Raw genomic sequence first — 57,671 nt, forward strand, 5'->3', positions numbered from 1 at the left:
TTCCCAAGGATGTCCGGCGGATCATTTATACGACGAATGCCATCGAGGCCTTGAATTCCAAGCTACGCCGCGCGGTACGGGCAAGGGGCCACTTCCCCTCTGACGAGGCGGCCACCAAACTCCTGTATCTGGTCTTGAACAGATCGGAGAAAGAGTGGAAAATGCCAGCCAGAGAATGGGCGATGGCTAAATCCCAATTCGCAGTTCTCTTCGCGGACCGTTTCCAAGCCGCGAGGGCGTAAACAGAAATGTTCAACCGCACGCCCGTACACGAAATTCCTGACACTCCCGTCATAAGCCGACCTGGCCGCTCTGGAGTGTTCATTCAAACCGATTCGAAAACCGGAGTGGGTCACCAAGCGGGTGCTCGCGGGGCGAAGAACAAGCGAAGAAATCCAATCGCAATTGCCCACTCCATCTGAATTGTTTTGAGCCCAAATCCTTCGCCGCCCTGGTTTCGCAAAACGTGCCTTTTAGCGCCACCGACCTCCTGCTTTAAGGAAGCCGCCTCATTGCAGCAACCAGCTCGCCAGCGCCTTTGCTCCTTCCAAATCAAGCCTGCTGGAGAGAGCATCCTGCTGAAGCAGCTGGGTCGACAGATAAGAATGGAACTTCTCGAAACTCAGGCTGACATCCGTCGAGAATAGATCAATTTCCTCGGCTTCGGAGATTTCCCGAAGAGCGTCCGGCACTGAAATTTTCGCCTTGTCCTGAAGCACTTCCAGGAAGCCGTCGTAAGTTTGGACCTGGAACCCGAAGTTGCGAAGAGCCAGTGCCAGGGTAGTGTTCTTCACGCTGCCGCACCGGGTCGCGAGCAAGGTGGTACGCTCTCCAAGCGGAATAATCCGATCAGCGACTTCGTTGAGCCACTCGTACGTTGACCGCGCTTCCGCAAGCAGCTGCCTAGCCTGCTGATCCAGGTAGACGGGAACTGTCTCCCCCTCAAGTATTTCGAACATCTTCTCTATGACGCGGTCATCGATTTCGCCTGCATCGCCGCCGAAAACCGGCGCAACCCCTTGCCGTGAGGGGCGGACCATGAGCACCTTTTCCTGATCGTGAAGCTCAACGACCTCCCACCTTCGTCCAGAAAAGATGATGGTCATTCCCGGTGCCAGCATGTTGTCGATCGGCAATGTGCCAAGCTCCTTGCCATCCGCCACAACACGATATTCCTCTGGAGTCATGAAAACGGCATAGAAGCTATAGTGCTCGACAAGCCGCTCGCCCTTGCCTCCCAGCATGAGCAGTCCGCCGGACGCCTGCTCAATCAGCCCAACCTCCGGGGCTCCAAGCCTTCTCAGCACTTGAAGGAACATCTCCTGGGAGACGTTGTGAAAGGGCCCCTTTTCGCAAAGGGTCGTATAGAGGCGCCTGGCGCTCGCGCCACCCCGCTCCGCGATGACCGAGAGGATCTGATGGACCAGAGTGGAGAGATGGAGCGCCTTGTCTTTGGGGGCTTCACACCAGCGTTCAAGCAGCAGCTGGATCATCGCAATCGACCGGACGAGACCGAGCCGCAGCCGATCCGAAAAGGCGCTCGAACTAAGCAGATCTGCTTCGATCGCATATTGCCTTAGAACCGCCGGCTGCCCTGCCCTGCGCCCCGACCTTCCCATTCTCTGGCGCAGGGAAGCGACCGTGAAAGGCGCACCGATCTGCGCAACACATGCGACATCACCGATGTCTATCCCCAATTCCAGGGTTGAGGTGCAGATCGCAGTTGTCGGCAATCGTGCGTCCTTCAATCGCTTTTCGACGAACTCGCGGTGATCCCGGGACAGGCTTGCGTGATGGGCGTAGAACTCCTGCGGAAGATTTGCCTCCCTGCACATAGTGCTGAGACGATCCGCAAACACCTCCACCCTGTTCCTGGCTCCGGCGAAAACGAGATTGTCGGATCCGCGCAGCTTCTCGAACAAATGCATGGAAATCGCCTGTATCGAAGCGTCCGGACTTTCATCCTTTCCCCCTGCGGCATAGCCTTTCAGTTGCAGCTTGAGTTCAGCCTCGCTTTCTTCCCCGACGATGGGTATGACCTCATCCGGAGCGCTGGGCCGCAAGAAGGACCTGGCGAGTTCCATGTCCCCGAGCGTAGCCGAAAGCCCGATGCGTCGAACACGCTTTCCCGTTGCAATTTCCATGCGAGTGAACAGAGACCGAAGCTGAACGCCACGTTCGGAATCCAGAAGCGTATGCAGCTCATCAATGACGATCGCATTCAACCGGGAAAACAACTTCGGCACCAGGGTGCTCTTGGTGACGAAAATCGCCTCCAGAGATTCAGGCGTGATCAAAAGAATACCGCGGGGATTCTTCTGGGCGCGAGCCTTCACTGAAGACGGCACGTCGCCATGCCATGGTATCACCGGAAGCCCCGCCTTTTCGCATATCTCTTCGAGACGGCGGGTCTGATCATTGATGAGCGCCTTCAGCGGCCCGACATAAAGGATATTGAAGCCGGCCTGCTGCCCGGCTTCCTCCTGGTCGACCGCCTGGGATATCAGGGGCAGGAACGCAGCTTCCGTCTTTCCGCCTGCCGTCGAGGCTGAGATGATAAGGTCGCATGTACCATCAATCACCGCGTGGACGGAGCGTGCCTGAATATCGCGCAGCTCTCTCCAGCCTTGATCCCGGATCCACCTCTGTACAGGGCGCGCCAGTTTGTCGTAGGCAGTCATCAAAGCCTGAAGCTTGCCAGATCGTCGTCCCCGCCGGCGCCGGCGTGCGATGCGCCTGGAACGTCGTCAATGTCGCTCATGTCGTCTCCGCCGTCCGTGGCGATGGAAATACCGTCAATCAGGTCAGACCATTGCGTGCCCGGGTTCTGCTCCAGCACTGCGAGCATGTTCACAAACGCTGTCACCGTGTTGCGCGGCGTGCGGAAGTAAGCCTCACCAATCCGCGCGGAACAGTGAACCATGAAGGCTTGAAGCGCCTCGTCGGGAAGTGCTGACCCCGGTTCCTGCATGACAGCACGGATGTTGCCCAGGAGTACGAACATGTCTTCGGGTGTCAGGTTAGCCAGCCGGATGACCGGCCCTGACAGATCGATCAGACCGTCGCGCACGAAGGTGTTCTCCGCCAGACGGGATTGCAGGGCCTCGTAGCTGTAAAGCCCCCTGCGCGTGTTCATGAGAAACTCAGGCGTCCCGCCCATCATGAAACCCAGATGTGCAGCCGAGCCTTGCAGAACATCGTTGAGGATGCGGAGAATTTGCTCGTAATTTGCATTTCTCGCCTGGGAAGATGTCAGCTTGAAGAGATTGACCATCTCATCAAGCGAGACGAGAAGCCCCTTGTATCCGGCGGCACACACAAACTCCGACATCAATTTCAGATGATCGTAGACGCTAGCATCATCGACGATCGTGCGCACCCCAAGCGCCTTCCTTGCGTCGGTCTTGGTTGAAAACTCGCCGCGCAGCCATCGCAGCGCTGCCGACTTCAGATCGTCATCACCGCTTTCATGCCCATCCCAGTACCGGTGCAAGACGGTGGCAAAATCATATCCACCTGTCAGTTCCTCGAAATGGGCAAGCCTTTCACGTATGATGGTTCCTGTCTCGATCCCTTTGCTTTGGGCCTCCTGGTGCGCCTGACTGACAAAGCGTTCCACGACGCTTGTCAGCGCGCCTCCGTCCGGCTTGGTCCGGGTCGACAGGTTACGGGCCATTTCGGCATAAAGCCCCCGCGCCTGCCCTCCGGTGGCGTGCAGCCTGCGGTCGGGAGCCAGATCGGCTGACATGACCACCAGCCCCTTCTCAAGTGCAACGAGACGAATGAGGTTCAGGAAAAAGGTCTTGCCCGAACCATATTCTCCAATGATGAAACGGATTGCAGAACCACCGTCCGCGATCCGCTCCATGTCATTGATCAGCTCCTGAATTTCGCGAGCGCGGCCAACCTGTATGTGCTGCAATCCCAACTTGGGAACCACCCCAGCCCTCAAGGCCTGAATGATCGTATCGCGATCCTTGCGCTTGATCCCTGCCACAACGCCCTCCCTAGACGCTTTCCCTAAGCTCTTGAACAACATCAATATTCAAATCATAGCCATCATATTCTTCGATAAGCGCATCATCGAACCTGGCATAGGCCCACTCGTTGATGGCTTCCAGGCACCCCGCAACCATGAGCTTGTGCCTGCCAGCCAGACCGTCGAACTCCTCATCGGTCCAATGGTCTCGCAAAATGAGGTCGGAGAGGAAGGCGGCGTGTCCTGCACTCAGTCCGGCAAAGCGGGAGCCGGAATCACTGCTCACCTCGATCTCGTCGTCTTCGTCCGCCAGTTCATTGCCAAAGATCGATCCGAGAACGCTCGAGACGCTTGCCGTATCCGATTGTATGGCGGCAATCCTCCCGGCATCCAGCTTGAGCGGAGAGCCCTCTTCGGCCGGCAGGGTTTCCCCGTTCCTTGCCTTCTGTTCGGCTCGGACTGTAACAGGCACATCCCTGAAGACGGTTGAATGGATGTCCGAATAGACATCCGCTGTGTCCACGCCGAGAGCCTTGTAGATTTTTTCGATGCCTCCAACCTCCTCGGGCCGAAGCAAGCTGTCGGCATGGGCCATGGTCACCGCGAAGTCCCGGATGGCCTTTTGCTGTTCCGGCGTCGCAGCCTTCAATTTGCCCCTGAGCAGTGACATGTCTGGCGGAACCATCAGGAGCCATTTCAGGTTGGCGAGCAGACGTGCCTGTTCGGCGGGGGTAAGATCCGCCTGGCCGGCAATGGCATTCTTCAAGGCTGCTTCCTCGGAAGGCACCACAGTACCGTCCGCCTGGGCGACAAAGGTCCCGACCGCCAACTGGATGAGAGCTGCACGATAGCGATCCGTCACATCTCCAAGATGTATGTCGTCGTCTGGCAGCTTGAACAGAACGACAGGATCCCCCACCTTGGGGCTCCTGAGGGAAAAGCGAGGATCCGGGGCCATTCCGGCGCCCAATCTGGCAAGAGCGTCGGCCGCGTCCGAGAGTTGCCGTTTCCCGACCTTTTCCGGATACGCCCCTTCCAGTCTATAAATGACGTCCACGAGGGAAACGAGCCCCCCGTCATTGATAATGGCGCCGGCCCAGCCGGACAGGGCATCCAGCTCTTCGGATGGAAACAGTTTCCAGAGTTCCTTGGGGAGCAAGGCTTGCGCCTCGACACTCCCCCGCCCCTCCGGATTGCGTGACAGGTAGCGACTGAACCTGTCGAGCTCGTTCATTGCCTCATCGGCAATTTCCTGAGCGATCGTGACTGGCTTCTTCAGGTTGGAAATGTCCGCGAGCTCTTTCCCGCCGATCTTGGGTGTAAAGTCAAATGTGAACTCGCTTGAAGCGGCCTCATAAGTGCCTTTAAGCACCCGCTTCGGCTTGCTCACATTCAATCCCTTAGGATACCGGGAAACGAACTTCTCCCGAAACAGAGCCTGAAATTCGTCAGGGCAACGCCTGGCTACGGTCCGCACCTGACTTTCAGGATGTAACCGCCACCACTGAAACACGATTTCAGCATCCAACGGCTTCTCTTGCTCCAAAAATATTCCGACCGATACCCTTAATGAAAGAGGCAGGCCAATTTCATATCGACGGGTCAAGAGATAGTTATCCTCACCCCTCCCCAACACAACGGAAGCGTAGTCGATAAAATTTCCAAGATATTTTTGCACTGAATAGTTATCTTGGAAGAGAGACCGAAGTCTTTTAACTTCGTCAAAAATAATATTTTTCTCTTCAGTTCCGGAAAAATTCTCGCAGAAACGTCGCTCCAAACCGTAGAAATAGAGAAACAGGTAGCCGGGATTGTAAGCCGTATCGTTTCGGCCAGAGCGAAGCCACTCCAGATAGGTCGCCCGCGATGAGGCCGAGATCTCGGAATAGCTGGGCCAATAACCCATGCCATTCCCCTCAAGATCAGTCCCGCTTTTTGCGACCGAAAGCGTCGGATCGATATAAGCGCGGCATTTCGTATCATACGGGCCAATTCGGGGCGGCACCCCGACATAAACCAGACCGCCAATCGTCCGACCGGCGACTTCCACAGATTGCCCGCTAGGGATCCAGCGTGAACTGGAGTTTGTCCTCGCCATATTGCCCATCAATGGCGCGGCCACCTTCCACTCTCGAGCATGTTCGGACACAGGGCGATTTGTCAGGGCTTCTTGCTTCGATGTCTTGGGTTGAGCCGGCTCCTGGTCCTGCAGCGGCAACAGGTCATCGGGTCCCGCTTCAGCAACTTTCGAAGCCTTCCTCCTCCTGCGGCGATGAACAAGCCAGATTAGGCCCCCCAAAACGCCAGCGAACCACCACCAGGTTTTTGTTCCTGCTGGAGCACGGCTCGTTTCCAAGTTTTCTGCGGTAGTGACAGTCTGTCGTCGTATTGGGGGCACCAGAGATTGTGGATCCGTGGGTTGCAGCGCCTTGCTCGCAGCCGGGACTGAATTCACGCGATCCTTGCTGGGCTCTTCAGCGGAAGCCGAAGGCGGCGCCATGACCGGCGGAACGGGCTGTGCTGCTTGTACACCTCCCCCTTGCTTGTCGACCGAACCGGCTACGGGGCCAGCCAGACTGTCAGTGGACTGCACGGGTTGTTCCGTATGTGTGGCTGAAGGCGGGGGAATCTGTTCGGATCTAGCCGGCGTAACCCGCGGCTGCCGCAGGAGCGCCGCAGTCGCGGCGTCCGGCTTCCCGGTAACCGCCAGCCCGTTTGCCGCCTGATATGCCTTCAACGCCCTCTCGGTTCGCCGCCCCATGAAACCGTCAGCCGGGCCGGCATCATATCCCTGGTCGGTCAGAAGCTTCTGAACCTCTCGGGTTGCAGCGTCCTGGGCCAATGCCAACTGAAACCCGCCAGCCACCCAAATACAGGCCAACATCAAGGTCAAAATAGATTTGATGTGCTTTAAAACGCTGCCTCGCACCATTCAAAATCCAGCAGAAAAAGTCCGTCTATGCTTCCCAGCATTGCATATATCGCCAAAGGTTCTCAACTCTAGAATGTCTCGCTGTCGAGATCGCGATTGGGTCGAATGGACCTTCGAGCGAACTTTCCAATATCAGCCGTGCCTGCAAGGACGGACACCCCTCAAGGCCTTCGTCGGTGGTCTGCAAAAGCCCCTGAAACACTGCCGGAAAAAACGAAGGGAGAGGCACTGACAACCAGACCCAAACAGGCTTCGATATAGCCAGAAACCCGAGCTGCTTGAACCCGCTTCAAAACGCTGCACCGTGAGGGGAATACCATCTTTGTACGCTTGAAGCGGTGAGGCAGACATGAAGATTGAAACAAGTCACTATCCGCAGTTCAGGCTGCTCTGCTGGAGCCATCCCGGAAATACGGTGCTGGACGGACAGGATGCTTCTGATCTTTACGAGCGCAACTGGCGTTTTGTCGATACGGAAGCTCTTGAGGACGGCGAACGCAGCCCGATCGCCCTGCTGACGGCACGCTATGGCAACGGCATCATGCTGGCTGCCTGAGGCTGGCATGGCGAGGTGTTCTTTAAGCGCCCGCACCATCAGGCCATTCTGACTGCCCTGCATTGAATATGCCGAAGGCGGCCCCGGTTGGGCCGCCTCCATCAGGTTTCAGCTTTCATAGCAAGGCGCTGGGATGCTGGCGCATCACGCCTTGAAATTGCTCATGCGCCGCACGGGCTTGACCAGCATTCAATTAGCCAAGCTTATTGAAGTGGTCTGAGACCTCAGCTTTCCGCCGTTCCCCGCGCCTTGCGGGTGGCCTCGAGGGCTTTTTGCAGGTAGGCGTCGCGGTCGTAGACATCGCCGAAATAGCCGATGCTGCCATCCGTCTGCGGCCAGGCGGTGAAATAGGCGATATAGACCGGGATGTTCCCGGCAACGTCTTCCGAGTTGTTCTTGCCCGTGGCAATGCGGCTGGCCACATGCGCCTCGGTCTTGCCCAGCACGGCGGCGGCCATGGCGCGCGGGTCGGCAAGGCGCACGCAGCCGTGGCTGAAGGCGCGCATATCCTTCTTGAACAGCGAGCGCGACGGCGTGTCATGCATATAGATGGCGTGCTTGTTGGGGAAGAGGATCTTCAGCTCGCCAAGCGCATTGTCATCGCCCGGGCGCTGTCGCACGTTGACCCGCATCTTGCCGGTCGCCACCGCATGCCAGTCGACACTGGCCGAGGAAACCGGTTTGCCCGCCACCGTCGTCACTTCATATCCGGCCTTGTCGAGCCATGCCGGATCCTGCTGCAGCTTCGACAGCTTCTCATTGACAATGATCGAATAGGGCACGCCCCAATAGGGGTTGTATTCCACCGTCTCGATGGTGTCGTAGAAGAAGTTGGTCTGGTTCGACTTCTTGCCGATGACCGCGCGCATTTCCAGCGGCGCCTTGCCCGGCTCGAAATAGGCAACCGTGAAGGCCGGCTGGTTGATGAAGACGCGGCGCTCGCCAAGATTCTCCGGCAGCCAGCGCATCCGCTCCAGCGCCAGTTCCACCTTGGCGATCTTCGAGGCATTGCTTTCCCCCGTCAGCGCCTGGATCGTGCCCGCCCCGACCACGCCATCGGCATTGAGCCCGGCTTCGGCCTGATAGGCCTTGACCAGATCTTCGATGGCATCGCTGTAAAGCTCCTCACCCATATAGGTGTCGAGCAGATCCTTGTGCGCCTCCAGCAGCGCCGCAGAGCCGCGCAGGCGGATGGCGGCGACCACATTCTTCACCTCGGGGCTGGACTTGCCCGGCTTCAGCAGGGTGCCGGCCGCAATCACCACCTGCGGGGTATCGGAGGTCTCGCGCTTCAACCGCGCCAGCTCTTCCACCAGCGCGGTGAACTGGGGCGATGCCAGCTGGCGCGAGCGCAGGTACTGTCCCGCATCGGCTGCAGCCGCCAGCCCTTTCGCCTCGGCCGTCAGGTCCACCTTGTGGCGCGGCAGGTCGTGATAGCCGGAGATGCGGTTCGGATCGACCCGGCCACGGCGCGCGTCCAGCACATAGGTCAGCGCCGCGATGGAGGCCTTCACCTCAAAATCCACCAGAGCCGCATCGCGGGCGGCCGGCTCAAGGCCGGTGAGCGCAGGCGCCTCGACCCGGTAATCGGCCGGATCCAGCCCGAAATCCCCTGCCCGCTCCAGCTCGGATTTCAGCGCGGCGAACCGGGCACCGGGCGCGCCATTTTCGACCCAGACGAAACGCGGCTCCTGCGCATAGAACGCTTCGACCGCCTTGGCCACTTCCGGCAAGGCCTTGAAGCTGAGCGCGGCAAAGGCCGGGCGCGCAGCGTCAAATGCCAGAGCCGCCGCGTGCCCGGCGGGCGAATCTATGCTGCCGGTCTGGTCAGCCGCAGCTTGAGGTGCAACGGCCTGAGCGGACACAGGCAGAACTGCGCCAGTCCCGCCGGACGCGGCACCACCTGGCGTTTGCCCTGCGGCGGGCTGCGGGCTTGCCGCCAGCGCCTTCAGAGAAAAAGCCGCCAGCTGATCGGCCTTGTAGGTGTAATATTTCGGAGCTGAGACCTTGTTGGCAGCGATCACGGCCTTGTCCAGCACGGGCGCCGGTGCCGGCAGAACAGGCTGCGGCTCTTCCACAGGGCGCCCGCCGAAAATCCGGTCCAGAAATGCAGCGGCCGGCTGAACGCTGGCGGTCAGCGTGAGAGAAGCTATGGCAGCGCTTGCCAGGAGTGTGGAGAGGAAACGTGCGGGCTGCAGCGTATGACGCATGGTCTCAAAAGGCCTCAAGCTCGAAATCAGATGAGGACCGGCCACTCGCCCCCGGGGCCAATCCGCTCAATGATGCCGGGGCAGTCCGCAAAGCCTCGCAGGTTCGGGATTTTGCCGCTGTGACCGGTGTCACAGGAACGGCGGACCGGCATATTGGGCACGGTTTCCGAACGTTCAGACCCTGCAGACTGTTCCGCTGGCAGAGCGCAAAGCTACCCTGCCAGCAGCAACCAGATGGTTAATGAAACCCAACCTTCACAACAGTTTGAAGCGGATGCCCGGCCTTCGCGCGACCCTGCATTGCTCTGCAAGGGCTGCCATCAGGCCCGGCCATCTGCAGGTTTCCGCGAGGCTCCGTCAGAACGGGATCTCGTCGTCCATGCCGCCGCCATAGCCGCCGCCTGCACCACCGGAGCCGCCAGAGCCACCGCCATAACCGCCGCTGCCACTGGAGCCGCCACCGTAACCGCCGCCGCTGCCAGAACCACTGCCATAGCCGCCGCCACCGCCGCCGCTGGAGCCACCATCATAGCCACCGCCTGAGCCATAATCCGGCAGTGCGCCACCACCGCCGCCACCGCCGCCTTCGCCGCGCCCGTCCAGCATGGTCAGTGCCGAGTTGAAGCCCTGCAGCACCACTTCAGTGGAGAAGCGCTCCTGACCGCTCTGGTCCTGCCATTTGCGGGTCTGCAGCTGCCCCTCGATGTAAACCTTCGCGCCCTTGCGAAGATATTGCTCGGCGATCTTGCAAAGGCCTTCATTGAAGATCACCACCCGGTGCCATTCGGTGCGCTCGCGCCGCTCGCCCGACCCGCGGTCCCGCCACGTCTCGGACGTGGCGATGCGCAAATTGGCGATGGGACGGCCATCCTGCGTGCGGCGGATCTCGGGATCCGCACCCAGATTGCCAACCAGAATGACCTTGTTCACGCTACCCGCCATACCAGTGGCTCCTGCTTTTGTCTGTCGTTTGTCGTCCAATCCCGGCACGGGCACAGCCCAAGGCCGGCGCCGCCCTGCGCCTGTCCGCTGCTCACAAGAACAGCCTGGAAACACGCCCCTTCCGGCCCGGAAGCCAGATCAGGCGCCCTCCTGGACGGCAGCAGAAACCGGTTGATGGGGCGACCCTAACGCCTCTTCGCCCCTCATGCGAACCATTCCGCCCGGCTGCGCCGCGTTGTCCACAAACCTGGCCGCTTTCAAGCCGCTGCAGGCATAGATTGTTCTTTTTTTGTTCCTATGGTCAAGAGCCATTTTCCTGCTTTCGCATCAAAGACCCGCCACAGCCGGAAAAGAGGCACAACAGCAGTTTTTCACGGAGATGCGGCTTGCTTCGCAGTTTTGTTCCTGTTACGTTCACACTCCGAAATGTGATCCGGAAGACCCGCAAAAAACGTAGGCCAGGCCGCAGACTGTAAGAGGCTTGTCTTGAACATGCGAAGGAAGGACCGCAGATGATACAGACGGAACATTCCGGGCAGACGGGTCCGTCCCTGCCGGTCAAGCATGAACCATCGCCGCAGCTCAGGCGTTTCTCAGGCTGACTTTTCACGAGCCCTCAACCGCGCCTGACCGGAACAGGCCAGGACATTCTCATCCGCACAGCATTTTGCCAGTTGAGGCCTGTTGTGCGGCGCTTATAACTGCTGCCAGTTTTCATGCCCGCGCCGGGCAAGTTCAGGACGATACCGATGGCCAAGGATGCCGCCGCCGAACCGCAGAGCAAGGAACAGGGATCTGCCCTGACGGGCCTCAGCCGTGACAAGATGATTTCCATCCGCGGCGCGCGCGAGCACAACCTCAAGAACGTTGATCTGGACCTGCCGCGCGACAAGCTGATCGTGATGACGGGCCTGTCCGGTTCGGGCAAGTCGTCTCTCGCCTTCGACACGATCTATGCGGAAGGCCAGCGCCGCTATGTCGAAAGCCTCTCGGCCTATGCACGCCAGTTTCTGGAGATGATGCAGAAGCCGGATGTGGACCAGATCGACGGCCTGTCTCCCGCCATCTCGATCGAACAGAAAACCACCTCGCGCAACCCGCGCTCGACGGTGGGCACGGTCACCGAGATCTATGACTACATGCGTCTGCTGTTTGCGCGCGTGGGCACCCCCTACTCGCCAGCGACGGGCTTGCCAATCGAGAGCCAGACCGTCAGCCAGATGGTCGACAGGGTCATGTCGCTGGAGGAAGGCACCCGGCTTTATCTGCTGGCTCCGGTGGTGCGCGGGCGCAAGGGCGAATACCGCAAGGAACTGGCCGAGCTGATGAAAAAGGGCTTCCAGCGGGTCAAGATCAACGGCGAGTTTCATGAGATTTCCGAGGCCCCTGCCCTCGACAAGAAGTTCAAGCATGACATCGATGTGGTGGTGGACCGCATCGTCGTGCGTGAGGACATTGCAGGCCGTCTTGCCGATTCCTTCGAAACGGCGTTGAAGCTGGCCGATGGCATTGCCATTGCCGAGTTTGCGGACAAGCCGCTGGAAATCGCCACCGGCAAGGATGCGGTGCTGCAGAACCGCAATGAAACCCATGAGCGGATCATCTTTTCGGAGAAATTCGCCTGCCCGGTGTCCGGCTTCACCATCCCCGAGATCGAGCCCCGCCTCTTCTCCTTCAACAACCCCTTCGGCGCTTGCCCGTCCTGTGATGGCCTCGGCACAACGCTGGCCTTCGAGGCGGACCTGGTGGTGCCCGACCAGAGCCTGTCACTGCGCGAGGGCGCGGTGCTGCCCTGGGCCAAGACCGGTTCGACCTCGCCCTATTATGCCCAGACGCTGGAAGCCATCTGCCGGCATTTCAAGGTGTCCATGGCAACGCCCTGGCGCGAGCTGCCGGATGACGTGCGCCATGCGGTGCTGTATGGCACCGGCAAGACCGAGCTTGAGTTCGTCTATGACGACGGTGTGCGCAGCTACCGCGCAAAGAAGACCTTCGAAGGCGTTCTGGGCAATATCGAGCGGCGCTGGCGCGAAACGGATTCGGCCTGGGTCCGTGAAGAGCTGGAGCGTTTCCAGTCAAACCACCCCTGCCCGGCCTGTAACGGCTACCGCCTGAAGCCCGAGGCCCTTGCCGTCAGGATTGGCGGCAAGCACATCGGCCACGCGGCGGACATGTCGATCCGCGATGCCGGGGCCTGGTTCAACGGGCTGGATGAGGCGCTGAACGGCAAGCAGCAGGAAATTGCCGCAAGGATTCTCAAGGAAATCCGCGAGCGGCTGAAATTCCTCAATGATGTGGGGCTGGAGTATCTGTCGCTGTCACGCAATTCCGGCACGCTGTCGGGCGGCGAAAGCCAGCGGATCCGTCTCGCCTCACAGATCGGCTCCGGCCTGACGGGCGTTCTTTATGTACTGGACGAGCCGTCGATCGGCCTGCATCAGCGCGACAATGCAAGGCTTCTCGACACGCTGCGCCACCTGCGCGATCTCGGCAACACCGTGATCGTCGTGGAGCATGACGAGGATGCAGTGCTGACGGCCGATTATGTGGTGGATGTGGGCCCGGGCGCTGGCGTCCATGGCGGCCAAATCGTCTCCAAGGGCACGCCGGCGCAGATCATGGCAGACCCGAACTCGCTCACTGGACAATATCTGAGCGGAACGCGCGGCATCGCCTTGCCCGCAGAGCGGCGCAAGATCAACAAGAAGCGGCAGATCAAGGTCATCGGCGCGCGCGGCAACAATCTGAAGAATGTCACGGCGGAGATTCCGCTTGGCACCTTTACCTGCATCACCGGCGTCTCGGGGGGCGGCAAGTCCACTTTCCTCATCGACACCCTGTTCCGGTCGGCCGCGCGGCGGCTCAACGGCGCACGCGAGAACCCTGCCCCGCATGACCGGATCGAGGGGCTGGAGCATCTCGACAAGGTGATCGACATCGACCAGTCACCCATCGGCCGGACACCGCGCTCGAATCCTGCGACCTACACGGGAGCCTTCACGCCGATTCGTGAATGGTTCGCCAGCATGCCGGAATCAAAGGCGCGCGGCTATCAGCCCGGACGCTTCTCCTTCAACGTCAAGGGCGGCCGCTGCGAAGCCTGCCAGGGCGATGGCGTCATCAAGATCGAGATGCACTTCCTGCCGGACATCTATGTCACCTGCGACGTCTGCAAGGGCAAGCGCTACAACCGCGAGACTCTCGAGGTGCAGTTCAAGGGCAAGTCGATCGCCGACGTGCTCGACATGACCGTTGAAGAGGCGGCAGGCTTCTTCTCGGCCGTTCCGGCGGTGCGGGAAAAGATGGAAACCCTGGCACAGGTGGGCCTTGGCTATATCAAGGTGGGCCAGCAGGCGACGACGCTCTCTGGCGGTGAGGCACAGCGTGTGAAGCTCGCCAAGGAACTGTCACGCCGGTCCACCGGCCGCACACTCTATATCCTCGACGAGCCAACGACCGGCCTGCATTTCCACGATGTTGCCAAGCTGCTGGAGGTGCTGCACGAGCTGGTCGAGCAGGGCAATTCGGTGCTGGTGATCGAGCATAATCTCGAGGTCATCAAGACAGCGGACTGGCTGATCGACTTTGGCCCCGAGGGCGGTGATGGCGGCGGCACGGTGGTGGCCGAAGGCCGTCCGGAGGATGTTGCCGCGAATCCCGCAAGCCATACCGGGCAGTTCCTCAAGGAGCTGCTGGAGCGCCGCCCGCAAAAGCGGACCGCCGCCGCCGAGTGACAAAGAAGGGGCCGCTCTGAACGGGAGCCCCGCCCTCTCCGGGAGCAGACGCGGGTGCTGAGGAAGCATAGACGCGCTACATATCCGCCGCCTTGGGCGATGTGGAGATTGAAGGCCAGTTTGCTGCGGGAGCTGCCCGGCGGGCTGGCATGGCCTGCGGTATGGACGTGAGGCCTGCCGGGTGCTGTCTTCAGCAGTTTCCGGCATATCTTCCGCGAGCAAGCGGGCTGACCCGCGGGCCGAAGCGGCGGTCCGGGGGAGCTGGAAAGCTGCAGATCCCTGACGGGACGCAGGTGCCCGTATCATGTCTATTGAGGGCCACGGGTTCCCGGCCCCGGCCTTGCTGCTGGCCCATCATACCAAGGCTTTCGATGCTGACGCATCATGCTTGAACATGTTTAAACGCCGCACCGGCTTGTACCGCCCTGAAAATGCTCAAGCGCCGCACGGGCTTATACCAATGCTCGATGCGTCAAGCTCACCGAGCATTGGTATAAGCCGGGACAACAGAATGCGGGGAAGTGCCCTCATCAGGAGGATGGGTGGCAATAGGGATAAGGCACAGTCCCGCTGCAGGGATCGCAAGGTGCAGAGGCTGCAGGCTGGGCAAGGCGGAGACAATACAGGGCCCGCTTTGCCGTGTTTCGCACCTGACAGGCAAGGTGCAGCAGCTATCCGCCCCAGCCTCTTCCTGAAACACGGCTGTTCTGTCTCAAATCAGCTTTGACCTTCCGCAAGGCAGAGGTGGATCCCTTGTGGCAGCTTCCAAAGTATGGCTCACGCCATGCACCCGGCGTATGTGACATGCGCGAATCCGGCTTTCGCTGCATTGCAATACAAGTCTTGCGGCAGCACGCAATCGGGACACAACCGGAAGCCTCCTGCGCATTTCCTGCTGCAGCGCGAATTTCTGCGATTTTATCGGTTTAAATGCCCTTCATCACACCTGATGACCGCTCATCATCGTTTGTTTTTCCGCTTTGCATAATTCGCATGACTGACATGCCAAACTTCCACTTCTCGCAAATGCGAAAACGGACTATCTCTTGGACATCGGAACGGCGCTGCACCGCACAATGGCCAAACCGGCCGCGGGCCGACAGCTGACGCTCCAGACGGTTCAAGGAACACGAAAATGATCGACACTGTTGTTCGCAAGTACAATTCCTGGGTCAACTACCGCCGCACGGTGGACGAGCTGTCCCGTCTGTCCAATCGCGAACTCAGCGACCTGGGCATTGGCCGCGGCGATATCCGTTTCATCGCACGCCGCGCCAGCATGTAATCGAGATCGCGGTCACGGGCTCTCCTCCTCCCAAGCCTTGTGACTGTGTGCCGGCGGGGTTCTTCTCCTCCCAAACCCTGCCTGCTGAAACAGCGCCCGCCAGTACCTCCTCCCACTGGCGGGCGTTCGTTTGTCTGATGTTCGATACGTCTTTCAAATCAAATCGTTAGATCTGATGTCAGGCTGCCGCAGATTTGCCGGCGGCCTTTTTGCTGTCCACTCAGCTCCTCCCTCCGCTCACCGCTACCCCCTTCCGGCGAAGCAACTCTACGGCAGGTGCGCAACCCTGATTCCACCCCGCGGCGGAGGGCGCCGCCACAATCCGGCCATATGCCCTTCACCTGTGCAGATGCACATTAATCATGCATTGCATTGCCTGCAGGGCAGGCATGTGGAAGCCCCCATAGCTGAAGCCTGCGAACAAGCCTAGATAAGCGTCACAAGATGCAACGCCAACAAGAGCGCTGCCACAGTTTCAAAGACAAAGCAAAGAACGGATAAAATCATGCTGCACGACATCGTCTCCAAGTATCGCTCGTGGAAGAAGTACCGCGCCACCTATGAAGAGCTGGCCCGCATGTCCTCGCGTGAGCTGAGCGACATCGGCATCTCCCGCGCAGACATCGCCTCCGTCGCCCGCGGGGCCATGCGCTAAGACGCAGCCCCGGCCTGTTTTCGCTGCTCTGCAGCATAAGCAGGCCAGCCATGCAGAATTGTGCATGGCAGTATCGCCAGACCCGCGGTACAACATACTCAACAACGGGGCGCCAAGCGGTGCCTCAGTTCTCCCGGGCCAAAGGACTCCTCCTCCCACCTGCGGTCCGGAACAAGCCGGTTCTCCTCCTCCCGAACCGGCTCTGGAAAGAGCGCTCGCCGAACTCCTCCTCCCATCGGCGAGCGCTTTTCTCGTTTTAAGCCCCCTTCCTTCGGAATTTTCGTCACCAGGCACCTGCTGCGCCAAACCAGCTTTCGAGCGGCTGCACCACAGGCGGTTTCGCATTGGCACGCACCCAGCTGTCGATGGCATAGGCCTGACCGCCCGCGCTTTCCCGCAGAACCGCCGTGGCATGCGGATAGCGCCCGTCCAGCAGGAAGCCGCGCGCCACGGGCGACGCAACGCGGTGGTGGCGCAACAGCCCCGCACGCTCTGCATAAAGAAGCAGGCTGGTGGTGTTGCTGGCCTCGTCGATACAGTCCATCTGACCCGGCACACCGGCATTGCGCATGTCGAGGCCGCCAATATCCGGCGCAGTTCCAAGCGCTGCCGTCACGCGCGCCTCCTGCCACTGCACGGCCCGGGACACGGCCCTGCGCTCTGCCGCAGGTGATTCCTTGCCTGAGGCGAGAATCGATGCAAGCTTCCGCCTGTCCGCGCTGGAAAAATCCACCGGCGCCTTATAGGTGCAGCCGAAGCCGTGACAGATGTAGAGCCTATCCGCCTTGGGCAGCAGCGCTTTGCGGTCGCGGTACCAGATCTCCGGCCCCAGTTCAGCCTGCGCCGCGCAGCCCGCCAGTACTGTGGCTGCCAGCAGCATCTGAAGGGCGCGTCCTGCCTTGCTGATGTGCAGGTAGTCTGCCTTGGTCTGCATGTGCCGCCTTCGCTTTATGCCGGAGCGCTGCCCGTCCGCGCCAGTCTCCGGACCTCTCTCTGCCCAGCCTACGGCAAATGCACCTGTCCAGCCAAACGCCAGACCGCCCCGGCTCAGGTTCAACGGCGGCTTTCCGTTGCATCGCCCGGGTCATGCGGGTATCAGGGGCTTGAGATGCAGGACCGCAGCGCGGACTGGCGCCGCAGGACCGGCCGCCGGGACATATGTCCGGTCCAGCCCCTTTTCAGCACAAGCACAGGCAGAGCCACGTGACGAAACCCATTCATGTAATCGGCGGCGGTCTCGCCGGTTCCGAAGCAAGCTGGCAGATCGCCCGCGCCGGCGTTCCGGTAATTCTTCATGAAATGCGCCCGGTGCGGGCAACGGATGCCCACAAGACGGACGGGCTGGCCGAGCTGGTCTGCTCCAACTCCTTCCGCTCCGACGATGCGGATTACAACGCCGTCGGCCTGCTGCACTGGGAGCTGCGTCAGGCCGGCTCGCTGATCATGCAGGCGGCCGATGCCCATCAGGTGCCCGCCGGCAGCGCGCTGGCGGTGGACCGGGACGGCTTTTCGGAAGCGGTGACGCAGATGCTCACCTCGCACCCGCTGATCACCATCGAGCGCGGCGAGCTGACCAGCCTGCCGCCGGAGGACTGGGACCCGGAAGATTGGGACAATGTGATCATTGCCACCGGCCCCCTCACCTCGCCGGCTCTGTCGGAAGCGATTCTGGCGCGCACGGGTGAGGATTCGCTCGCCTTCTTCGACGCCATTGCCCCGATCGTGCATTTTGATTCCATCAACATGGATGTGGCCTGGTTCCAGTCCCGCTATGACAAGGTGGGTCCGGGCGGCACGGGCAAGGATTACATCAACTGCCCTCTGGACAAGGCCCAGTACGAGGCCTTCATCGATGCGCTGATCGCGGGCGAGAAGACAGAATTCAAGGAATGGGAGGCCAACACCCCCTATTTCGACGGCTGCCTGCCCATCGAGGTGATGGCGGAGCGCGGCCGCGAAACCCTGCGCCATGGACCGATGAAGCCGATGGGCCTCACCAACGCCCATAACCCGACCGTCAAGGCCTATGGCGTGGTGCAGCTGCGCCAGGACAATGCGCTCGGCACGCTCTACAACATGGTCGGCTTCCAGACGAAGCTGAAATATGGCGCACAGGCGGAGATCTTCCGCATGATTCCGGGGCTGGAAGACGCCGTCTTTGCCCGGCTCGGCGGCTTGCACCGCAACACCTTCCTCAATTCGCCGAAGCTGCTGGATGGCACGCTGCGGCTGAAGGCCGATCCGCGCCTGCGCTTTGCCGGCCAGATCACCGGCTGCGAAGGTTATGTGGAATCGGCCTCCGTCGGCTGCATGGCCGGGCTGTTTGCCGCCGCGGCGGCTCTGGGACGTGACCTGACGCCGCCGCCCGCCACCACGGCCATGGGCGCGCTGCTGGCGCATATCACCGGCGGCCACCTTGTGCATGAGGAAGAAGGCGCGCCGCGCTCGTTCCAGCCGATGAATGTCAACTTCGGCCTGTTTCCGCCGGTGGAAGCCCCGAACAAGGGCGAAGACGGCAAGCGCCTGCGCGGGGCGGAAAAGGCCAAGGCCCGCAAGCTTGCCATGACCCAGCGGGCCCGCAGCGATTTCGGGAGCTGGGTGCAGGAAGTCAGCCTGCCGCAGATGGCGGGCTGAGTGTCGCAGGTTGAAGACGCCTTTGGCAGGGCGGGCTCCTTGCGCCGCTGACAGGTCCCGGCACAAGGCCGGGATAGCGCAGAGGAAAGTCATTTCATTTCTTGCAAAACAAACAGGCCCCCGCATGCGGAGCCCCGTTTCATTTCAGATGAAGAAAAAAAGATCAGCCTTCGGCATCGCTCACGCCGGCCTCGCCCAACTCGCGGCGCAGGTCGTCCACCATGCCGTCGATGAAGGGCCCGATGGCGGCGGAGCGGGAGCGGCGGTGGCGCTCGGCGCGCAGGATGGACTGCACGGCAAGGAAGGCGCGGCTGAGATCGTCGTTGACGACCACATAGTCATATTCGCTCCAGTGGCGCATCTCGCTGACAGCGGTCTTTAGCCGCCTTAGGATCACGTCATCGGCATCTTCCGCACGCCGGTGCAGGCGGGATTTCATCTCGGCAATGGACGGCGGCAGGATGAAGATCGACACGACATCCTCGCGCATCCGCTCATAAAGCTGGAAGGTGCCCTGGATGTCGATGTCGAACAGCACGTCCCGGCCGCTGCGCAGCGCCTGCTCCACCGGATCGCGCGGCGTGCCGTAGTAGTTGCCATGCACCTCGGCCCATTCCAGCAGCTCTTCCCGGTCGCGCATCAGCTCAAACTTTTCACGGGAAATGAAATGGTAGTGCACACCGTCAATCTCGCTGGTGCGGCGCGGGCGCGTCGTCACGGAGATGGACAGGGACAGGCTTGTCTCCTGCCCCAGCAGATTGCGGGCAATCGTCGACTTGCCCGCGCCAGAAGGCGAAGACAGAACGAGCATGAGGCCGCGGCGGTGTGCCTCGGCCTCATCGGCGGTAACGGATGTCCCGGCGGGACGGGCGGACTTGCTGCCGGCCATTGATCACTCCAGATTCTGGATCTGCTCACGCATCTGGTCGATGACGGATTTCAGCTCAAGGCCGATGGCCGTCAGCGCCACGTCATTGGATTTCGAGCAGAGCGTATTCGCTTCCCGGTTAAATTCCTGTGCGAGGAAATCAAGCTTGCGGCCCACCGGTCCGCCATCAGCCAGAAGCTTGCGGGCGGCAGCCACGTGAGCGCCAAGCCGGTCCAGCTCCTCGCGGATGTCGGCGCGGGTTGCCAGAAGCACCGCCTCCTGATGCAGCCGCTGCGGTTCCAGCGCGGGCGCTGCCTCCAGCAAGGCCGAAACCTGTGCGGCAAGCCTGTCGCGGATCGCCTCCGCCGTGCGCGCCGGATGCTTTTCGGCTGCATCCGTTGCTGCAGCAATGGCGGCAAGCTGACCGTCAAGCACGGCGCGGATGGCAGCACCTTCCGCCTTGCGCATGGCGGCAAGCGCTTTCAGCGCCTCATCGAAGGAAGCGGCAAGCGCTGCAATCAGGGCTTCCCGGGCCTCTTCGTCTTCCACCGGCTCGCGCAGTTCCAGCACGCCCTTGTGGGCAAGGATGCCATCAAGGCTCGGCGGCACGGCTTCGGGCAGGCGCCGCTTCAGCAGTTGCACCGCATGCAGAACGGCTTCGAGCGCCGCCTCATTGATGGTGAGGACTGCATCGCCCTGCTCACGCTGAACAGACAGGGAAATGGAAACATTGCCTCTGGCCAGAGCCTTGCCGCAGCGCTCGCGCAGCTGCGCTTCCAGTTCTTCCATGCCCGGCGGCAGCCGGAAGCGCAGATCAAGGCTCTTGCCGTTGACGGAGCGCAGCTCCCAGTGCCAGCGCACCGCGCCATGAGATCCTTCAACCCGGGCAAAGCCGGTCATGCTGGACAAAGCCATGTCCTCTTCCTTCCCCCCGGAACCGGATCAGGAGACAGACGCCAGACCGCCCGCGCATGCTGGCGTTTGTCCCTTCCGGTTCAGTTCTGTGTTGCCGGAGCAGCACCTTCCGGCGCGGCCGCCGCAGGGGCGTCTTCGCTGGCAGAAGCGCCGCTGCCACCTGCCTGCCCGGCACGGCGGGTGCGCTCGATCTCGCGCCACTTGCGCACATTGGCCTGATGCTGCTCGTAAGTTTCAGCAAAGACATGGCCACCCGTGCCGTCGGCAACGAAATAGAGATCCTTCGTCCGCGACGGGTTGGACACCGCTTCCATGGCCGCACGGCCCGGATTGCCGATCGGGCCCGGCGGCAGCGCGCGGATCTGATAGGTGTTGTATTCGGTCTTCTTGTCGAGATCGGCGCGGGTGATGGCACTGCGGTCCGTGGTCCACGCGTCGCCGCCATAAAGCCCGTAGAGAATGGTCGGGTCAGACTGCAGCGGCATCGACTTGTTCAGCCGGTTGACGAAGACGCCGGCAACGCGCGGGCGCTCATCGGCGCGGGCCGTCTCCTTCTCGACGATGGACGCCAGAATGACCAGCTCATCGGGCGTCTGCACCGGCAGGCCTTCAACCCTGCGCGCCCAGATTTCCGCCAGAAGCTTGGTCTGCGCCGCCTGCATCTGGTTGAGGATCTGCTGACGCGAGGCGCCGCGGGTGAATGTGTAGGTCTCAGGCAGCAGCGCGCCTTCCGGCGGGATGTCGGTGATCTCGCCGGTGAGAATCTCGTTCTCGCGCAGACGCCGGATCACCTGCGCCGTGGACCAGCCCTCAGGGATGGTGACGGAATAGACCACCGCCTTGCCTTCCACCAGGTCCGTCATCACGTCGCGCATGCTGGAGCTGGCCTTGAACTCGTATTCACCGGCCTTCAGCCGGGCCGCGTTCTTGTAGGCCCGCACACCCAGGTTGAACACCATGCCATCGGTGATCACTCCGTTGCGCTCCAGGGTGTCGGCGATCCCGCCCAGGCCCTGGCCGGAGGAAATGATGACAGTCTTGTCTTCCGTCAGAGGACCAGCGGCATCGAATTCCTGCTTGCCCCAATAGATGCCTGCACCAACGGCAAGAATCAGGATGACGGCGCTGGAAAGCACCAGATTGATCAGGATGACAATAGGATTTCGGGCATGGCGCGACCGCTGGGGCGGTTCTGGCGCCCGGTCGGGCTGGATGGCCTCGCGTGGGCTCTTTGGCTTGACACGCATGGTCGCTCGCTCCTTCGGATCCTGCCGCCCCCGGCGCCCCGCAAGAGGGTCCGCAGCAGATTTTCAAGGGTATGAGGGAGACCCGTCCGGCCATGCCGGCAGTCCCTCCCCTCTCGTTCAACTGCGGCCAGATGGCCGGAAGCTCTCCGGCCCGGCTCTGTGCCACCGTCCGGCCCCGCCGCACCGGTCAAGGATTAACCTTGTCAATGCGGCGAAACGAGGAAATCGTGATGGGAGGGCGTTCAGCCCTCGACGCGGCGCAGGACCAGCGAAGCGTTGGTGCCGCCGAAGCCAAAGGAGTTCGACAGGGCAACATTGATCTGCTTCTTGCGCGGCTGATGCGGCACCAGATCGATCTTCGTTTCGACAGACGGGTTGTCGAGGTTGATCGTCGGGGGCGCAATGTTGTCGCGGATGGCGAGGACAGAGAAAATCGCCTCAACCGCACCAGCGGCACCCAGAAGGTGACCGATGGAGGACTTGGTGGAGGACATGGAGATGCCGTCCGCAGCATCACCCACCAGACGCTCGACCGCGCCCAGCTCGATGGTGTCAGCCATCGTCGAGGTGCCGTGGGCATTGATGTAGTCGATATCGGCTGCCGTGATGCCGGCTCGCTTCATCGCTGCGCTCATGCAGCGGTAGGCGCCATCACCATCTTCGGACGGAGCCGTGATGTGATAGGCATCGCCCGACAGGCCATAGCCGATGACTTCGGCATAAATGGTAGCGCCGCGGCGCTTGGCGTGCTCGTATTCTTCAAGCACGACCACACCTGCGCCCTCGCCCATGACGAAGCCGTCACGGTCCTTGTCGTAGGGGCGCGAGGCCTTTTCCGGCGTATCGTTGTAAATCGTCGACAGCGCGCGGCAGGCGGCAAAGCCTGCCAGAGCAAGGCGGCAGACCGGAGATTCGGTGCCACCGGCCACCATGACATCGGCATCATCAAGCGCGATGAGGCGGGCCGCGTCACCGATCGCATGCGCGCCGGTGGAGCAGGCCGTCACGACGGCATGGTTCGGCCCCTTGAGGCCGTGGCGGATGGAAACCTGACCGCCGGCCAGGTTGATCAGGCGGCCGGGAATGAAGAACGGGCTGAGGCGGCGCGGCCCCTTGTCCCGCAGCACGTGGGCTGCTTCCTCAATGCCCTGCAGGCCGCCGATGCCGGAGCCGATCAGCACGCCGGAGCGGATCTGCTCCTCGTACGTCACGGGCTTCCAGTTTGCATCGGCGAGCGCCTGATCGGCAGCAGCCATGGCGTAGACGATGAAATCGTCGACCTTGCGCTGCTCCTTCGGGTCCATCCAGTCGTCGGGGTTGAAGGCCCCTTCGACTGACGGATCGCGCGGGATCTGACAGGCAATTTTACAGGCGAGGTCCTCGACTTCGAAGCTGCTGACGCGCTGCGCAGCACTCTTGCCCTCAAGGATCTTCTTCCACGTCACGTCAACGCCGCTACCATGCGGCGTCACCATGCCCATACCGGTAATAACTACTCGTCTCATCAGCCCGCACATGTTCCGGGCGGAAGCGTCACCGCTTCCCCCCACAGGTCACGAATAACCGGAGATTAACCGGCGTTCTTTTCGAGGAAGCTGACCGCGTCGCCGACAGTCAGGATCGTCTCGGCTGCATCGTCGGGGATCTCGACGCCGAATTCTTCTTCGAAAGCCATGACCAGCTCGACGGTGTCAAGGCTGTCCGCGCCGAGGTCATCGATGAAGCTTGCACCAACAACGACCTTCTCGGCGTCGACGCCCAGGTGCTCGATAACGATCTTCTTAACTCGTTCCGCGATATCGCTCATTTTATTTACCTCGGTGGTTTTTACGAACCGGACACACGCTGCAGGATGAACCTGACTTCAGTCTTCGCACAGCCTGCTTACGGGCGCTACCCGGACAAGAGCAACGGAGGGCCCATGAAATCAAGCCATTCCGTCAGTCTTTCCAGAATAATCGGCGGCTAGGTATCACACTTTATCAGGCTTGACCAGCCGCCGCCCCTGGAGTGGACCCGCGTTTTCCGCCAATGGCACAAAACACGGATTCCAAAGTCAAATCATGGCCATGCCGCCATTCACATGCAGCGTCTGGCCCGTCATGTAGGCTGCCTCGTCGCTGGCAAGATACACAGCCGCACCGGCAATTTCCGCAGCCGTGCCCAGACGGCCTGCCGGAACCGATCCGAGAATCGATTCCTTCTGCTTGCCGTTCAGCACGTCCGTCATCGCGGTTTCGATGAAACCGGGCGCGATCGTGTTGACCGTGACATTGCGGCTGGCGATCTCGCGGGCGATGGACTTGTACATGCCGATCATGCCGGCCTTGGCCGCTGCGTAATTGGCCTGGCCCGGGTTGCCGGTGACGCCGACCACGGAGGCAATGCCGATGATGCGGCCATGGCGGCGCTTCATCATGCCCTTGATGGCCGAACGGCAGATGTGGAAGTTGGAGGTGAGGTTCACTTCCAGCACCTGATCCCACTCTTCATCCTTCATGCGCATGAAGATGTTGTCGCGGGTGATGCCGGCGTTGTTCACCAGAATGTCGATCTGGCCCATGGCCGCTTCCGCTGCCGGAACCAGCGCTTCCACGGCTGCGCGGTCGGACAGGTTTGCGGGGACGACATGCACCCGCTCCTTCAGATCGGCGGCCAGCGCCTCCAGCTTTTCGGCGCGCGTGCCGGACAGGGTGACGGTGGCGCCCTGTGCGTGCAGCGCGCGGGCAATGGCCTCGCCGATGCCGCCGGTGGCGCCGGTGACGAGAGCCGTCCTGTTGGTCAAGCTGAACATCGTGATGTTTCCTTCCAGTTTCCTGTCAGCGGTGCAGCCCGGCCAAAGGCCATGGCAGCGCCGCATATGATCCGCTGTCAGCCGTTCAGGCGCTCCAGCACGGCATCCACATCGCCCGGAGTGTTGACGGCAAGGCCGCCCGCATCCTTGGCAATGCGCTTGATCATGCCGGTCAGAACCTTGCCGGCACCGATCTCGACAAAAGTGTCAATCCCCTCGCCTGCCAGCCACTCGATGGATTCGCGCCAGCGTACGGTGCCGGTGACCTGCTCCACCAGACGGTTGCGGATTTCGGCCGGATCCGTCACCGGGCGCGCCAGCACGTTGGCAACCAGCGGCACCTTCGGCGCGTGAATGGTGACGCCCGCCAGCGCTTCAGCCATGGCATCGGCAGCCGGCTGCATCAAGGAGCAATGGAAGGGTGCGGACACCGGCAGAAGCACGGCGCGGCGCCCGCCCTTGGTCTTGGCAATTTCAAGCGCCCGCTCAACGGCTGCCTTGTGGCCGGAGACCACAACCTGGCCCGGCGCATTGTCGTTGGCCGCTTCACAGACCTCGCCCGGAGCGCTGGCTTCCGCCGCAACTTCACGGGCAACGTCGAAATCAAGGCCGAGCAGCGCCGCCATGGCGCCAACACCCACCGGCACAGCGGCCTGCATGGACTGGCCGCGCAGGCGCAGCAGACGCGCCGCATCACCGATGGACAGGCTCCCGGCAGCCGCAAGGGCGGAATATTCGCCAAGCGAATGACCGGCGACATAAGACGCAGAGGCCTTGAGGTCGATGCCGCGTGCTTCCATCACGCGCAGCGCTGCAAGGCTGACAGCCATCAGCGCGGGCTGGGCATTGGCCGTAAGGGTCAGCTGATCCTCGGGGCCATTCCACATGAGTTCGGAGAGCTTCTCGCCGAGCGCCTCATCCACTTCTGCAAAGACGGCACGTGCCTCGGCAGAGCCTTCCGCCAGTTCCTTGCCCATGCCCACGGCCTGGCTGCCCTGACCGGGGAAAATGAATGCAACGCCCATAATGCGCGGCCTCCGTCGCTTGGCACCGGCTCTGGAGCGGCCGGCTGTTCTCAACTCATGATGCAAGGGACTGGGAAGACAGACGGGCGGAGAAAACCGCCATTCGATATGTCCCGGCCACCCTCTTGCGGCAAAATGATCCGCCGCTATGGTCTGGCAGACAGGGCTGTGTCAAGAGCATATGCCCCCTGCACCGCAGCGAAAGCGGCCAAAGTCCGTGGGAAACTGCCCGAAGCCTGGGGCTGAAACGCTGAAGAGAGGCCAACGGGTACCCTGCTCCGCTCCGTTCGCCGGCTGTGATTTGATGCAGTCTGCGCTTGCATTTGCGGGCGCCTTCTATATACAGCGCCACTATCTGGAACCTTGGCTGGTGGCTGAACGGAAGGATGCGCAAGCATCAGGGGCGTCAAACTCCCGTCTTCCCGTGTCTCCGCTCTCGTAGGACTTTACGTACCTTTCCGTAGGCACGTTGAGGCTTTGCGCCAGGTTTTCCCGGATAGACGCTAGAGAAAGGCAAGACACACATGCCGCTTTATGAGCACGTGTTCCTGGCGCGCCAGGACATCTCGACCCAGCAGGTCGAGCAACTCGTTGAACAGTACAAGGGTCTGATCGAAGCCAACGGTGGCAAGGTCGGCAAGATCGAGAACTGGGGCCTGCGCGCGCTGGCTTACCGGGTCAAGAAGAACCGCAAGGCCCACTACACCCTGATGAACATCGAAGCTCCGCATGCTGCGGTTGCCGAAATGGAGCGTCAGATGGGCATCAACGAAGACATCCTTCGTTTCATGACCCTGAAGGTCGAATCCCACGATGACGAGCCGTCTGCCATGATGCAGAAGCGCGACCGTGATGACCGCCGCCGCCGCGACGACAAGTTCGGCAGCGACCGCCCGGCCCGTGAGCCCCGTGGTGAGCGGAGCGAACGCGCTCCCCGCCGTGCAGAAGCGGAGTAATTGACATGCCTGAAATCGCACAGATCCCGGCCCGCCGCCCGTTCTTCCGCCGCCGCAAGACCTGCCCGTTCTCGGGCGAGGGTGCTCCGGTCATCGACTACAAGGACATCCGTCTGCTGCAGCGCTACATTTCCGAGCGTGGCAAGATCGTTCCGAGCCGCATCACCGCGGTCTCCGCGAAGAAGCAGCGTGAGCTGGCCCGCGCCATCAAGCGCGCCCGCATCCTGTCGCTGCTGCCCTTCGTCATCAGCTGAGATCACGGCTCACGCCTGATCTGATCAAGACGCGGCCCGCCGGCTTCATGCTGCGGGCCGCGCCGGACTCTTGAGGGTCCGGCATCCCGGATTGGGGCCGGCGGGTTTGTGGACCGGCTTCTAACCGCCCGAGAGGCGGGACAGACCGACTGGAGAAATCCCATGGAAGTCATTCTTCTGGAACGCGTGGCCAAGCTTGGCCAGATGGGCGACAAGGTGCGCGTGCGCGACGGTTACGCCCGTAACTTCCTGCTGCCGCAGGGCAAGGCGCTGCGCGCCAACAAGGCAAATCTTGCCAAGTTCGAAGCCGAGCGCGCTCAGCTGGAAGCCCGCAACCTGGAGCGCCGCAAGGACGCCGAGGCCGTTGGCGAAAAGCTGGCCGGCCAGAGCTTCATCGTGATCCGTTCGGCTGCCGAAACCGGCCAGCTCTACGGCTCCGTCTCCACCCGCGACATCGCCACCGTGGCGACCGCTGGCGGCTTCAGCGTTTCCCGCAGCCAGGTTCACCTGTCCGAGCCGATCAAGACGATCGGCCTGCACACGGTTGCCATCGCCCTGCACCCGGAAGTCGAAGTGTCCATCACCATCAACGTTGCCCGTTCCGCTGACGAAGCCGAGCGTCAGGCAGCCGGTGAGAACCTGACCCTGCGCGAGCAGGACAGCTTCGAGTTCGAGGAAGACGAAGAAGCTGAAGACGGCGAAGTCGAGGCCGAAGACGAGGAGTAATTCTCTCCGGCCCGGTTTGCCCGGCGCAAGATCAGGCGGTGCCCTTCGGGGTGCCGCCTTTTTCTTTGCCTGTTTTATGGGCGCACTGACGCGGCTTCCGGCCGGTATGTGCGCAGGATATCCACAGCCTGCCCCCAGCCCTTGTCCACATGCACCAGTCAAGGCGCGAGATGACTTGTCCCCGTTGATCTTGCGCAGGCTGAGGATAATTGCCTCCCCTGAACTGCGGCCTTTTCCTGCGCCCTTAACCCCGGTAAACGAAATATGACCGCGACCGGGGGACCACATGAAGGGCACTATCCAGAAGATCGAAACGGCGAGCGAGACCGTGCGCGTCGCTCCGCATAACGCGGAGGCTGAGCGCCAGCTGCTGGGTGCGATTCTGGTCAACAACGAGACCTATTACCGCGTCTCCGACTTTCTGGAGCCGCACCATTTTTTCCTGCCGCCGCACAAGGACATCTACGAGAAGATCGGCCAGCTGATCCGCGCGGGCAAGACCGCCTCGCCCATCACGCTGAAGACCTTCTATCCTGCCGACATCAAGATCGCGGATCTGAGCGCGACGCAGTACCTGCTGCGCCTTGCCGCCGACGCCGCCTCGATCATCAACGCGGAAGATTATGGCCGCATCATCTATGACCTTGCCGTCCGGCGGAACCTGATCCGCATCGGCGAGGACATGGTCAACATCGCCTATGACGCGCCCATCGACATGCCGCCAAACCAGCAGATCGACGACGCCGAACGGCGGCTGTTCGAACTGGCGGAAACCGGCCGCAGCGAAGGCGGCTTCGTCACCTTCGGCGATGCGCTGACAGAAACGATCCATATGGCCCACGCGGCCTATAACCGCGAAGGCGCGCTGTCAGGCATTTCCTCAGGACTGACCGATCTTGACCGGCTGATGGGCGGCCTGCAGCATTCGGATCTGATCGTGCTGGCCGGCCGTCCTGCCATGGGCAAGACCTCGCTCGTCACCAACATCGCCTATAACGTCGCCCAGGCCTATCAGGCCGAGGAGCAGCCGGATGGCGCGCTGAAGACGGTGAATGGCGGCGTTGTCGGCTTCTTCTCGCTGGAAATGTCGGCCGAACAGCTGGCCACCCGTATCATTTCCGAGCAGACCGAAATTTCCTCGTCGAAGATCCGCCGCGGCGACATTTCCGAGGCTGATTTCGAGAAACTGGCGGCCGCTGCCCAGCACATGCAGACCGTGCCGCTTTACGTGGACCAGACCGGTGGCATCTCTATCGCCTCGCTGGTGGCCCGTGCCCGCCGCCTCAAGCGCCAGCGCGGCCTCGACCTGCTCATCGTCGACTATATTCAGCTGCTCTCCGGCTCGTCCAAGAACAGCGGCAACCGCGTGCAGGAAATCACCGAAATCACCACGGGCCTGAAGGCGTTGGCGAAGGAGCTGAACGTTCCCATCATCGCCCTCTCCCAGCTGTCCCGTCAGGTGGAATCGCGTGAAGACAAGCGTCCGCAGCTGTCGGATCTGCGCGAATCGGGCTCCATCGAGCAGGACGCCGACGTGGTGCTCTTCGTGTTCCGCGAGGAATATTACCTGTCCAAGACCATGCCCGAGGAAGGGACGCCCGAATATGAGGCCTGGGTGGACAAGTTCGAGCGCGTCAAGGGCAAGGCCGAAGTCATCATCGCCAAGCAGCGTCACGGCCCCACCGGCACGGCCCAGCTGCACTTCCAGGGCGAGTTCACCCGCTTCTCGGATCTGGCGCAGGAAGACTATATGCCCGAACGGTTGGAGTAATCCGTCCGGACCGGTCTATGATGGCCGCAGATATGGGCAAGGTGCCGATTCGCTGCTCCGCTTGGAAACTGCTGCGTGAGGGGCCAGCCTTGCTTTTGGCTTCATGACACAGGACCCGCAGAGCATGACAAGCTCCAGCCACGGGCAAACCGTCATCCCGGCCGGCAGCCGTCTGACGATCGATCCGCTCGCCATCGCGCGCAATTGGCGCCGCGTGAAGGACCAGCTCACGCCCGGCACCCAGTGCGCTGCCGCCGTGAAGGCCGATGCCTATGGCTGCGGCCTTGCCGTCACGGTGAAGCATCTGGCGGAGGCCGGCTGCTCCACCTTCTTCGTGGCGACGCCGCAGGAAGGCGTCACTGCCCGTCAGGCAGCGCCCGGTGCCGTCATCTACATCCTCAATGGCCTGTTCCCGGGCGCAGCTCCCCTGCTGGCTGAGGCAAGGCTGCGGCCGGTGCTGGGGTCCCTGCCGGAAATCGAGGAATGGGCGCTCTTCTGCCGCGAGCGCAAGGTGAAGCTCGAAGCGGCCATCCACATCAACACCGGCATGAACCGGCTCGGCCTCAACGCTCCCGAATGCGAGAGGCTGGCGGCAGATGGCACGCTGCTGGAAGCTTTCACCCCGTCGCTGCTGATGAGCCATCTTGCCTGCGCAGCCGAGCCCGCCCATGCGCACAATCAGACGCAGCTTGCCGCTTTCGAGGCGATGAGCGCGCATTTCCCCGGCGTGCCACGCTCGCTTGCCAATTCGGCGGGCGTGTTTCTGGGGCCGGAGTTCCATTTCGATCTGGTGCGCCCCGGCATTGCCCTCTACGGCGGCCAGGTCATCGATCATCCGCCCATGAAGCTGGAGCCGGTGATCCGGCTCGAGGCACGCGTGCTGCAGGTCCGCAAGGTTCCTGCCGGCGAAGGCGTCGGCTATGGCCTTGCCCGCACGGCGGAGCGTGACAGCCGCATTGCCATGCTGTCCTGCGGCTATGGCGACGGGTTCCTCAGAGGCGCGGGCAGCGCCGACGGCAAGCCGGGCGCATCGGCCTGGGTTGATGGTCATGCCCTGCCTCTGTTTGGCCGGATCTCCATGGACATGCTGGCTGTGGATGCCACCGATGTTCCGGCAGACAAGCTGCGCCGGGGCACCTATGTGGAGCTTCTGGGCCCCAACGCCAGCCTTCAGGCGGCGGCATCGGCGGCCGGAACGATTGATTATGAACTGCTGACAAGCCTTGGAAGCCGCCATATGCGCATCCACGGGCCGCTGGACGGCGGGACGACCGGAGACTGACATGGCCCGCCGCAGCTCATCCTTTGTGTGCCAGGCCTGTGGTGCAATCACGGGCAAATGGACCGGCCGCTGCGAGTCCTGCGGCGAATGGAACACCATCGTCGAGGAAGCCGAAGGCAGCGGCGTCGGCGGCGGCCCGTCCAAAGGCAAGGTCACCCGTGGCCGCGTCGTGCCGCTGGTCGGCCTTTCGGGCGAGGCCAAGGAAGCCCCGCGCTTCCAGAGCGGCATCAAGGAGCTGGACCGGGTGACCGGCGGCGGCTTCGTCAAGGGTTCGGCCCTGCTGGTGGGCGGTGATCCGGGCATCGGCAAGTCCACACTGCTGATCCAGGCTTCCGCCGCGCTCGCCAACAAGGGCCTGCGCTCAGTCTATATCTCGGGCGAAGAGGCGATCGATCAGGTCCGGCTGCGCGCCGAACGCCTCGGTCTTGCCAATGCGCCCGTCGCGCTCGCCTCCGAAACCAGCGTCGAGGACATTCTGGCAACGCTGGAGGCCGGTCCTCCCCCTGCCCTGCTCATCCTCGATTCCGTGCAGACCCTGTGGACGGAGCTGGCGGATTCGCCTCCCGGCACGGTGACGCAGGTGCGCGCCTCGGCGCAGGCCATGGTCCGCTATGCCAAGAAATCCGGCACCGCCATGGTGCTCGTCGGCCATGTCACCAAGGATGGCCAGATCGCAGGCCCCCGTGTGGTGGAGCACATGGTCGACGCGGTGCTCTATTTCGAGGGCGACGGTGCGCATCAGTACCGCATCCTGCGCTCGGTGAAGAACCGCTTCGGCGCCACCGATGAAATCGGCGTGTTCGAGATGACAGGCGCGGGCCTGCAGGAAGTGGCCAATCCGTCAGCGCTTTTCCTTGGAGAACGCTCGTCCAATGCGCCCGGCTCGGTGGTTTTTGCCGGGCTGGAGGGCTCACGCCCGCTGCTCATTGAAATTCAGGCGCTCGTCGCCCCCTCGCCGCTCGGCACGCCCCGCCGCGCCGTGATCGGCTGGGACAGCGCCCGTCTGTCGATGATCCTTGCGGTGCTGGAAGCGCGCTGCGGGGTTCGCTTTTCGCAGCACGATGTCTATCTGAATGTGGCCGGCGGCCTCAGGATCAACGAGCCGGGTGCAGACCTTGCGGTAGCTGCTGCACTGGTCTCTTCACTCAGCGGGCTTGCCCTGCCGGTCAATTGCGTCTATTTCGGCGAGGTCAGCCTCTCGGGCGCCGTCAGACCGGTGGCCCAGGGACAGGCAAGACTGAAGGAAGCGCAGAAACTCGGCTTTGACCGCGCCATCTGCCCGGCTGGAAACATCAAGGATGGGACCGGACCGGAGCTGAGCGCGGAAGGAATACAGGACCTGAGCGCCTTCATCGCCAAGATTGCTGCCAAGGGCAGCGGGCGGGCCGGCGGCGGGCCCCGGGATGTGCGGAACGACTGACAGCAGCAAGGCGCCGCAAGCGGCTGCCGGGACTGCGGGCTACAAGGGTAAAACCGGACGATGCCAATCACGCTCCTCGACGGAATTCTTCTCGTCATCATGCTGATTTCCGCCGTTCTGGCGATGGTGCGCGGCTTTGTCCGTGAAGTTCTGTCGATCGGCTCATGGGTGGCGGCAGCCGCCGCAGCCTACTTGCTTTATGGATCCGTGCTTCCATATGCCAAGCAGTATATCAGCAATGAGTATGTTGCCCTCGGCGCTGCCATTGCGGGCGTGTTCCTGCTGACGCTGATCATCGTCAGCTACATCACCATGCGCATTTCCGATTTCGTGCTCGACAGCCGCATCGGCGCGCTGGACCGCACGCTCGGCTTCGTTTTCGGCGCCGCACGCGGTATGCTGCTTGTTGTCGTCGGCCTTGCCTTCTTCAACTGGTTCGTGCCGGCGGAGCGCCAGCCCCAGTGGGTGGTTCAGGCCAAGTCCCGTGACCTGCTGACATCCATCGGCCTTCAGCTGCAGGCAGCGCTGCCGGAGGATCCGGAAAAGACGATTCAGGAGTTCAACCGCTCCAGCCGCCGCAATGCCGATGAGCCCCAGGGCCAAGCTCAGGGCCAGCCTCAGGGCGGGAACGAGAATACCGGCTACAGCGCCGCAGAACGTCAGGGCATCGACCAGCTGACGACCAGCGGCACCGGAAACTGATCTTTTTGCCAGCAAGGCTGGCCGCACAACCTCTCAAGGAGCTTCGCCATGTCCGGTCTGACCGACTTCCAGGGCGCAGGGAAACAGTTCCGTTCCGATGACACGGACGACATCTACGGGGACACGCTGCGTGAAGAATGCGGCGTGTTCGGCGTTTTGGGGCATGAAGATGCCGCCGCGCTGACCGCCCTTGGCCTGCACGCCCTGCAGCATCGCGGACAGGAAGCTGCCGGCATCGTCACCTATGACGATAACGAGCAGTTCCGTTCCGAGCGTCATCTCGGCCTCGTCGGCGATCACTTCTCCAGCGCCGAGACGATCAAGCGTCTTGCAGGCTCTGCCGCTGTCGGCCACGTGCGCTACTCCACCACAGGCGAACCGGCGCTGCGCAACGTGCAGCCGCTGTTTGCCGAGCTGGACGGCGGCGGCTTTGCCATCTGCCACAACGGCAACTTCACCAATGGCCTGACGCTGCGCCGCCAGCTGATCCGCGACGGGGCCATCTGCCAGTCCACGTCGGATTCCGAAGTGGTGCTGCAGCTCGTCGCCCGCAGCCGCCAGCCGAAGATCGTTGACCGCTTCATTGAGGCGATCAAGCAGATGGAAGGCGCCTATTCGCTGGTCGCCCTCACCCGCAAGAAGCTGATCGGCGCCCGCGACCCGCTGGGCATCCGCCCGCTGGTGCTGGGTGACCTCAACGGTGCCCCGATCCTCGCCTCAGAGACCTGCGCGCTCGACATCATCGGCGCCAAGTTCATCCGCGAGATCGAGAACGGCGAGGTGATCGTCTGCACCTCCGGCGGCATCGAAAGCTATTTCCCCTTCGGCCGCCGCCCGGCCCGCCCCTGCATCTTCGAGTACGTCTATTTTGCCCGGCCCGACTCCGTTGTCGGCGGCCGCTCGGTCTATGACGTGCGCCGCCAGATGGGCGCGCAGCTGGCCCGCGAGAGCCATGTGGATGCCGATGTGGTGGTTCCGGTGCCGGACAGCGGCGTTCCCGCCGCCATCGGCTACAGCCAGGAATCGGGCGTTCCCTTCGAGCTGGGCATCATCCGCAACCACTATGTGGGCCGCACCTTCATCGAACCCACTCAGTCGATCCGGACCCTTGGTGTCAAGCTGAAGCATTCGGCCAACCGGGCGCAGATCGAGGGCAAGCGTGTCATCCTTATCGATGACAGCCTCGTGCGCGGCACCACCTCGCTGAAGATCGTGCAGATGATCCGCGATGCAGGTGCGCGCGAAGTGCATTTCCGCCTCGCCAGCCCGCCGATCCGCTACTCCGACTATTACGGCATCGACACGCCGGTGCGCGAAAAGCTGCTGGCCGCCCGCTACAATCTGGAAGAGATGCGTGCCTTCATCGGCGCCGACAGCCTCGCCTTCCTCTCGATTGAAGGCATCTACAAGGCCATGGGGCTTGAGGGCCGTGACAACGAGAACCCGCAGTTCACCGACCACTGCTTCACTGGCGACTATCCGACGCCGCTGACGGACCTGTCGGATGACGTGGAATTCCGTAAGCCGCCGCGTCTGGTGGAAGTTGGATAAGGCACAATGACTGACAAGATCCTCGACGGCCGCATTGCGGTCGTCACCGGCGCCTCGCGCGGCATCGGCTATTTCATCGCACGTGAGCTGGGACGCCTTGGTGCCCATGTCGTCGCCGTTGCCCGCACCGTGGGCGGCCTCGAAGAGCTGGACGACGAGATCAAGGCCGCAGGCGGCCAGACGACCCTCGTGCCCCTCGACGTCACCGACTATGACGCGCTGGACCGTCTGGGCGCCGCCATTTTCGAGCGGTGGAAGAAGCTGGACATTCTGGTGGGCAATGCGGGCGTGCTTGGCACCCTGTCGCCGCTCGGCCATGTGGACATCAAGACCTGGGACAAGGTGATGGCGGCAAATGTCACCGCCAACTGGCGCCTGATCCGCTCGCTGGACCCGCTGCTGCGCCAGTCAGACGCCGGACGCGCCGTGTTCCTGTCTTCAGGCGCTGCCCACAAGTGCAAGGCTTATTGGGGCCCCTACTCGGTCTCCAAGGCCGCGCTGGAAGCTCTGGTGCGCACCTACACCGCCGAGACGCGCCAGACGCCGCTGCAGATCAGCCTCGTCAGTCCGGGCCCCGTCCGCACCTCCATGCGCGCACAAGCCATGCCCGGCGAAGACCCGGCCACCCTGCCGCATCCCGAAGACGTGGCCAAGGCGATCATCCCGCTGACGCTGCCCACCTTCACGGACGGCGGCCGCCTGTACGACCACCCCTCGCGCAGCTTCAAGGATTTTGTGCAGGTCGCATCGTAAGGGGTTGGAACGGAGGGCTTTCTGCTTCTTGCCTTACCCCTTCCTCCGTCATGCCATGACTTGATCATGGCATCCATACCGCTTCATCTCATCACTATGAGGAGCGGGATGATGCAGCAAGCGTTCCGGAGGCTCTGCCTGACGGACAGGCTACGGAGTGAATGCCATGATCAAGTCATGGCATGACGAATGCGGAGAGATCTTTCAGGCCGGAGCATCGCTCCGGCCTCTTTGCATTCAGGCGCCTCAGTGGGCTGCCAGCGGCGGGAAGACTGCTTCGCACATGCCGGACCATTCGTCATAGACACCGGGGCAAGCGGTGATGACGCGTACGCCCGTCGCGATGGACGCGTCCACGTCAAAGCCGGTGACCTTGCCGCCGCCTTCCTCGATCATCAGGAGACCGGCGAGGCAGTCCCAGACGTTCATCTTGGATTCGCCATAGGCAATGAGGCGGCCGGCGGCCACATAGGCCAGCATCAGCCCACCAGAGGCATTGCGGAAGAAGACGCCGCCCCGGTCCACCAGCGCGTCGATCAGCTGCACGGCGCCGCAAACCTTGTTGCGGCCGCTGAAGCCGACACCGGCAGAGCCGGTCTTGAGGCTGGTGCTGGCGGAGACCCGCGCCGGGCGGCCATCGACCGTCAGCCCCTTGCCACGTTCAGCGGCGAACATCTCGCCCGACACCGGATCATGGATGACCCCGATGACGGTTTCCCCGTTGTGAACGCAGGCAATGATGACGCACCACTGCGGGATGCCGGCAACGAAATTCGCCGTGCCATCGATCGGATCGATCACCCAGGTGTAGCCGGACGAGCCTTCCACGCGGCCATGCTCCTCGCCGACGATGCCATCGCCCGGGAAGACGGCTGCGATCTCGTCGCGCACCAGCGTTTCCACGTTGCGGTCGGCTTCCGTCACGAGGTCCTGATGGCCCTTGTTGATGATGGTCAGCGTTTCCAGCTTGCGGAAATAGTCAAGGCCAAGCGCGCCTGCGCGGCGGGCGAGGCCAACGGCAAACTCCATGCGTTGCGTCGTCGTCATCGCGGTCCCCATGTCATTCGGTTGCAGATGGTGTGCGGGGCTGAGGCGCCCCGATGGGAGAGGAAAGGTCACAGAAAAGGCCGGAGCGATGCCCCGGCCTCGCAAGGGCCCTTGCCGGGGCCTAGCGGATTTTCTTTTTCTTGCCCGCATAGGGATTTTCGCCCTTACGGTAGCTGAGACGGATCGGCGTCCCCGGCATGTCGAAGGTCTGGCGCAGGCCGTTGACGAGATACCGGGTGTAGCTTTCCGGCAGCTCTTCGGGGCGCGAGCAGAACACGACGAAATGCGGCGGACGGGTTTTCGCCTGGGTCATGTAGCGCAGCTTGACGCGGCGTCCCTGCACCGCCGGGGGCGGATGGTGGGTGAGGATCTTCAGGAGCCAGCGGTTGAGGCGCGACGTCGAAATGCGACTGTTCCACACCTCGTAGGCGTTGAACACCGCTTCCATCAGCCGGTCGATGCCCTGCCCCTGCAAGCCCGACATGGTGACGATCTGGACGTTGCGGATCTGGTTCAGATAGCGGTCCTGCGCGTCCTTGATGGCGGCCCAGGCCGCTTCCCGGTCCTCGATCAGGTCCCACTTGTTGACGGCGATCACAAGCGCGCGGCCTTCACGGGCCACCAGATCGATGATCTGCAGATCCTGCTTCTCGAAGGAATTGGTCGCGTCCAGCGCCACGACAACCACTTCGGCAAACTTGATGGCGCGCAGAGCGTCGGCAACGGAGAGCTTTTCCAGCTTCTCCTGCACACGCGCCTTGCGGCGGATACCGGCCGTGTCGAACAGCTTCAGATGGCGCTCGCGCCACAGCCAGTCGACGGAGATGGAATCGCGCGTGATGCCGGCTTCAGGCCCGGTCAGCATGCGCTCTTCGCCCAGCATGCGGTTGATCAGCGTCGACTTGCCCGCATTGGGCCGCCCGACGATGGCAACGCGCAGTGGGCGCTCACTGGTGCCCGCGGGAGCTGCTTCCGGCAGAAGCGGATTGCCGTCCTCGTCCAGCTCGACGGAAAAATCTGCTTCGTCCTTGGCCGCCTGCTCTTCTTCCTCGACCTGCTCCACATAGGGAAGCAGCGCCTCGTAGAGACCGGCAAGACCCTCGCCATGTTCGGCGGAGATGGCCACCGGCTCGCCCAGACCAAGCGAGAAAGCCTCGTAGAGACCACCCTCGCCTGCCCGGCCTTCCGCCTTGTTGGCCAGCAGGATCACCGGCGTCTCGCTCTTGCGGGCAACGGCAGCAAAATGCGCATCAAGCGGCGTCACGCCCGCGCGGGCGTCGATGACGAACAGAACGACATCGGCTTCCGCGATGGCCTCTTCGGTCTGGGCGCGCATGCGGCCTTCAAGGCTCGCTGCGTCCGCATCCTCAAGGCCTGCGGTGTCGATGATGGTGAAGCGCAGGTCGCCCAGGCGCGCCTCGCCCGGCCGCCGGTCGCGGGTGACGCCCGGCGTGTCATCGACAAGCGCCAGGCGCTTGCCGACCAGCCGGTTGAACAGCGTCGATTTGCCCACATTCGGACGGCCAATAATGGCTACGGTAGCGCCCAAGCCCCTTACTCCTCAGGCCGCAATCCCTGCGGCCCATCTATCAGTTGAATCCGGCGATGCCGCTGTCGCCTTCCAGCACCACGATCCGGCCGCCGGCAACAATCGGGGTCACGAAGACCTTGGCCGAAATGTCACGCACGCTCTGGATCTGGCCGCTGGCTGCGTCCACAAGGGCAATGCGGCCATCGTTGGAGAAGGCCACCAATGTGCCGTTCGCCAGCACCGGGCCCGCCCAGTTGCGCCGCTTCTTCTTGTTGTCGATCTGCGGCAGGTCTGCCCGCCATAAGGCGTCACCGGTCTTGCGGTCAAGAGCAACCATCTTGTCATCCAGCGTTACCATGAAAATGGCATTACCGGAGACGACCGGCGTGTGCACCGAGCCCACATTCTGCTCCCACTGGCGCTCGCCCGTCTTGAGCGAGGCAGCGACGATCTTGCCGCCGACGCCCGTGGCATAAACTGTGCCGCTGGAGACGACAGGGCTTGCGGCAACATCCGTCAGTGTGGAAACAGCCAGCGTACGGAAAGCGCGCGAAACGCCCTCGGCCCAGACCGGCTCACCCTTCTTGATATCGAAGGCCATGATCTCGCCGGAGGAGAAGGGCACCACCACGGTTCCGCCGGAAACGGCCGGGGACGCGGCCGTCAGAAGACCTGCGTTTTCCTGAACACCCGAATAGGTCCAGGCCACGGTGCCATCGTCCTGCTTGACCGCATAGACTTCATTTGTCTGCGTCACGACGAAGACATGGCCGCCGCCAACTGCCGGGGCGCCGCGCGCCGGAGCGCTAAGCTCAACGGACCACAGCTCCTGACCCGACCCGGCATCCAGCGCAGCCAGTGTGCGGTAGCCGGTTGCGGCGAAGACGCGGTTGCCGGAAACGGCAACACCACCACCGGAGGCAATGCCGTTTTCGTCAGCCGGACGCAGGCTCTTGGTCCAAGCACGGGCGCCGCCCGTGCTCATGGCAATCACTTCACCCGTGGGCTTGTAGACGAACAGACGCCCGCCCGAGGCGACAGGCCTTGCAGCCGTGCGCATGCCCGAAGACGTCAGGCCGCCGCCAGAGCTGCCGATGGAAGCGCGCCAGGCCTGCTGGCCGCTGACCGACACGGCGACATTGCCAGGGTCATTGCTTTCATTGCCGCCAGCCTGCGGCCAGTCCTGCCCGCCCGAGGCAGACCCGATGCTGGCAGAACGGTTTGTGGTCTGCTCCAACGGATCAGCGCCCTGGAAAAGCGGCTGACGGTCACCGGGAAGAATCGTCTGCTTGGTCGCAAAGGGATTGATCGCATCGGTATACTCAGACACCGAAGAGCAGCCCGCCAGAAGCGTGGCAGCCAGGAAAACACTGGCAAGCTGCCGGGAGGGCTTGGTCATACGCAACATCAGTTCGTCTCTCCCTTGTCGGCAATGCTGGGCTGCGAGCCACGGATCACTTTGGTGAGAATGGAAACCCGCGCCCCAATTTCGCGCGGCGCAGCGGCATCGTCCGTAATCTGGCTGGCATAAGCGATTGCAGCATCCATGTCGCCTGCACTCCAGGCGGCGAAGGCGAGGATTTCACGGGCCGCGAAGCGCCAGGAATTGTTTTCGTCCGTCAGAGGCTCAAGCCGCGCCTTCAGCGCTGCAAGATCAGCCGTATCGAGGGCAATGTAGCCCGCGCGCACCGCAGCCAGGCCACGCAGAACCGCTTCAACGGACGAATCGGCGGCCAGCGCGTCATAGGCAGCCACGGCTTCATCCGTCTTGCCGGAGGCGGCAAGGCTTTCCGCGAGGCGGAACTTTGCAAGGACAGGATATCCGCCGGTGGCAGATCCCATGGCGGCGAAGGCAGCTTCAGCCTCTTCAGCCTTGCCGTCCTGCGCCAGGCGCACTGCCTCGAGATAGGCATCGCCTGCCTTCATCGACTGCTGGCCCTGCCAGTACAGCCAGCCGCGGTATCCGGCCGTTCCGGCCACAATCGCAACTGCCAGAATGATCACCCAAACGCCGAGACGGTCCCAAAGGCGACGGAATTTTTCGTGACGGATATCTTCGTCGACTTCCCGGAAAATGTCGGACATGCGTTCGAGCTTCCTGCAAACTTCTGGACTTGTATGTGAGGCCTTACACCCCGCGCAAGGCGGCGCCACATTACAGTGTCACCGGCGCCGTGGCAAACGCCTGTATCCGGCTCTTTTCAATGGTTTGATGGCGCAAGTGAGGCGAGATCAGGTCAAGCCGGCTTTTTGAAGTGCATCGCATCCGGAATCACGCCGTGTTCCGGCCATGTGAATAACGCCATAAAAACCCGGCAAGGAACACGTACAGGTCTGCAGTTCAGAAGTTCGCCAGCGTATTTCTGACCTTACGTCATTCATCAAAATCGCAGACTGTCCTTTCCAATGCGATACGAATGAAATATTCTTGAAATATAACAAGTAGATACCCGCATCCAACAATCGGCACCGGCCCGGAGCACCTGAATGAACGAGGAAAGGCGCAGCAGCCCGCGGCGGCGGGCGCTCAAATCGGCCAGATTGGTTTTCGGCAATCTGGACAGGGTTTTTGACGGCACGATCCGCAATCTCTCAGAAGGCGGTGTGATGGTGAAGGTCGACAACACCCACCTCATTCCCGATGAGCTTCTGCTGTACATCGACAGCGAACACATCAGGCGCCCCGTCCGCGTGGTCTGGCGCACGGATACGGAACTCGGACTGGAATTTTCCGGCCCGCCAGAACCGTTGACCAAACGCTGACACAAAACGGACTGCGGCCGGAGGCTTGAAGCAGCAATAAGAAGGTTTATCTAGCTGCAGACAGTTGTCCTGACGCGGCCAGTTCCTCCCTCCTCCCATGGCCGCGATTTTCCAGCCTGAAAGGCGATACCATGCTGATTGAAAAACTGAACTGGCGCTATGCGACCAAGAAGATGGACCCGTCGAAGGCGGTTTCCGAAGACAAGGTCGAGCGCATCCTTGAGGCTGCCCGCCTTGCCCCCACCTCCAGCGGCCTGCAGCCGTTCGAGGTTATCGTCGTGACGAATCCGGAAGTCCGCGCCCGGATCCAGGAGATCGCCTGGAATCAGGCTCAAGTGACCGAAGGCTCGCACCTGCTCGTGTTTGCGGCCTGGGACAACTACACCGCAGACCGCATCAACATGATGTTCGACCTCGTCAACGAGGAGCGCGGCTTCACAAACGAAGGCTGGGAAAACTACCGGCAGATGCTGCTCAACACCTATGTACCGCGCGATGCCGAGACCAACTATCAGCACGCTGCCCGTCAGGCCTATATCGCCTTCGGCATCGCCCTGGCCGCAGCGGCCTTCGAAGGCGTTGATTCCACGCCGATGGAGGGCTTTGACGCAGACAAGCTTGATGAGATTCTTGGCCTGCGCGCCAAGGGCCTGCGGTCTGTCACCATTCTGCCGCTGGGCTACCGGGATGCGGCCAATGACTGGCTGGCAAACCTGAAGAAAGTGCGCCGCCCGCGTGATCAGTTCGTGACCGAGGTGAAGTGAACGCAAAGGCGGCAAGCCCCCAGGGGGCTCGCCGCCCGAAGGACTGCGCATCACCGGATCACGTTGGCGAACCGGTGATGCGCTTGCAGACAGGGACTATGGGTGGGCTTTCAGCCCCTGATCCGCAATTGGAAGCGCCCCAGCTTCAGCTCGCCGAACCAACCAGTTCCGCCGTCTTCACGACCTTGCAGAACTCGAAGCCGAGCGTGGCTCTATGGACGTCATGAACAGTTCGTGCGGGAATGACCGTCCCGTCCCCTCCTGGCAGATCAAAACAGTCGCAGGCATCTTCGACCAGCGTCATGCGCCATCCGAAATTCGCACCTGTGCGGATCGTTGTTGAGACGCACATGTCGGTGGAAATGCCGAAGACCACCACATCCTCAGCTCCAAGACGGCGCAGGCGCAGATCCAGATCCGTGCCGATGAAGGCCGAGTTCACGCTCTTCACCACAAGCTGCTCGCCGTCCTTAGGCGCGAAGCCAGGTCGGAACTGGTTTCCGGGCAGGCCGGGGCGCAGTGTCGAGCCCGGCTCGGCGGAATCATGCCGCACGTGGATGATGGGCAGGCCTAGCCTGCGCCACAGACCCAGCAGCGCCAGCCCGTTGCGGTCGATATCCGCGTTCCAGCGCGGCGGCCAGGGCGCCCCGTCGAAGGCGGCCTGCATGTCGACCGGCAGCAGCACGGTCCTTTCGTTGAGTGGCAGCATGGGTCTCTATCTCTGTCAGGAACCGCAGCGGTGTTGCCGCTTGTATCGCCCGCAGAACTGCCGGTTGCACCCCGGCAAGACGCCGGATATGACCGGCATTATGCCGGTCTGGGCACGGAGGATCGTAAAGGCCATGGATGAGAAGGATCAGCTGCTTCTGGCGGCACTCCGGCGCGATGCCCGCCGCCCGCTTGTGGCGCTGGCAAGGGACATCGGCCTGTCGCGCAGTGCCACGCAGGACCGGCTGAACCGTCTGCTGCGCAGCGGCGCCATCAGTGGCTTCACGACGGTGGAACCGGCCGGGAGCACAGGCAGGGTCGCAGCCCATTTCCTCGTCACTCATGCGCCGGGCGGCAGCTGCGCCAAGCTGATGCCGCATCTGGAAAAGATCCCGGGCATCCGCAGGATCCATGCTCTGGCCGGTCCCATCGACCTCGTCATCTTCGCCGAGGCTGCGGATATGGCCGGGATCGAAGCCATCCGCGCCGCCATCGACGCCCTGCCCCTCATCTCAGGCCTCACCACCCACATGGTGCTGGAACGGCATATGGGGTAGCTTTAGGCACTTTGACGGATCGTATTGCCGCCCAAAGCCTAGTAGCAAAAACTATGAGAATTCCGAGCTGGTCAATTGCCATTTCGGCGGCGGACCCGGATCTCAATCCTGCGACGTGCCTCAACATCTCCCGCCTGTCCAGCGGTCAGTTGATCGCCAGGCAAGACCAGTTGGGCTCCCGACATTGGCAGGATCGTAGCACCTCGCAGCCGCTCGTCAGTCTTCAGAACGTTGACCACCGCCAGAGCACGAGCCATTCCCAGTCCCGCGTTATCTGCTGGGATAATTGAGGTTATAGGCTTCTTGCCCTCAACTACGTCAATGATTTCCTTATCAAGATTTGAGCCTGTTCTTGAAATTGGCTGCTCATCGGTGTGGCCAATGACCTCGATAATGTCGACGTCATATTGCTCAAGGTTCAGGGCGATCTGAGACGTAATCGACCCTTTAAGCCTGGTGGTGAAGGCCTCCGTCAATTCTGCGCTGCCGCTTTTAAAAAAATAACCGCCAGCTTCACTCAGGTTGATGATGGGAGGCCATTCGTGAGGCTTGGACTGGGCTTGCTGTTTCTCAGCTTCCATGAGCGCCTTGACTCGAACTTCAAGCGCAGAGATATCCTGCGTATCCAGCCCCAACTGTCTAAGGTGCTCGAGTATCTCCTTCGCTTTAGTTATCTGTTCTGGCGTAAGGCCCCGGGATTGAAACACATGCAGTTCCTTCCGGTCTGCTACCAGTTCTCTCCACTCTTTTTCGAGCGCCTCACGACTTGCGGCCGGCGTGCCAGCCAAGAGTATTTTTTGACGAATATCATCAAGATATTTCGTCAACTCTTTCTCCTTTTCAGCCATATCTTTTACCTGTTCGTTCACCTTGGCCAATTGAACCTCAGTGTTCTTTTGGGCAGACATAGCTTCACGGGTTTTGTCACGTTCTGCCTTGATAATGGCTCCAGCCACAAGCAGCAGGCAGAAAACAAGCAGGAGCATCGATTCTGCCATCGTGAGCCCCAGGATAAGGCCTCGATTGTATCCCTTGCTTTCGAGCACATTGGCTGACTGTGTGGGGGTCACCATCTTCGGAACCATCCCTCCTTCGGTTTGCCATCCTCTGCAGCCTTGCCCTCTTGCTTGGCGGGTTTGACGTCTGCCACGTTTGCACCCGACAATGTTAAGGTCTCATCATTAGCCGTTTTACCGCTGTAGGCTGACGTCTTCTCTTCAATGGACTGAACTTCGGGGGCTGCGCGCAATGCCCCAGAGACCTCGTTCAACGAATTCACCAAAGCTGCAATCTGTCCTGGTACGGCCACAAGAGACGAGACGCTTTCCTGGAGGGTCTTCGAGAGATCCCTGACAGGTTGCAACGATTGAGCAATCTGCTCTGGTATCCCGGTCACAGGGCGGACAGATTCCAGAAAAGCAGCGGTCTGCCGGTCCACACGTTTCGTAGCCTCTTCGGCTTGCCTAACAGCGTCCTCAGATTGACGCTTCTGGAGATCTGCCACTTGGTTGACCGCATCCAGGGTTGGCTTCAGTTCCATCCGGATAACTTCGTCCGGCAACCTCATGGCGTTCATTTTGATCGAAAGATGCTCGATTGACGAACTCAGTCCTTCAACAAGAGTCGTGATTTTTTCACTCGTGCTGTTGAGTCTTTCGGTTGCCTGTTCAGCAAGCTCGTTTGCCTTGACAGCCCGCTGTTCAAAAAGCTTGAGATTCTCATCCGAAATAACTGCGAGCTTGGCAGCAGTCTCCTGGATCGGCTTGATGGATTCCTTGGACAGAGCCTCGATAGCCTTTTGAATGGCCTCGCCCGTCTTTTCGGCTTGGGTGGCAATTTCTTCAAATCCCTCAAGCAGCATCTGACTGCTCGTGCGGCGGTAGCTCGAAAATTCCCTGGCTGAAGAATCGAGTTCCGTTCTAACACGGCGCGTCATCTCAGCAAGTTCATGACGCACGCTGCGTTCAATCTCAACGGGATCCCGTCTCATCTGATTGAAGAGGATACGGAGAGCAATTCCGCAGATGGTCGATGTCACCGCGATGCCAAAGTTTCTGACTATTTCATCGATCGAGACATCACCGGCAAACCGATACAGGGAAACTCCCAGGCTCGTGAGCGTAAACAGAAAGCCCATATAGTAGAGATTGTCGCCAGCCTGTTCGTTATGGACCCGCAAGCTCGACGCTATCAATGAAATCACCAAGTAAAAGATCATAATTCCGATAGGGACCGCGGTCACAAAGGCCGTGCTCAACCCCCAGAGCTTTGCCGTCCAAATGAAGACAATGCCGATTAACGTAAGCCCCCCGAAGGCTGCCATCGGGCCGTGCTGCCTGAGGAATGTCCTTGTTTGACTTCCCTTCGGCATCACATCACTCCCTGCAGCCGCTTGAAACTGGTCAACTCACCCATGTTTGAACTGACCCATTGGCTCCAGAAGCGAGCAAGATCTTCGTCCGTGAATCTCATGCCGGGACGTTGAAATTCGAGGATGCGGACAACAACCCCTGAAAGTGGGCTACGGAATTTCTGCCTTGCCTCGCTGCCCTCATACCGGACGAAATCCGCCCCATCGCGATACATCGAGAAAGAGGCCGTGTGTTCGATCATGTCAGACGCGACGACCAGGGTCTTTGGCACACTCTGATGTTCAGGCAGGCCGAACGCTTCGACGTTGATGCGCTGCACGGCGGCCATGATCGGTGATTGCTTGCCTGCATTACCTTCACGGAGCCTATCGGCAAGATCCCTTAAAGGCTTTTCAAACCCAGCCTCCCATCGGGCCTGGACCATACGAGGGTTGCTGGTCCATTCGCCGACAGTCGAACCATCGCCGGGGTTACACCCCGAGAAGGTTTTCACAAGCCGTCCTTCCTGATCTGTCAGTGCGTATACTTGGATGAGGCCACCCTGGGGCACACCTGCAACCAAGATCTGAAACTCGTTACGAAGATCAAGCGCCGTCACATCGGATATGGGGTCTGTAACGTCCAGGAGTATGGCCGTGACAGATGCAGGTCCTGTCAGTGGACACAGACTTTCCCTGTCAAGAGCAACAGTGCTGGCCGTGGTTCGAAGATAGATGAAACCGCCAATCAAGGCGGCAGACAGCACCGAAATAGCTACACCGGCAATGATCACTCCGGTCGAACCATTCGATTTCTTTTTCCTACGCCTAGCCATTATGCACCTGGAAACAGATCATCAAGTTGACGGTAGCGGCTGACAGCATCTTCGAACTCTTGCCCGATCAGCCTCATCTGTTCTGAGAGCTCTTCTTGAGCGGTTTTGATGCGCTCTGCGAGAAGCTTGTCGTTCCACTCGCCGATGCTTTGAAGGTTCGGATTGATGCGGTCGAGCTTGTAGGGCGATACAAAATACTTTGGCTCAGGTTCAGTTCGCGTGCGCCTGTTTGCCTCGCGATAGATAAGCAAGAGGGCATTGGCGATCCGTTCCAACTGGTTCTGGTGTTCCTTGAAGAGGCCTGCAACGCGTGTCCGGTGGGCGATAATCGCCTGCGATTCCTGCCGCCGCTGACTAAGGTCCCTTATAATCAGTTCAACCTTCTCGTTGTGTTCGTCCCGGATGCTCTTGAGATTGTCGATCAAGGCTTCAACCTGGTTGACATACTCCTCGCGAGCGCGCTTCACACGTTTCTGGACGTTGGAGAACCCAGGATATGGATCAACGAGTACACATCCGTCGATGAACGCTATCACCGAAAACAGCAGTCCCAGACCAAACAAGACCCATGAGTTTATATCCGCCAGATCAAACGGCTGTCTGACAAGCCGGCTCATCACTTCACGGCCAGCGTCTCCAAAAGCCGTATCTGAGACCTCACGATAATGAGCAAGGCCTAGATTGATCGTCACTGCAAGACAAACATATGCCGCAAGACCAATGAACCCAAGCATCTTCAAAAAGACCGAACGATGGACAAGCAGACGCACAGCGAAAAAAGATAGCAGCAACGCCCAGCCAATGTTCAGAGCGGCAAACGTGAGTGCCAGAGTGACACCGCCGAGAATACCCTGCTCGCTACCCTTGGCTAAAAACAAGCCGTTAAGCGTGGTTTCAAGCAGCAGGAGAAAAATCAAAACCGAAATCTTGAAGAACATCATTCCAGGTGAGCTGATTTTAGCCGCGCGGTTCAGCCCATGTTTTGTCTTGAAGAATTCCAGCTCCTTCTCGACATCCTGAAGGTCGCGTCGAGGTCCGTGAAGCTGGCTTTGGCCCAAGGTCACTTCCGCCTTGAAGTCGGATAAACTCGTGTAGTTGGCCTGTCTAATAAGACCAAACTGCCCCTCGAAATCGAGATTGCGCAGCCTGTCTTCAAAAGTCTGAAACTGATCCTCCATCACTTGGTAAGAGGTTTTCTTTTCCTCATCCACCCTTGCGATGACACGCTGCTCAATCTCATCGAGAACTCTGGCCGACTGCGGTGGCTTGTTTGCCTTGCCGTTTCCCTCTCCCAACTCGACAAGTTCGAGAGAGCTACTGACTTTTTCCGTATCTAACAGCGGGAAGATATCCGTCGAAGCCTTGAAGTCATGGTGCCCCTCCAGAGCCTTCTTCAAAAGGCGATTCAGGGCTTCAAAACGCGCTGCCATTTGGTGTTTTCGACTTCTTCACTATGAACAGATCGTTAATTGGTATCCGACAAGTGATCTCGCGTCTACATTGCAGGCAGGTTCCAAGCGCTAGCGGCCGAGTCGAATCACAAGCTTGGTAAAGTGCGGCTGTCGTCGAAATATGAAGACTACGGCAGCCCAGATGACTGGACCGGCGATGAGCAAAAAACCACCACATTCAAACTATGCGAGAAGCAACTGCACTAGATGATCAAGCCTACCCCTAGGAACCAGATGCCGGGAACAGCCTCAATCAAGGCAGAGCAGCAGCATCCCCGGCAGCTCTTTCGACCACCAGCCCCATGTCGGCCTCCAGCATGTAGCCGGAATTGATCAGGTCCTTCGCGGCCTCTTCGACAGCCGCCAGATAGGCCTGTTTGGTCTCGTAGCGCTGCGCCAGAGGCTTGCGGCCATCTTCGGCCAGAATGCTGCGGGGCAAGGGAATATAGGATCCGGCAAGGCCGCAGAGTGCGCCTTCCGAGTAGCCTTTGCGCCGCAGGTTCCAGCCCAGATAGGTGGCGGCAGGCGCCGCGACGGCCGGGAGGCGGATGCCGCCCGTTTCCAGCCCGTCCTGATCCACCGCCGGAACAAAGGCCGGATAGGCCGCCCCATGCAGCGGGGGAACAGCCGTGTGGTTTTCCACCCGGACCACATTATAGGGCGGCTTCAGATGCACCCCGGCGATCAGCGGCATGGTGAACCCGTCGTGGGGCACAAGCGTGCCGTCCGCGAGGCTCGGGAACCGGCTTTCGGGCGGCAGCCCGCTGCCCTCGACCCATTTTGCCATGGCATCATAGAGTGCCCGCATCACCGGCGCGGGGCTCAGGGGATTGAAGGCAAACAGGCAGCTGGCGTTTTCCGTCGGCCGCGCCGTCCAGGTGTTGAGATGCGGCACGCTGGCAAGGCCGTAGAGCCTGACATTCTCCGGCATGGTCAGGGGCGAGCCATCGGGGCCAAGGGTAATCAGCGCCGAACGTGCCTGCCAGAACTCCGTGGAACTGTCGGAATGCATCAGTTTGGGGCAGGTTTTGCTGGCCTCGCAGCGCGCCAGAACCGAATCGGAGCGGTTCGTCAGCGGGTCCGTGCTCATCGCATAGCTGAAGGGGAACTGGTCGCCCGGATAGTCATGCTCCTCGTGCTGGCGGGAGTAACGGCCCGGCTGCGAGAAGGGATAGTTCAGGAAGAGCTTGCGTGATCCGGCCACATGCACCATCGCCCCGTCGAAGACCTTGCGGCCGAGACCATCGGCGTTGAAGCCGTGGTAGAGGAAGTCCCGCAGGAACCGGCCCGACTGGGAAATACCCATGACGACCGTGTGGCGGATGTTTTTCAAAGGCGGCATCGCCTCATGCCCCGGCAGGCCGCGCAGGAAGGAGTTGAGGTCGCTGACGGCGGCAAAACCGAGCCCCGCCGGGACCGGGTTCTTCGCCGTGTAGACAACCTCATGGATGGCGCCCGCATCATGGTCCTTGCTGCGGGTGATGGTGATCTGGCTCTCGTTGCCGATCACAAAGGGCAGCGGCACGGCCGGCGCATCAGGTCCTGCCTGCACCGTCACCCGCATGGCTGAGGGGTCAAGGCTTGCCATGGGAAACTTCAGCGCCAGCGTGCTGCTGTCTTCCAGACGGTCAAAGACAAACTGCTCGCGCGCAAGCCCGGTCTTGCCTTCCAGCACCGGCAGATTGAGGCGGAACAGATCTGCCGCCACATCGGCCTGCCAGCCGGACCAGACAATGGTGTCGCCGCGCAGCATCTGAAAGCCATCGCCAGCATCCGCCGCCTTGTCCGGCATGGAGGCACCCGGTGCAAGGTTCAGCAGAATGGGGCTGACGCTGCGGCCCCGGTTGGCGATTTCATAGAACAGCAGCCCGGAGGCACGGGCAGGATCGGCAGGCTTCAGAATGGTGACATTGGCCGAAAACTCCACATCGCCTTGCGCATTCACCGGCGCATCATCGACACCCACAATCGCATCAAGGCGCGGCTCGTCCGGATCGACGGCGAATTCGGCAATGGCGTCGATGCGCTCATAGGCACCCACTGCGCCAAAGGTCCGGCCCTCAAAGACCGGACGCTGGGAGACAATGGTGAAGCCCGTCACACGGGCCTGCGCCTGATCTGCTGCGAAAGGAAATGCGAGACACGCTGCCATGGCGGCAGCAAGAAGCGAATGACTGGTCCGGCCCATCTACGTCCATCCATTGACACCGGGCAGCAATACCACGCCAGCCCCGGCCTCAGGCAAATCATCTTGAGGCCGGGGACAATCTCATGTCTTTGTGTCAGGACTGATAAAGCCCGGCATAGGTGTCGCGCAGCACGTTTTTCTGCACCTTGCCCATGGTGTTGCGCGGCAATTCATCCACAAAAATCACGCGCTTGGGCTGCTTGTAGCGGGCAAGACGCTCCTTGAGGCTCGCCAGCACATCCGCTTCGCCCAGAGTTGCCCCCTTCTGGCGCACGACGATGGCGGTGACGCCCTCGCCGAAATCGGGGTGTGCCACGCCGATGACGGCGCTCTCCACGACACCGGCCAACTGGTCGATCTCGGTTTCGACTTCCTTGGGATAGATATTGTAACCGCCGGAAATCACGAGATCCTTGCCCCGCCCGACAATGTGGACATAGCCGCGCTCGTCCACCTTGCCGAGATCACCGGTGATAAAGAAGCCATCTTCGCGGAACTCGGCCTTTGTCTTCTCGGGCATACGCCAGTAGCCCTGGAACACGTTCGGCCCCTTCACCTCGATCATGCCCGTCTCGCCATCAGCCACAGTCGCGCCCGTCTCCGGATCTGTGACGCGCAGCGATACGCCGGGCAGCGGGAAGCCGACAGTGCCCGCCATGCGCTCGCCCTCGTAGGGGTTGGAGGTGTTCATGTTCGTCTCGGTCATGCCGTAGCGCTCAAGGATGCGATGGCCGGTGGCCTCCTCGAACTGGCGGTGCGTATCGGCCAGAAGCGGCGCCGAACCGGAGATGAACAGCCGCATGCGCGCCGTTGCCTCCTTCGTCAGGCCCTCGCTCTGCAGCAGCCGGACATAGAAGGTCGGCACGCCCATCAGCACGCTGGCGGACTGCATCAACCGCAGCACTTCTTCGGGATCGAACTTGCTGAGGAAATACATGGAAGCGCCCGACAGCATGATCACGTTGGACGCAACGAACAGGCCATGGGTGTGGAAGATCGGCAGCGCATGGATCAGCCGGTCACCGCTGGTGAAGCGCCAGTATTCCCGCAAGGTCGCAGCGTTGGACAAAAGGTTGTCGTGGGAGAGCATCGCCCCCTTCGACCGGCCGGTGGTGCCGGAGGTGTAGAGAATGGCCGCCAGATCATCCGGGCCGCGCTGGACATCGGCAAAGTCCGCAGGCTTGCCTGCGGCCTTGTCCATCAGGCTGCCGCCGCCGGTGTCGTCCAGCGTCTCGACACGGGCGCCATATTTCGCGGCCACCGGCTCAAGCCCTTCCCTCGCCTTCGGCGCACAGACGACGAGGCGCGGCTCGGCATCGGAAATGAAATAGTCCAGCTCGGCCAGCGTATAGGCGGTGTTCAGCGGCAGATAGACCGCTCCTGCCCGCACGCAGGCAAGATAGAGCATCAGCGCCTCGGCGCTCTTTTCCACCTGCACGGCCACCCGGTCGCCCGGCTCGACGCCCAGCTCAATCAGCACGCCCGCAAGCTTCCCCGACTGGTCCACCATGTCCTGATAGGTCCAGGACCGGCCATCGAGGGTTTCGATGAAGGGCGCAGCAGGATTTGCGGCGGCCCGGATTGCATCGAAAAGGTGATTGCTCATGCGGTGAACTCCTTGGTGGATTTTGTCTTTGTACCGTCCTCGGACGGGCTGGAAGCAAGGGGAACGAGCTGGCGGGGCTGCCGGTCCGGCGGCAGTTGCTTGCGGACCTGAGACGAGGCCGCCACTTCGCCGCGCACGGCGAAGGCCTCGTGATTGGTTTCGATGTCGTCGAGCTTGTAGAGGTAGTTCACCATCAGCCCGTGCGACTGTTCGAGCGCGCGGGGCGAGAGGTCTCCCAGAAAGTTCAGCCGCTCCAGCCGGGCACCATTGCCCAGATGGAACCGGGCAACCGGATCAACCACCTTGCCCTGCGGCGTGCGGGCCTTGAGGAAATACCAGGCGGCCGCCCCCATCAGCACGGGCCGGATGCGCGCAGCCAATTCCTCGTTCCTGTGCCAGCCTTCCGTATCAAGCCCCTGCAGCACCTCCCGGTCCTGCACGCTCAGCACATCGGAGACCTCCGCCCGCCGCTCGCGCGAGAGCCATGCGGCAAAGCCGGGTACCGGGGACAGGGTGACGAAGGTTTCCAGTTTCGGCAGTTCACGCCGCAGATCCTCCACCACCTGCTTGATCAGGAAATTGCCGAAGGAAATACCGCGCAAGCCGTCCTGACAGTTGGAGATGGAGTAGAACACCGCCGTCGTCGCCTCTCCGGCGCCAATCGGCTCGCGCTCCTCGCGCAGCACCTCGGCAATCGTGTCCGGCGTTGCGGTCGTCAGCGCCACTTCCACGAAGATCAGCGGATCATCTGCAAGGCGGGGATGGAAGAAGGCAAAGCAGCGCCGGTCCTCGGGCGCCAGCCGCAGGCGCAGCTCCTCCCAGCCGCCGATGTGATGAACCGCTTCATAACGGATGATCTTTTCCAGAATGTTCGCAGGCGTCGACCAGCTGATCGAGCGCAGGGTGAGAAAACCCCGGTTGAACCAGGAGGCAAAGAGATGGGCAAAATCCTGATCGACCGTCTCCAGCGCCCTGTCCGACACCTTCATCTTCAACAGCGCTTCACGCATGCGCACCAGCGTGGCGATGGCATCAGGCGCCAGATTGAGCCGGCGGATCAGCTCCTGCCGGCGCGGCTCGCTGGCCATGTGCAAGGCAGCCAGCGACACCGGCGATGGGTCCTCCTGATAGGCCTTGATGGCCTTTTCCAGCCGTCCGGTGTTGGGGCCGAACCGGTCCAGCAGCAGCCGGGCGAAGCCGAGTTTTCCGGCTTCGTCCAGCTGATCCCAGCGGGTCAGCACATCCTTGGCCAGCGCCATGCCGGAGGCTTCGCCCTGACTGGACAGCAGCGTATCGCAGCGCTGTTCGAGGATAGCGAGCGGGTCGCCATCTCCGGTCTGGGGCGAGATGGAGAGGAGGCGGCGCCCCCGCTCCGTGATGGCCTGCAGCATTTCACTCAAGAAGGATGTGGTGTTCATCAGACCGCTCCGAGCATTTGGTTGGGCAACCAGGTTGCGATCCCCGGGAAGAGGCACAGGATGAAGATCGCAAGGAACATCACCAGCACATAGGGCAGCGCCCCCCACAGGATATCCTTCGTCGGAATCTTCGGCGCAATGGCGTTGATGACGAAGAGATTGAGCCCGATGGGCGGCGTGATCAGCCCCACCTCCATGTTGATCGTCAGCACGATTGCGAACCAGTAGGGATCAAAGCCCGCCTGGGTGACGATCGGGAACAGCATCGGCGCCGTCATCACGATCACCGCCACCGGCGGCAGGAACATGCCGCAGACGAGCAGGAAGACGTTGATGACCAGCATCAGCACCCAGGGGTTCAGATCCATCCCGGCAATCGCCGTTGCCACCGTCTGGGTGATGAACAGCGACGACAGGGCGAAGGCGAAGAGCTCCGCCGCTGCCATGATCATCATGATCATCACGCTCTCGCGCATGGCCGAGCCGAAGATCTGTGACACGGGCTTGAAGCGGAACAGCCGGTAGGCAATCACGACGACAATCAATGTCAGGAAGGCCCCTGCCCCGGCCGCTTCGGACGGCGTTGCCACACCGCCGTAGAGCACATAGAGCGTCCCGGCGATGATCAGCAGGAACGGCAGGATACGCGGCAGCTGCTCCAGCTTCTGCTTCAACGTGAAGGTGATGCCCCGGCCGCTGAGGTCATAGCCCTTGCGGCGGCAGTCGATCAGCGCCCAGATCATGAACATGACCGTGAGCATGATGCCCGGGAGCACTCCGGCCATGAACAGGCGGCCAATCGAGGTTTCCGTGGCGATGCCATAGACGATCAGCGTCACAGAGGGCGGGATCAGGATGCCGAGCGTGCCACCCGCCGCGATGGAGCCTGCCGCAACGGAGTTGGGGTAACCCCGGCTCTGCATTTCCGGAATGCCCATCTTGCCGATGGCCGCACAGGTGGCAGGCGACGAGCCGGTCATGCCGGAAAAGATGGCACAAGCGCCGATGTTGGACAGCACCAGACCGCCCGGCACCCGGTTGAGCCAGCGGTCGAGCGAGGTGTAGAGATCCGAGCCCGCAGGCGAGGACGCCACCGCCGCGCCCATGAGCACGAACATGGGGATCGACACATACGCCAAGTTCGCAATGCCTGCGAACATCGTGTCGCCAAGCACATAGATGATGCCGGGGCCGATCTGCAGGAACAGGGCTGCGACGGCGGCAAGGCCGAGGGCGAAGGCAATCGGCATGCCCGTGCCCAGAAGCACGAAGAGCGCACCGATGAGGAGAAGACCAGACAGCATCGGGCTCATCAGCGCCCCTCCCCGGCAAGCGCCCCGTGGCCCGTATCCGCGGGAGCGGAACCGGTCAGGAGCAGCAGGATCTGCGCCACATATTGCAGGCACAGCATGGCAAAGCTGAGCGGCAGCGCCGACAGGGGGATCCACAGCGGCGGCGCCCACATGCTGGCATGCTTCCAGTTGCCGGCCCAGGCTTCGTGGAACTGGATCCACACAGCCCAGAGCATGATGGAGCAGAAGGTAAACCCCAGCAGGCTGCCGAGGATCCTGAGGCCATGGCGGGTGCGTGGCCCCACCATCATCTCCACCACGTCAACGCCCACATGCCCCCCCTTCATCAGCACATAGGGCGCGCCGAGGAACATGGCCGCTGTCGCGGAGAAAACCACAAAGTCCGTCTGCCAGATCGTTGGATATGTAAAGACGTAGCGCATCAGGATCATCTGGCAGACGACCAGCATCGCCGCGATGATGAGCAGCGTGGCAATCACGGCCAAAGCCCGCGAAAGATGCCCGACTGCCCGGATATAGGCCCCGATCATTTCAAACCTCTCAGTTTGACCGTCCACATACGGCCCGGCCCTGTCCGTCCGGCAGGTCCGGGCCGTGTGAGAGCCGGTATCACTCGACCGCAAGGGCCTTTTCGATCAGGGCGCCGCCGTTCGGCACCTTGGCGGCAAAGTTCTTGTAGGCAGACTCCTGAGCCACCGCGAGCCAGGCGTCATAATCGGCCTTGGACATTTCAACGACCTCGACCCCGGCCTTCTTGTAGGTGTCGATCATCAGCTGATCGCCCTTGCGCACCTCCGCGTCGAAATAAGCCTCGGCCTTCTTGCCAGCTTCCAGAACGGCGGCCTGCTGCTCGGGCGTCAGGCGCTCGAACACCTGCTTGGAAAAGAGCACCGGCTCATACATGAACCACAGCGCATTCTCGCCCGGCGCCGTGAGGCACTTGGCCTGTTCGAACAGGCGGTAGGACACGAAGCTGGCCGACGAGGTGTTCGCCGCATCCAGAACACCAGTCTGCATGCCAGTGTAGATTTCCGATGACGGCATGGAGGCAATCGAGGCACCGGCTGCGGCCAGCATCTCCTCAAACGCCGGACCTGCGGCGCGGATCACCTGCCCCTTCATCGTATCGGGCGAGGTGATGCAGCCCTTCTTGGACGCAAAGGCGCCCGACAACCACGCATCGGCAATGACGATGGCACCGTTATCCTCGATGATCTTCTTGATATCCTGCATGAATTCGGACTGATTGAGCCGGTTGGCACGGTCGAAATTGCCGACGAGGCCGGGCATCAGCGTGACCGAAAACTCCGGATGGCGGCCGGAGGCATAGTCGAGCGGAAAGGATGTCATCTCCAGCAGGCCGCGGGTCAGCGCGTTCCACTGCTCATTCGGCTTGAACAGCGAGGAGCCGGGGAAGACCTGCACGGTCAGCCCCACATTCGCCGCCTCGACTTCACGCGCAATGACCTGCACCATTTCGTCGCGGATATCGCCCTTGCCGCCGGGAAACTGATGCGAGGCCTTGAGCACGGTCTGGGCGCTGGCAGACCCTGCCGCCGCTGCCATGCCTGCAAGAAGCACACCTGTCTTCAACATGCGAGTGAGTTTCTTCATTGTTCTTCCTCCCAGAAATCCGGCCTCCCTGCCGGATGAGAGCGAATGATGCGTTTGCCTTGCACGCGATGTCAATAATCTTGTATACAAGAAATTTCACGGCGTACGCGAGGGCGGAGCTATGTCAGAGAACACATTCCAGAAGCTTCGGGACGAGATCGAGAACGGCATCGTCACGGGTGAATTCGAGCCGGGTCAGCGGCTGGACGAGACACAGCTTGCCACCCGCTATGGCGTGTCACGCACGCCGATCCGCGAAGCCCTGATGCAGCTGAGCGCCATCGGCCTCGTGGAGATCCGCCCAAGGCGCGGTGCCGTCATTGTCGATCCGGGTCCGCACTATGTGCTGGAAATGTTTGACGTGATGGCGGAGCTGGAAGGCATGGCCGGGGCGCTGGCCGCCCGCCGCCACACGGCCGAAGACAGAGCCGCACTGGAAACCGCACATGCCGCCTGCGAGGCAGCTGCCGCGCGCGATGACACCGACGCCTATTATTACGAGAACGAGCAGTTCCACCATGCGATCTACGCCGCCAGCCAGAGCGCCTTCCTGAAGGAACAGTGCATCGCCCTGCACCGGCGCCTCAGGCCCTACCGCCGCCTGCAGCTCAGGGTGCGCAACCGCATGAAAGTGTCCCTGCAGGAACATGCCGGCATCGTCGCGGCAATCCTTGACGGCAATGAGGATAGCGCCCGCCGCCTGCTGCGCGACCATATCGCCGTGCAGGGGGACCGGTTCTCGGACCTTGTGGCCAACATGGAACGCCTGCGCAGCCGCACGGCAGGACAGGGATAACCCTTCTCAGAGACGGCCTACCACAGCGCCTCGAAGTTGTTGCGCCGGAAATACTCGACCAGCGCATCGATGAAGAGCCGGGTTCGGGCAGGCATGTGGGCGCGGGAAGGGAAGGCAAGGTTCATGCTGAGGCGCGGCAGATGCCAGCCTTCCAGAACCTTGACGAGACGGCCGGACTGAAGATCGTCATGCAGCACATAGGACGGCTGCACGACAATGCCGAGCCCGTCCCTTGCGGCCTGACGCAGCAGCAGCCCGTCATTGCACACCATGGTGCCGCTGACCGGGATCCGCATGCTTTCGTTGCCGCGGGTGAAGGTCAGGTTCTCCCAGTCATCGGCAAGGCTGTAGAGCAGCAGGTCGTGGTCAGCCAGGTCATGCGGATGGACAGGCGCACCCCGCGCGGCGATGTAGTCCGGCGAGGCAGCGAGCGTGCGCTGGGTCTCCGCCAGCTTGCGGATGGTGATCGAGCTGTCCGCCTCGCCCCGCCGGGTGCGGATGGCAAGGTCGAGACCGTTCTCGATCATGTCGTAATAGCGGTTGGAGGCCTGCAGCTCGATGTTGACCAGCGGATAGCGCGCGCGGAACTCGCGGATCACCGGCATCAGATGCAATCTGGCAAAGGCGAATGACGCACCAACGCGGATGATGCCGCGCGGTTCGGCTGAAACCGCACTGACGCTGGTCTCCGCCTCATTGAGGCTCGAGAGGATTTCCCGGGCACTGACGGCGAACCGCTCCCCCTCCCCGGTCAGGAACAGCTGCCGCGTGGTCCGCTGCACCAGCCGCACGCCCAGCCGGTTTTCCAGGCTGGTCAGATGCCGGCTGACGCCGGAGACAGACAGGCCCAGTGCATCGGCAGCCCGCGTCAGGCTGCCTGCATCGGCGATCTGGGTGAAAACCTCAAGCTCTGCCAACCGGTCCATTCTTGCCCCTCCTGCAAGATTGTTACGGTATTATTACCGTATAAATACATATCTTGCAATTGTTCTGTCACATGCCCGGCGAGCGCGTTCATTTTTGCGCGCCGGGCAAGAAACATTCCCAGATTACGGGATTTATCACCTAATCAGCCAATGCAACTCTGATGCCACGTGAGCAGGGCCACCGCAAAGAGAAGCAGCCCGCACCAAGCCAGAGGGAGCGCCCGCAATGGACGCGAGCATAAAACGCACCACAGCGGTGCGGCATATCGTGATGTGGAATGTGGCCGGAGAGACACCGGAAGACCGGGATCAGGCCAAGGCACAAATCAAAACGGCCTTTGAAAGCCTGCGCGGGCAGATCCCCGGAATGACCTGTCTGGAGATCGGCATCGACGTGAGCCGCATCGATTACGCCTGTGACGTGGTGCTGTTCAGCGAATTTGAAAGCGCCGAAGCGCTCAAGGCTTATGCAGTTCATCCGGCCCATCTGCGCATTCGTGATGCACTGGAAGGCCTGCGGATCGCACGCCATCAGGTGGATTATCCAGTGAACGGGGAGACGGACCGGTGATGGCAGGCTTTACCTACACGGCCCATCCGGCGCGGGTCATT

The 57,671-nt window shown here is 61.5% G+C and carries 50 protein-coding genes (1 of these 50 running past the window's edge); 21 read left to right on the top strand and 29 right to left on the bottom strand.

What is annotated here, in order from left to right; genetic code table 11:
• On the top strand, positions 1-242 hold a 242-nt coding region (locus tag H163_RS23185), incomplete at its 5' end, for a transposase (RefSeq protein WP_019966080.1).
• 267 nt (positions 243-509) lie between these two features.
• Here H163_RS23185 and H163_RS0118360 read toward each other — a convergent pair.
• The 3 genes from H163_RS0118360 to H163_RS24065 are packed head-to-tail and all read right to left on the bottom strand — an operon-like array spanning position 510 to position 6,911.
• Entirely contained in the window at positions 510-2,681 is a 2,172-nt protein-coding gene (locus H163_RS0118360; protein ID WP_019966081.1) for a DEAD/DEAH box helicase, read from the bottom strand.
• Positions 2,681-3,997 carry an ATP-binding protein gene (locus H163_RS0118365; protein WP_026356033.1) on the bottom strand — a complete coding sequence of 439 codons (1,317 nt, stop codon included), beginning with the start codon at positions 3,995-3,997 and terminating at the stop codon, positions 2,681-2,683. Before H163_RS0118365 ends, H163_RS0118360 begins: the two co-directional genes overlap by 1 nt.
• A 10-nt stretch (positions 3,998-4,007) precedes the next feature.
• Positions 4,008-6,911 (bottom strand): TerB N-terminal domain-containing protein, encoded by a 2,904-nt coding sequence (locus H163_RS24065; RefSeq protein ID WP_019966083.1) that lies wholly within the window; start codon positions 6,909-6,911, stop codon positions 4,008-4,010.
• Between the two features lie 349 nt (positions 6,912-7,260).
• Between H163_RS24065 and H163_RS0118375 the strand changes: the two genes are divergently transcribed.
• A complete protein-coding gene (locus H163_RS0118375) occupies positions 7,261-7,467 on the top strand; it encodes a hypothetical protein (protein ID WP_019966084.1) in 207 nt (68 codons plus the stop codon).
• Positions 7,468-7,691: 224 nt separating this feature from the next.
• Here H163_RS0118375 and H163_RS0118385 read toward each other — a convergent pair whose 3' ends face one another.
• Positions 7,692-9,677 (bottom strand): L,D-transpeptidase family protein, encoded by a 1,986-nt coding sequence (locus H163_RS0118385; protein ID WP_019966085.1) that lies wholly within the window; start codon positions 9,675-9,677, stop codon positions 7,692-7,694.
• 357 nt (positions 9,678-10,034) lie between these two features.
• Entirely contained in the window at positions 10,035-10,619 is a 585-nt protein-coding gene (locus H163_RS0118390) for a single-stranded DNA-binding protein (RefSeq protein ID WP_019966086.1), read from the bottom strand.
• Between the two features lie 824 nt (positions 10,620-11,443).
• On the opposite strand from H163_RS0118390, the gene uvrA reads away from it, so the two are divergent.
• The 3 genes from uvrA to H163_RS24075 all read left to right on the top strand — a co-directional run bounded on the left by uvrA (position 11,444) and on the right by H163_RS24075 (position 16,293).
• A complete protein-coding gene (gene uvrA, locus H163_RS0118400; protein ID WP_040679225.1) occupies positions 11,444-14,353 on the top strand; it encodes an excinuclease ABC subunit UvrA in 2,910 nt (969 codons plus the stop codon).
• 1,135 nt (positions 14,354-15,488) lie between these two features.
• Positions 15,489-15,638 (top strand): DUF1127 domain-containing protein, encoded by a 150-nt coding sequence (locus tag H163_RS24070; RefSeq protein WP_019966089.1) that lies wholly within the window; start codon positions 15,489-15,491, stop codon positions 15,636-15,638.
• Positions 15,639-16,143: 505 nt separating this feature from the next.
• On the top strand, positions 16,144-16,293 hold the full coding sequence (locus H163_RS24075) for a DUF1127 domain-containing protein (protein WP_019966090.1): 150 nt from the start codon (positions 16,144-16,146) through the stop codon (positions 16,291-16,293).
• Positions 16,294-16,576: 283 nt separating this feature from the next.
• Here H163_RS24075 and H163_RS0118415 read toward each other — a convergent pair whose 3' ends face one another.
• On the bottom strand, positions 16,577-17,227 hold the full coding sequence (locus H163_RS0118415) for a hypothetical protein (RefSeq protein WP_019966091.1): 651 nt from the start codon (positions 17,225-17,227) through the stop codon (positions 16,577-16,579).
• A 224-nt stretch (positions 17,228-17,451) separates the two neighbouring features.
• On the opposite strand from H163_RS0118415, the gene trmFO reads away from it, so the two are divergent.
• Positions 17,452-18,927 carry a methylenetetrahydrofolate--tRNA-(uracil(54)-C(5))-methyltransferase (FADH(2)-oxidizing) TrmFO gene (trmFO, locus tag H163_RS0118420; RefSeq protein WP_051105426.1) on the top strand — a complete coding sequence of 492 codons (1,476 nt, stop codon included), beginning with the start codon at positions 17,452-17,454 and terminating at the stop codon, positions 18,925-18,927.
• Positions 18,928-19,090: 163 nt separating this feature from the next.
• On the opposite strand, the gene gmk is transcribed toward trmFO, so the two are convergent.
• From gmk to fabD, 7 genes are all read right to left on the bottom strand, one after another.
• Complete coding sequence (gmk, locus tag H163_RS0118425; protein WP_019966093.1) at positions 19,091-19,816, bottom strand: guanylate kinase; 726 nt, start codon at positions 19,814-19,816, stop codon at positions 19,091-19,093.
• Positions 19,817-19,819: 3 nt separating this feature from the next.
• A complete protein-coding gene (locus tag H163_RS0118430) occupies positions 19,820-20,710 on the bottom strand; it encodes a YicC/YloC family endoribonuclease (protein ID WP_019966094.1) in 891 nt (296 codons plus the stop codon).
• Between the two features lie 80 nt (positions 20,711-20,790).
• Entirely contained in the window at positions 20,791-21,957 is a 1,167-nt protein-coding gene (gene mltG, locus H163_RS0118435; protein ID WP_019966095.1) for an endolytic transglycosylase MltG, read from the bottom strand.
• A 242-nt stretch (positions 21,958-22,199) separates the two neighbouring features.
• Positions 22,200-23,462 (bottom strand): beta-ketoacyl-ACP synthase II, encoded by a 1,263-nt coding sequence (gene fabF / locus H163_RS0118440; protein ID WP_026356037.1) that lies wholly within the window; start codon positions 23,460-23,462, stop codon positions 22,200-22,202.
• 65 nt (positions 23,463-23,527) lie between these two features.
• Complete coding sequence (locus H163_RS0118445; protein ID WP_019966097.1) at positions 23,528-23,764, bottom strand: acyl carrier protein; 237 nt, start codon at positions 23,762-23,764, stop codon at positions 23,528-23,530.
• Between the two features lie 249 nt (positions 23,765-24,013).
• Complete coding sequence (gene fabG / locus H163_RS0118450; protein WP_026356038.1) at positions 24,014-24,751, bottom strand: 3-oxoacyl-[acyl-carrier-protein] reductase; 738 nt, start codon at positions 24,749-24,751, stop codon at positions 24,014-24,016.
• A gap of 77 nt (positions 24,752-24,828) precedes the next feature.
• Positions 24,829-25,776, bottom strand: coding sequence for an ACP S-malonyltransferase (fabD, locus tag H163_RS0118455; protein WP_019966099.1), 948 nt, complete (start codon positions 25,774-25,776; stop codon positions 24,829-24,831).
• Between the two features lie 524 nt (positions 25,777-26,300).
• Between fabD and rpsF the strand changes: the two genes are divergently transcribed.
• The 9 genes from rpsF to H163_RS0118500 all read left to right on the top strand — a co-directional run bounded on the left by rpsF (position 26,301) and on the right by H163_RS0118500 (position 35,191).
• Positions 26,301-26,732 (top strand): 30S ribosomal protein S6, encoded by a 432-nt coding sequence (gene rpsF, locus H163_RS0118460; protein ID WP_019966100.1) that lies wholly within the window; start codon positions 26,301-26,303, stop codon positions 26,730-26,732.
• A 5-nt stretch (positions 26,733-26,737) separates the two neighbouring features.
• Positions 26,738-26,986 carry a 30S ribosomal protein S18 gene (gene rpsR, locus H163_RS0118465; protein ID WP_019966101.1) on the top strand — a complete coding sequence of 83 codons (249 nt, stop codon included), beginning with the start codon at positions 26,738-26,740 and terminating at the stop codon, positions 26,984-26,986.
• 162 nt (positions 26,987-27,148) lie between these two features.
• The gene (gene rplI / locus H163_RS0118470; protein ID WP_019966102.1) at positions 27,149-27,712 is read left to right on the top strand and encodes a 50S ribosomal protein L9; all 564 of its coding nucleotides are present in this window, start codon (positions 27,149-27,151) and stop codon (positions 27,710-27,712) included.
• A gap of 286 nt (positions 27,713-27,998) precedes the next feature.
• The gene (locus tag H163_RS0118475; protein WP_019966103.1) at positions 27,999-29,483 is read left to right on the top strand and encodes a replicative DNA helicase; all 1,485 of its coding nucleotides are present in this window, start codon (positions 27,999-28,001) and stop codon (positions 29,481-29,483) included.
• 124 nt (positions 29,484-29,607) lie between these two features.
• Positions 29,608-30,765 carry an alanine racemase gene (alr, locus tag H163_RS0118480; protein ID WP_208975437.1) on the top strand — a complete coding sequence of 386 codons (1,158 nt, stop codon included), beginning with the start codon at positions 29,608-29,610 and terminating at the stop codon, positions 30,763-30,765.
• A gap of 1 nt (position 30,766) precedes the next feature.
• Positions 30,767-32,185 carry a DNA repair protein RadA gene (radA, locus tag H163_RS0118485; RefSeq protein WP_019966105.1) on the top strand — a complete coding sequence of 473 codons (1,419 nt, stop codon included), beginning with the start codon at positions 30,767-30,769 and terminating at the stop codon, positions 32,183-32,185.
• Positions 32,186-32,245: 60 nt separating this feature from the next.
• Positions 32,246-32,887, top strand: a complete 642-nt coding sequence (locus tag H163_RS0118490; RefSeq protein WP_019966106.1) for a CvpA family protein — start codon at positions 32,246-32,248, stop codon at positions 32,885-32,887.
• A gap of 48 nt (positions 32,888-32,935) precedes the next feature.
• On the top strand, positions 32,936-34,438 hold the full coding sequence (gene purF, locus H163_RS0118495; RefSeq protein WP_019966107.1) for an amidophosphoribosyltransferase: 1,503 nt from the start codon (positions 32,936-32,938) through the stop codon (positions 34,436-34,438).
• Positions 34,439-34,444: 6 nt separating this feature from the next.
• A complete protein-coding gene (locus H163_RS0118500) occupies positions 34,445-35,191 on the top strand; it encodes an SDR family NAD(P)-dependent oxidoreductase (RefSeq protein WP_019966108.1) in 747 nt (248 codons plus the stop codon).
• A 246-nt stretch (positions 35,192-35,437) separates the two neighbouring features.
• On the opposite strand, the gene H163_RS0118505 is transcribed toward H163_RS0118500, so the two are convergent.
• From H163_RS0118505 to H163_RS0118520, 4 genes are all read right to left on the bottom strand, one after another.
• Complete coding sequence (locus tag H163_RS0118505; RefSeq protein ID WP_040679217.1) at positions 35,438-36,238, bottom strand: inositol monophosphatase family protein; 801 nt, start codon at positions 36,236-36,238, stop codon at positions 35,438-35,440.
• A gap of 121 nt (positions 36,239-36,359) precedes the next feature.
• The gene (gene der, locus H163_RS0118510; RefSeq protein ID WP_026356039.1) at positions 36,360-37,787 is read right to left on the bottom strand and encodes a ribosome biogenesis GTPase Der; all 1,428 of its coding nucleotides are present in this window, start codon (positions 37,785-37,787) and stop codon (positions 36,360-36,362) included.
• A 40-nt stretch (positions 37,788-37,827) separates the two neighbouring features.
• The gene (locus H163_RS0118515; protein ID WP_244296126.1) at positions 37,828-39,177 is read right to left on the bottom strand and encodes an outer membrane protein assembly factor BamB family protein; all 1,350 of its coding nucleotides are present in this window, start codon (positions 39,175-39,177) and stop codon (positions 37,828-37,830) included.
• Positions 39,177-39,854 carry a tetratricopeptide repeat protein gene (locus tag H163_RS0118520; RefSeq protein ID WP_019966112.1) on the bottom strand — a complete coding sequence of 226 codons (678 nt, stop codon included), beginning with the start codon at positions 39,852-39,854 and terminating at the stop codon, positions 39,177-39,179. Before H163_RS0118520 ends, H163_RS0118515 begins: the two co-directional genes overlap by 1 nt.
• A gap of 402 nt (positions 39,855-40,256) precedes the next feature.
• On the opposite strand from H163_RS0118520, the gene H163_RS0118525 reads away from it, so the two are divergent.
• Both H163_RS0118525 and H163_RS0118530 read left to right on the top strand, forming a co-directional pair.
• Positions 40,257-40,532, top strand: coding sequence for a PilZ domain-containing protein (locus tag H163_RS0118525; protein WP_019966113.1), 276 nt, complete (start codon positions 40,257-40,259; stop codon positions 40,530-40,532).
• 131 nt (positions 40,533-40,663) lie between these two features.
• Entirely contained in the window at positions 40,664-41,296 is a 633-nt protein-coding gene (locus H163_RS0118530) for an NAD(P)H-dependent oxidoreductase (protein ID WP_019966114.1), read from the top strand.
• Between the two features lie 145 nt (positions 41,297-41,441).
• On the opposite strand, the gene H163_RS0118535 is transcribed toward H163_RS0118530, so the two are convergent.
• Entirely contained in the window at positions 41,442-42,005 is a 564-nt protein-coding gene (locus H163_RS0118535; RefSeq protein WP_019966115.1) for an isochorismatase family protein, read from the bottom strand.
• A 133-nt stretch (positions 42,006-42,138) separates the two neighbouring features.
• On the opposite strand from H163_RS0118535, the gene H163_RS0118540 reads away from it, so the two are divergent.
• Positions 42,139-42,561 carry an Lrp/AsnC family transcriptional regulator gene (locus H163_RS0118540; RefSeq protein ID WP_019966116.1) on the top strand — a complete coding sequence of 141 codons (423 nt, stop codon included), beginning with the start codon at positions 42,139-42,141 and terminating at the stop codon, positions 42,559-42,561.
• A gap of 71 nt (positions 42,562-42,632) precedes the next feature.
• On the opposite strand, the gene H163_RS0118545 is transcribed toward H163_RS0118540, so the two are convergent.
• The 10 genes from H163_RS0118545 to H163_RS0118590 form a co-directional block, all read right to left on the bottom strand.
• Positions 42,633-43,634 (bottom strand): OmpA family protein, encoded by a 1,002-nt coding sequence (locus H163_RS0118545; protein ID WP_019966117.1) that lies wholly within the window; start codon positions 43,632-43,634, stop codon positions 42,633-42,635.
• On the bottom strand, positions 43,628-44,932 hold the full coding sequence (locus tag H163_RS23190) for a hypothetical protein (RefSeq protein WP_019966118.1): 1,305 nt from the start codon (positions 44,930-44,932) through the stop codon (positions 43,628-43,630). Before H163_RS23190 ends, H163_RS0118545 begins: the two co-directional genes overlap by 7 nt.
• Positions 44,932-45,747, bottom strand: coding sequence for a hypothetical protein (locus tag H163_RS0118555; protein WP_019966119.1), 816 nt, complete (start codon positions 45,745-45,747; stop codon positions 44,932-44,934). The genes H163_RS23190 and H163_RS0118555 overlap by 1 nt, the downstream gene beginning before the upstream one ends.
• Positions 45,747-47,177: a hypothetical protein gene (locus tag H163_RS0118560; protein WP_019966120.1), complete on the bottom strand. Its 1,431-nt coding sequence runs from the start codon at positions 47,175-47,177 to the stop codon at positions 45,747-45,749. Before H163_RS0118560 ends, H163_RS0118555 begins: the two co-directional genes overlap by 1 nt.
• A 274-nt stretch (positions 47,178-47,451) precedes the next feature.
• Positions 47,452-49,386 carry an alpha/beta hydrolase domain-containing protein gene (locus H163_RS0118565; protein WP_019966121.1) on the bottom strand — a complete coding sequence of 645 codons (1,935 nt, stop codon included), beginning with the start codon at positions 49,384-49,386 and terminating at the stop codon, positions 47,452-47,454.
• Between the two features lie 94 nt (positions 49,387-49,480).
• Positions 49,481-50,992 (bottom strand): malonate--CoA ligase, encoded by a 1,512-nt coding sequence (locus tag H163_RS0118570; RefSeq protein WP_019966122.1) that lies wholly within the window; start codon positions 50,990-50,992, stop codon positions 49,481-49,483.
• Entirely contained in the window at positions 50,989-52,410 is a 1,422-nt protein-coding gene (locus H163_RS0118575) for a malonyl-CoA decarboxylase (protein WP_019966123.1), read from the bottom strand. Before H163_RS0118575 ends, H163_RS0118570 begins: the two co-directional genes overlap by 4 nt.
• The gene (locus H163_RS0118580) at positions 52,410-53,723 is read right to left on the bottom strand and encodes a TRAP transporter large permease (protein WP_019966124.1); all 1,314 of its coding nucleotides are present in this window, start codon (positions 53,721-53,723) and stop codon (positions 52,410-52,412) included. The genes H163_RS0118575 and H163_RS0118580 overlap by 1 nt, the downstream gene beginning before the upstream one ends.
• Complete coding sequence (locus H163_RS0118585; protein ID WP_019966125.1) at positions 53,723-54,253, bottom strand: TRAP transporter small permease subunit; 531 nt, start codon at positions 54,251-54,253, stop codon at positions 53,723-53,725. The genes H163_RS0118580 and H163_RS0118585 overlap by 1 nt, the downstream gene beginning before the upstream one ends.
• Positions 54,254-54,332: 79 nt before the next feature.
• Positions 54,333-55,319, bottom strand: coding sequence for a TRAP transporter substrate-binding protein (locus H163_RS0118590; RefSeq protein WP_019966126.1), 987 nt, complete (start codon positions 55,317-55,319; stop codon positions 54,333-54,335).
• Positions 55,320-55,458: 139 nt separating this feature from the next.
• On the opposite strand from H163_RS0118590, the gene H163_RS0118595 reads away from it, so the two are divergent.
• Positions 55,459-56,133 carry a GntR family transcriptional regulator gene (locus H163_RS0118595; protein WP_019966127.1) on the top strand — a complete coding sequence of 225 codons (675 nt, stop codon included), beginning with the start codon at positions 55,459-55,461 and terminating at the stop codon, positions 56,131-56,133.
• Between the two features lie 17 nt (positions 56,134-56,150).
• Here the strand turns inward: H163_RS0118595 and H163_RS0118600 are convergent, their stop codons facing one another.
• Positions 56,151-57,059 carry a LysR family transcriptional regulator gene (locus H163_RS0118600; RefSeq protein WP_019966128.1) on the bottom strand — a complete coding sequence of 303 codons (909 nt, stop codon included), beginning with the start codon at positions 57,057-57,059 and terminating at the stop codon, positions 56,151-56,153.
• 226 nt (positions 57,060-57,285) lie between these two features.
• Between H163_RS0118600 and H163_RS0118605 the strand changes: the two genes are divergently transcribed.
• Together H163_RS0118605 and H163_RS0118610 are read left to right on the top strand one after the other, a co-directional pair.
• On the top strand, positions 57,286-57,630 hold the full coding sequence (locus tag H163_RS0118605) for a Dabb family protein (protein WP_040679218.1): 345 nt from the start codon (positions 57,286-57,288) through the stop codon (positions 57,628-57,630).
• Positions 57,627-57,671: the start of a maleylacetate reductase gene (locus H163_RS0118610; RefSeq protein WP_026356042.1), read on the top strand. The gene runs 1,023 nt beyond the window's last position; only the first 45 of its 1,068 coding nucleotides appear in the window; its start codon is at positions 57,627-57,629; its stop codon lies off the right edge, out of view. Before H163_RS0118605 ends, H163_RS0118610 begins: the two co-directional genes overlap by 4 nt.

The sequence above is a fragment of the Pannonibacter phragmitetus DSM 14782 genome, from assembly GCF_000382365.1.
Classification (GTDB): domain Bacteria; phylum Pseudomonadota; class Alphaproteobacteria; order Rhizobiales; family Stappiaceae; genus Pannonibacter; species Pannonibacter phragmitetus.

Coding starts and splice junctions, on each gene's coding strand:
- H163_RS0118360 (WP_019966081.1), bottom strand. CDS start 2,681: ATGACTGCCTACGACAAACTGGCGCGCCCTGTACAGAGGTGGATCCGG.
- H163_RS24065 (WP_019966083.1), bottom strand. CDS start 6,911: ATGGTGCGAGGCAGCGTTTTAAAGCACATCAAATCTATTTTGACCTTG.
- H163_RS0118375 (WP_019966084.1), top strand. CDS start 7,261: ATGAAGATTGAAACAAGTCACTATCCGCAGTTCAGGCTGCTCTGCTGG.
- H163_RS0118385 (WP_019966085.1), bottom strand. CDS start 9,677: ATGCGTCATACGCTGCAGCCCGCACGTTTCCTCTCCACACTCCTGGCA.
- H163_RS0118390 (WP_019966086.1), bottom strand. CDS start 10,619: ATGGCGGGTAGCGTGAACAAGGTCATTCTGGTTGGCAATCTGGGTGCG.
- uvrA (WP_040679225.1), top strand. CDS start 11,444: ATGATTTCCATCCGCGGCGCGCGCGAGCACAACCTCAAGAACGTTGAT.
- H163_RS24070 (WP_019966089.1), top strand. CDS start 15,489: ATGATCGACACTGTTGTTCGCAAGTACAATTCCTGGGTCAACTACCGC.
- H163_RS24075 (WP_019966090.1), top strand. CDS start 16,144: ATGCTGCACGACATCGTCTCCAAGTATCGCTCGTGGAAGAAGTACCGC.
- H163_RS0118415 (WP_019966091.1), bottom strand. CDS start 17,227: ATGCAGACCAAGGCAGACTACCTGCACATCAGCAAGGCAGGACGCGCC.
- trmFO (WP_051105426.1), top strand. CDS start 17,452: ATGTCCGGTCCAGCCCCTTTTCAGCACAAGCACAGGCAGAGCCACGTG.
- gmk (WP_019966093.1), bottom strand. CDS start 19,816: ATGGCCGGCAGCAAGTCCGCCCGTCCCGCCGGGACATCCGTTACCGCC.
- H163_RS0118430 (WP_019966094.1), bottom strand. CDS start 20,710: ATGGCTTTGTCCAGCATGACCGGCTTTGCCCGGGTTGAAGGATCTCAT.
- mltG (WP_019966095.1), bottom strand. CDS start 21,957: ATGCGTGTCAAGCCAAAGAGCCCACGCGAGGCCATCCAGCCCGACCGG.
- fabF (WP_026356037.1), bottom strand. CDS start 23,462: ATGAGACGAGTAGTTATTACCGGTATGGGCATGGTGACGCCGCATGGT.
- H163_RS0118445 (WP_019966097.1), bottom strand. CDS start 23,764: ATGAGCGATATCGCGGAACGAGTTAAGAAGATCGTTATCGAGCACCTG.
- fabG (WP_026356038.1), bottom strand. CDS start 24,751: ATGTTCAGCTTGACCAACAGGACGGCTCTCGTCACCGGCGCCACCGGC.
- fabD (WP_019966099.1), bottom strand. CDS start 25,776: ATGGGCGTTGCATTCATTTTCCCCGGTCAGGGCAGCCAGGCCGTGGGC.
- rpsF (WP_019966100.1), top strand. CDS start 26,301: ATGCCGCTTTATGAGCACGTGTTCCTGGCGCGCCAGGACATCTCGACC.
- rpsR (WP_019966101.1), top strand. CDS start 26,738: ATGCCTGAAATCGCACAGATCCCGGCCCGCCGCCCGTTCTTCCGCCGC.
- rplI (WP_019966102.1), top strand. CDS start 27,149: ATGGAAGTCATTCTTCTGGAACGCGTGGCCAAGCTTGGCCAGATGGGC.
- H163_RS0118475 (WP_019966103.1), top strand. CDS start 27,999: ATGAAGGGCACTATCCAGAAGATCGAAACGGCGAGCGAGACCGTGCGC.
- alr (WP_208975437.1), top strand. CDS start 29,608: ATGACAAGCTCCAGCCACGGGCAAACCGTCATCCCGGCCGGCAGCCGT.
- radA (WP_019966105.1), top strand. CDS start 30,767: ATGGCCCGCCGCAGCTCATCCTTTGTGTGCCAGGCCTGTGGTGCAATC.
- H163_RS0118490 (WP_019966106.1), top strand. CDS start 32,246: ATGCCAATCACGCTCCTCGACGGAATTCTTCTCGTCATCATGCTGATT.
- purF (WP_019966107.1), top strand. CDS start 32,936: ATGTCCGGTCTGACCGACTTCCAGGGCGCAGGGAAACAGTTCCGTTCC.
- H163_RS0118500 (WP_019966108.1), top strand. CDS start 34,445: ATGACTGACAAGATCCTCGACGGCCGCATTGCGGTCGTCACCGGCGCC.
- H163_RS0118505 (WP_040679217.1), bottom strand. CDS start 36,238: ATGACGACGACGCAACGCATGGAGTTTGCCGTTGGCCTCGCCCGCCGC.
- H163_RS0118515 (WP_244296126.1), bottom strand. CDS start 39,177: ATGTTGCGTATGACCAAGCCCTCCCGGCAGCTTGCCAGTGTTTTCCTG.
- H163_RS0118520 (WP_019966112.1), bottom strand. CDS start 39,854: ATGTCCGACATTTTCCGGGAAGTCGACGAAGATATCCGTCACGAAAAA.
- H163_RS0118525 (WP_019966113.1), top strand. CDS start 40,257: ATGAACGAGGAAAGGCGCAGCAGCCCGCGGCGGCGGGCGCTCAAATCG.
- H163_RS0118530 (WP_019966114.1), top strand. CDS start 40,664: ATGCTGATTGAAAAACTGAACTGGCGCTATGCGACCAAGAAGATGGAC.
- H163_RS0118535 (WP_019966115.1), bottom strand. CDS start 42,005: ATGCTGCCACTCAACGAAAGGACCGTGCTGCTGCCGGTCGACATGCAG.
- H163_RS0118540 (WP_019966116.1), top strand. CDS start 42,139: ATGGATGAGAAGGATCAGCTGCTTCTGGCGGCACTCCGGCGCGATGCC.
- H163_RS0118545 (WP_019966117.1), bottom strand. CDS start 43,634: ATGGTGACCCCCACACAGTCAGCCAATGTGCTCGAAAGCAAGGGATAC.
- H163_RS23190 (WP_019966118.1), bottom strand. CDS start 44,932: ATGCCGAAGGGAAGTCAAACAAGGACATTCCTCAGGCAGCACGGCCCG.
- H163_RS0118555 (WP_019966119.1), bottom strand. CDS start 45,747: ATGGCTAGGCGTAGGAAAAAGAAATCGAATGGTTCGACCGGAGTGATC.
- H163_RS0118560 (WP_019966120.1), bottom strand. CDS start 47,177: ATGGCAGCGCGTTTTGAAGCCCTGAATCGCCTTTTGAAGAAGGCTCTG.
- H163_RS0118565 (WP_019966121.1), bottom strand. CDS start 49,386: ATGGGCCGGACCAGTCATTCGCTTCTTGCTGCCGCCATGGCAGCGTGT.
- H163_RS0118570 (WP_019966122.1), bottom strand. CDS start 50,992: ATGAGCAATCACCTTTTCGATGCAATCCGGGCCGCCGCAAATCCTGCT.
- H163_RS0118575 (WP_019966123.1), bottom strand. CDS start 52,410: ATGAACACCACATCCTTCTTGAGTGAAATGCTGCAGGCCATCACGGAG.
- H163_RS0118580 (WP_019966124.1), bottom strand. CDS start 53,723: ATGAGCCCGATGCTGTCTGGTCTTCTCCTCATCGGTGCGCTCTTCGTG.
- H163_RS0118585 (WP_019966125.1), bottom strand. CDS start 54,253: ATGATCGGGGCCTATATCCGGGCAGTCGGGCATCTTTCGCGGGCTTTG.
- H163_RS0118590 (WP_019966126.1), bottom strand. CDS start 55,319: ATGTTGAAGACAGGTGTGCTTCTTGCAGGCATGGCAGCGGCGGCAGGG.
- H163_RS0118595 (WP_019966127.1), top strand. CDS start 55,459: ATGTCAGAGAACACATTCCAGAAGCTTCGGGACGAGATCGAGAACGGC.
- H163_RS0118600 (WP_019966128.1), bottom strand. CDS start 57,059: ATGGACCGGTTGGCAGAGCTTGAGGTTTTCACCCAGATCGCCGATGCA.
- H163_RS0118605 (WP_040679218.1), top strand. CDS start 57,286: ATGGACGCGAGCATAAAACGCACCACAGCGGTGCGGCATATCGTGATG.